Raw genomic sequence first — 50,751 nt, 5'->3', positions numbered from 1 at the left:
TTCGCTGATTAAGAGTTTCTTCCGCATGTCAGATACAAAGTATATTTTGGCAAGTTCAAAAATAGACTGCCAATACTTTCGGAACGATTAATAGAGCTGAGAAACATCAGAAGGTATTTGCAAAAGAGATTGCGCGGGTGGGGAAGAGATATTTTGTGCAAACCCCTTATCTGCATTTCGTGCTGGAGGCGCACTCCTGGTTGCCGCTGGTACACTATTTCTCTCACGTGACCCGTTATCGCCTCTCTAAATGGACCAAGCGTTTCTGGGTTAAGCAGTGGTCGGCTGATTTCATGGCGTATAGCAAGCGGCGCTTCAAGGCTCACTTCCCGACCGCGACAGGGCTTCTCGATGAAAAAGTCGCGGGAATGACCAAGTCGATCATTGCCTATAAAAAATAGTTGCCATCGGGCTTTGTTGTTTCTCTGCGCTGCGACTGTTCAAGCGCGTATAACGGGGGTGTCTGCGCCGGGAGGCTATCTAATCCGCCGCCTTGCCACGCAGACGCTGCTTGAGGGCTGACAGGGCGTAGATCAGGCCGCTGGTATGGGCCAGGGTGTTGAGTGGCGAACCGCTGTTGGGAAAGGGGTAGCGCTTCAGGATGAGTGGATTGTCGCCAACCCGGTTGGTACCAAAATCGGAGGTGACTGCGCTGCGGTAACCGCTTTCCGCCAGCAGCTCCACCGCTTGTTTATCCCAGCTCCCCGCCGGGTAACAGAAATGGTCACAGGGCTTGCCGGTATGCTGTTCGATGGCTGCTTTTGAGTTCACCAGCTGATCCCGGACCCGCTCCTTGCGGTCGTTTCCGATTAGCACATGATCGACGGTATGGCTGCCAAACAGCAGATCGGGAGCCTGGCTGGCCTGGGCAATCTCTTCCCAACTCATCAAGGCCGCCCAGCGATCGTTATCGATCACCTGGTCGATACTATCGTCCGCCTCGGCTTCCAGCTTGCTGGCAAGAGCATAGAGTTCATGCTGCATCGCCTCATCGCTCTCGCTGTGTTGCTTGAAACCCATGATGATTCGGCGATAGGAGTTGAGCAGTGCCCCGCGGCTGCTGGCATCGATCTTGACGGACTGCCCGCCAATCTGGATCTCCCGCCCCTCTACATCGGCCTTCTGCAGGATATAGTCGAGCCGGTCGATCCAGTAGACCTTCTGCTGATCGATGTGGGCGGTGGCTGGGTAGAAGAGGCCGGGAATGCCATGCTTGCGCAGCAGCGGCAGAGCATCGGTCAGGTTGTTGCGGTAGCCGTCATCGAAGGTCAGGACACAGCTGTTGGGCTTGAGGGGTTTTTCCCCCTTCAGCATGGCGATCGCATCATCCATTGAAATGAAGTTGAAGTAGCGCTTCATCAGCGCAAGTGCCGCGTCCATATCGCGCACCGATGCCTGCGGGCGCAGTGGTTGCCAAGCGTCAGCCGGGTCGGCGTCGCGGGTGCCGTGGATCATCAGGATCGTGATCTGGCTGCGTCGCAGCAGCGCCCAGATACGGAAGATACCCAGCAGTAGAAACAGTTTTAGCAGGCGTTGTTTCATGGAAGTGTGTGGATTAATCCTTTAAAAATAGATGGTTGAGTCCATCGTGAAGACTCGACAAAGTCCCGCATTATCAGAGCAGTAGGGCGGCGAGTCCAGATTCCAATGCCCCCAGGCAGTGCTGGCAAGCCCTTTGTGATAGCCGGATTGCCAAGACGATCGCAAAAACTCAGACGGTAGACTCAGGGTTGAGAGCCGGCAGCGCTGGCTTGCGCTGGCTAGCTGTGTGCCGCTGGCGGAAACGAAACAGCCGGGGGCGGATCTCCTGTTTGAAGGCGCGTTTCCACTGCTGGAAGTCAAGATTGCTGTGGCCATAGATCGACTGGTCCAGCTGATGGATCAGGCGGCGCACCTGCTCGGGGTTCGAGTGGGGCTGAAACTCGATAATGCGCTCGGCGATATTGGCGAAGGGCGCGCGCGGTGGCAGTTGCATATGTTTGTTGGCGAGGAAGCGCAGCGTGTGTCCCCATACGTCCGGACTGTTCTCCTGATCGACGCAGCGCACACAGAACCAGAAGCGCAGCGACAGGGGTAGTATCCCGATCAGACGGCGGCGCAGCCGCTGCCAGCGCAGGATCGGGTTGAGGCAGGCGGTGGTGGAGCGAAACTGCTCACCCAGCGGGGCGAACGCCGGCACCATCCCTTTGAAGGGACGTTTAAGTGCGCTGGAGAAAGGGGAGGCAGGCAGGGCAGGCTGCGCCTTTCGCTTGCGGTTGGCGATCCAGACCGCCAGCCAATAGCCAAAGATCACCCCCAGGACTATGCCCAATGGAATCCAGAAGGCGGCGGGAGAGCCGGCAGGGAACAGGGTGCTTGGTTCGGTGAAGTCAAAGGCCCCCTCACCGCGAAGCCCGCCGGAGACGGAGATCGGTGTTAACGGCACAGAGGCATATTGCGCGCTGCCAGTCTTGATGTTCCACCAGGCGACACGTAGCGGCGGCAGGGTCAGTTCCCCGCCATACTGCGGTACCAGGGTGAAGGATTCGGTGCGGGAGCCGATGATCTTGTCGCTTTTTTTCAGCAGCTTGGTCTCGCTGCGGTTTTGCTCTCGGTAGATCCGAAACGCAGGGCTCTGCAGCTGCTTTTCCAGGCTCGGCAGTTGACTCCCGGAGCTGCCAACGGCGCGCATCTCAATGGTGAGGCGCAGTGGCTGGCCGGCGGCAGCGCGTAGATTGGGCGGCAGTTTTGCCTTGAGTGAGAGTGTCTCCAGTGGCAGCCAGGGGGTACTGGAGGGGGCCGAAGGCTTGACCTGGAGGGTCAGGGGCTGCGCACTTTTGACGTTGAACTCCTGCTTGCCAGAACGTCCATCGAAGGTGCCGGTGACGCCGATCGGGGGGATCTCCAATATCCCCTCGCGCAAGGGTGTGAGTTGATAGATGAACTTGTTGACGATGCGCTGCTTGCCGCCCTGTTTGATGGCGCTGGTGGTGGGGCCTTCGAGTTTCTGGAACAGCAGGCTGTCGGATTGGGGCAGCTGTGGGACAGCGGTTTTTAGGTTGCTGTCGCTGATCAGTTGCAGGTGCAGCAGCAGGTTCTCCTGGACGAAGGGAGATTGGTTGGAGAGACGCAGCTTCAGCTTGGGGGGCTTGGGGGTGGGGTTGTAATACGGGGTTTGAGTGTAAGGAGACTGGTTATAGGGCTGGGCATAGCCGCCGGGCCAGGCCTGGGGATAGCCGTAGCCCTGCGGATAGGCGCGCTGGGATGGGCTTTGTGAGGGGGTGCCTGTGCTGCGCTGGTCGGGTGGCGCATAGTTCCACTGCCCCGGTGGGGCCTGCCAGGGCATATAGCCGGGATAACCGCTGTTGGCGGCGGAAGCCCCGCTGCTGTTGATTACAAGCAGCGCTGCGACAACGCCTAGGTGTCGTGTCAGTTTCACCATCCTCTCACCTTTGTGTTCGCCCCTCATCTGGTGTGGGGGCTCACTACGTCAGCAGCCATGCCGGCGGCGGCAGTGGGGTTACCAGGGTCGGGTTTCCAGATCCCGACCGCTGCGGCTGCGCAGATAGTCGTACTCTTCGATCTTAAACTGTTTTTTCAATAGCAGCGCCGGGTCGCCCTCGACCTGTTCCAGCCACTGCTCCATCAACGCCATGCCACCGCTTAGCGGGGCCTGCCCCTCGGCACCGCCAGCGCCGCTCTGTTGTGCGTCCTGATCGGGGCCAGCGAGCTGACCCATCTGGTCCACCTGATCCACCGCCTCCGGTGTGTTCAGATCTTCTGGCAGCCTGTCGGAATCTTCCGGCTTTTCGCCGGTGGTGGCTGAACCTTCGGGCCGCTGCTTGTCTGGAGGCTGCTGTGGGTCGCCGGCGCGGTTCTGCGAATCCTGCTGTGGCTCCTTGCCTTGACCTCGCTGTTGCTGCTGGTTCGGCTGCCTACCTTTTTCGTCGGCCTCTTCCGCTGGTTTTTCTGACTCGCCTGGTTGTTGCTGCTGGTCCTGCTCCTCACCGCCTTCGCTTTCATCCCGAAACTCTTCCTGCTGGGGCTCGGCCTGGTCTTTCGGCTCGTCGCCGTCCTCAGCACTCCCCTGTTGCGACTCCTGCGACTGCTTGCCAGCGGATTCCTCCTGCTGTTGCTCATCGCCGCTCTGGCTATCCTGTTGCTGCTCAGAGTTGGCGTCGCCCTGTTGCTGCTGATTCTGCTGCTCACCGGATTGCTGTTCGCTGTCGGACTGACTGCCTTCGCCTTGTTGCTCCTGTTGCTGCTTGCCGGATTGGGGCTCCTGCTGTTGTTCTGATTCTGAGTCTCCGGACTGCTGCTGTTCTGAATCCTGCTCCCCGGACTGCTGTTGCTCCGACTCCTGCTCGCCAGACTCCTGTTGCTCGGACTCCTCCTCTCCCTGTTGAGACTCCTGCTGCTCAGACTGATCGTCCTTTTGTTGTTCTTCAGACTGCTGTTGTTGCGACTCTTCTTGTTTTTGTTGCTCCTGCTCTTCCGGTTTCTCCTCCTCTTTTTCCTTCTCCTGCTTCTTTTGCAGGGCGCGGGCCAGGGCGAGGTTGTAGGAGGCGTCCTCGTGATCGGGCTGCTGGCTCAGCACCTCCTGATAGGCCTGGATGGCGCCCTCCAGGTTGCCCTGCTGGAGGCGGGCGTTGCCGAGGTTGTATTCGGCATCGAGCTTGACCGACTCACGCTCGACCTGGGCGAATTCACTCTCGGCGCTGGCGTAGTCGCCGCTGCGGTATTTGGCCACGCCACGCCGATAGGGGTCCTGAAACTTCTCAGCCGCGGTCTCATAGTGGCCTTGGTGGTAGTCGGCTTCGGCCTCCTGCTCCTGATTCTGAAACCAGCCGGCCTGTAGGGGTAGAGCGATCAGTGAAACCAGCAGGAAAGAGGGGTGAAGCCACTTCATCATGCGGATTCACCCTGAGGTGCGCTGCGGCGGAAAGCGGGCAGTAACAGCAGCAGCAGCGGCAGCAGCATCCAGTAGAAACGTTCGTTCCAGATGCGTGCCTTCTCGTTGGTGGCGGTTGCCTCGCCACTCTCGGCAGCCGCAGCCTTGAGGACTGCGCGGCTGTCGGCGTCGCGGAAATCGGCCTGGCGATAGATCCCCTTGCCCTGCTGTGCCAGCTGTTTCAGCAGCGCCTCATTGAGACGGGAGTCGATGATCTTGCCGTTGCGATCGCGCATCAGGTCACCCCTGTTGGAGGGGGCGGGCACCGGTCCACCGCCTTGTGTGCCGATGCCGAGCACGTGCAGGCGGATGCCCTTCTGCGCCAGTTTGGCGACGGCCTCCAGCAGGCCAGGTTCAACAAGGTCGCCATCGCTGATCAGCAGGATCGAGCGGCCGTTCTCCTCCTCTCCTCCGCTGAGTAGCTGCTCGGCACGCTGCAACGCGGCCTTCAGCCGGCTGCCCTGCAGCCGCGCCAGGCCGGTAGAGATCGCCGGCAGGGCGTTGAGGATACTGTTGCTGTCCTCGGTGACAGGGGAGATTACATGGGCCACAGAGGCAAACGCGATCAGGCCGATGCGTACCTCGCGGTTGAGTTCAAGCAGATCCTGCATCTCTTGGCGGGCCCGCCCCAGTCGTGAGGGCTGTACATCGGCCACCTCCATAGAGCGGGAGATATCCATCAGCACCACCAGCTCGCTGCCGGGGCTGAAGGCCTTGATCTCTGTGTAGTCCCAGCGCGGGCCAGCCATTGCCAGTACTGCCAGCACCCAGAGGATCGCCCAGCGGATGTAGCGTCCCCAACGTTCGTTGACCTCCAGCTCACGCACCCCGGTGAGGTGTGGCAGCAGCTGTTCATCTGCGTAGCGGTGGATTGCTCCCTTGTTTGGGTGGCTGACACTGAAGATCAGCCAGCCAAGCACCGGCAGCAGACCGAGCAGGGCCCACAGCCATTCGGGGCGGGAAAAATGGAAGCCGAGCTCAGGCATAGCCACCTCCGCGCAACTGGCGACGGCGGCCTTCGGGGAACAGGCCGAGGCTTAGTAGCAACAGCAGGGCTGCCCCCAGAGGCCAGTGGAACAGCGGTTGAGGGATGAAGATGGTGCGCGACTCCGCCTCGCTCTTCTCCAGTTCGTCGATGCGCTGGTAGACCTTCTCCAGGGCGGCGGTGTCGGTGGCGCGGAAGTAGGCGCCGCCAGTGGTCTCGGCGATCTGTTGCAAGGTCTCTTCGTCAATGGCCAGTCCTGTGGCGATCTCATAGGTGCGCAGGTCGGGACTAAGCAGGCGGACGCGGTTTTTGGTGCTTCCGACCCCAATGGTGTAGATGCGGATGCCCTCCTGTTTGGCAAGCTGCGCCGCCTTGAGGGGCGGGATGGTGCCAGTCTCGTTCTTGCCGTCGGTGACGAGGATCAGCACCCGTGAACCTTCCGGACGTTCCCGCAGTTTTTTGATGCCCAGGCCGATCCCGTCGCCAATTGCAGTGCCGCCTCCCGCCAAGGTGGGGACGATGCCGTCGAGCAGCTGATGAATCGCATTGCGGTCGAAGGTCAATGGGGAGAGAACATAGGAGGTGTCGCCAAATATGATGAGCCCGATACGGTCACCGACGCGGCCATCGACGAATTTGCCCATGATCCCCTTGAGCACAGACAACCGGCTCACTTCCCGGCCGTGGACGGAAAAATCCTCTGCGGTCATGGAACGAGAGGTGTCGACCGCCAGCATCAGGTCGTAACCGGCGGTACGGTTCTCGGTATAGGGTTCGAGCCACTGCGGGCGCATCAGCGCCAGTACCAGCGTCAGCCATAACAGCCACAGCAGGATCTGATGCAGTCGAGTGGCGAGCGGCAGGCGTGGCGAGCGGGTCTGGAAGGCCTCCTGCAGATGTGCGAGAGAGGGGTGCAGCAGGGTGGTCTGCTGGCCTTCGGTTAAGGCATTCTCTTCGTTGGCGGGCTTCAACCAGAAGCGCCGCACTGCCAGCGGCAGCAACAGCAGCAGTGCCATCCAGGGCCAGGCGAATTCAAACACGGCATGCCTCCTCGCTGCTGAGCCAGCGCAGCGCGGCGTCGATCAGGCGGCGGATGGCGTCCTGATCGACGCTTTTGCCCGGTGGGGCGTAGGGCAGGTGCAGCAACAGTGCGCCCTGACCGGGCCAGTCGAAGCCGGAGGGGTCATTCTGCTGGAGCCACAATAGCCAGCGCTGGCCGCTGAGGGCGGCGGTATTTTTGCGGCCGCAGCGGGTGATGGCGATGCGTCGCAGCAGCTCTGAGAGTTCTGCCGCCACCTCTTTGCCGGTGTGGCTGTGCAGCTTGCGACGCAGCTGTAGCAGCTGGCGGCGGGCATCCCTCTGCCAACGCCCGAGTGGGTAGAGGCGGCGTTGGTGCCACCACCACCAGCTCAGCAGCCCGGCCAGCAGCAGGCCGAGCAGCAGCAGCCACCAGCCGGGGCCGGGTGGCCACCAGGGAGCTGGATCGATGCTGTGGATGTCGCGCAGGCCCTCCATAGAATTAACCTGCTAGCGGCCGAAGTGGCGCGCGAGATCCCGGCTCAGGGTCTGGTGGATCTCTTCGTTGGTGGCAATCGGCATCAGCGGGATGCCGAGACGTTGGGTCAGGCCAGTGAGGCTGTCGCGGCGCTGCTGCCAGATTCGGCGATAGTTCTCGCGGGCGGTCGGGTTGGCAGTGTCGACCTCGAGGGTCTCACCATCGGCGCTGGTGAAGGTGACCCGGCCCATCTTTGGGATCTCGCGGTCGGCGGGGTCATCCACCGGGATCAGCACCAGGGTGTGGTGCTGGCAGAGCCGCCCAAGGGTCTGTTCTAGGGCGCTGATCTCGCGGTTCATGTCGGCGATGACGAAGATCAGCGAGCCGGTGGCGGTGCCCTTGTCGGCTCGCTGCAGGGCCCGCGCCAGGCAGTCGATGGGACGCTGCTGCTGGCTCCCTTCGGTGGTCAGGGAATGCAGCAGGCGCCACAGGGCGCGGCGATCTTTGGTGGGGCGGAAGTACTGCATGCCGCCGCCGGCGTCGCCGAACAACATGCCGCCGACCCGGTCGTTGAGTCGTGCCGCGGCCCAGCCGAGCAGGGCGGCGGCGCGCGCCGCCTGCACTGATTTGAAGGTGCCGCGGGTACCGAAGCTCATATGCGGACCCTTGTCGATGCAGAGCACCACGCTGCGTTCGCGCTCTTCGCGGAATACCTTCAGATGGGGTGTGTTGGTGCGCGCGGTGACGTTCCACTCCATATTGCGGATGTCGTCGCCCTCGCGATATTCGCGCACCTCTTCGAAGTCGAGACCGGTGCCGCGAAACACCGAGGCGTAGAGCCCGCTGAAGCTGGAGTTGACCCGATGGTGCGAGGCCAGTCCCAAGGTATGGGCCTGGTGGCGCAGCTCCAGCAGGTCGTTGAGTTGTGGGTAGAGACTCACGGCGCAGACCCGATCAGGGAATGGCGACCATGTCCAGCAGGCGCGCCAGGAAGTCGTCGGTGGTGATGCCCTCCGCCTCCGCCTCGAAGGTGAGGAGGATGCGGTGGCGCAGAATCGCCGGGGCGACCGCCTGGATGTGGTGCGGCGCGACAAACTCTTCGCCGTCGAGCCAGGCGCGTGCGCGGGCGCAGCGGGCCAGCGCGATACTGGCGCGGGGTGAGGCGCCAAAACGGCACCAGCGTGCCAGATCCTTGTCATAGGCCTCGGGTTTACGGCTCGCCTGCACCAGATCGACGATGTAGTGGTTGAGCTTGGGGTCGAGATAGAGCTCTGCTACCTCGCGGCGGATCTGGAAAAGGTCGTGCTGCGAAAGCTGTTTGGCTGGCGGTTTGGGCTCGCTCTTCTGCTGGTCGCTGTCAAGGGTGAGGATCTGCAGTTCTTCCTCGCGGTTCGGATAGCTGACGGTGGCCTGCATCAGGAAACGGTCGAGCTGAGCCTCGGGCAGGTGGTAGGTGCCCTCCTGCTCCACCGGGTTCTGGGTCGCCAACACTATGAACAACTGGGGCAGCTGATAGGTCTTCTGGCCGACTGTGATCTGGTGCTCTGCCATTGCCTCCAGCAGTGCTGACTGCACCTTGGCTGGGGCGCGGTTGATCTCATCGCCGAGCAGGATGTTGTGGAAGATCGGGCCGCGGCGGAACTCGAACTCGCCCTTTTCATGGCGGTAGATGTCGGTGCCGATCAGATCCGACGGGAGCAGATCCGGGGTGAACTGGATGCGGTGGAAGTCGCCTTCTATCGCCTCCGCCAGGGCCTTCACCGCAGTGGTCTTAGCCAGGCCAGGCATGCCCTCCACTAATAGATGGCCATCGCTCAGCAGGCAGATCAGCATGCTATCGATGAAGTCTTGCTGGCCGATGACTCGGGAGGAGAGATGTTCGCGCAGGGGATCGAGATCTGAAGGGTTCATACTACTGCTTGCCACTTGCCCATCCGCTGCTTGTGGCGAATGGGTCGTTATCGTTGGTCGTGATTCGGTCCGGGGCCTATCCTGGGGACTTTGGGGCCGGAGTGCAAGGAGTAGAAGTGTAGCAAACTATTTGATTATTAGAATAATTTAATGTGCTGTGTGGCTTCCTGGGCAAGGATGTGTCTGGATGCGGGGTCTCGATTTGGTTCGGGGCGCGTTTATCGAATAGCTGGGCATAGAATCCCAAATTATCAAGGAGGCTGGCCCATTAGCATGCTGATTGGGAAGTTAAAGTCTTTTCTCTGCTGCCTTATTCACATTGCGCCTACTTCTGGCTGGTGATAGTGAAAAACTGGCACGATTCATCTGGAGGAAATAATGAGAGATTGTAAGTCTTTGAAAAGTATGTATTTTTAAAAATAGTATAGATTTTTGTCAATCTGACGGAAAGTCAGTGTTTATACAGCCTGCAGCGCTTTGTCATGAGATTTTCAACAGAGTTATCCACAGAAGTTGTGAATAAATAGGAACTCTTTCCATTGCGTAGGGTTCACGCATTTTTTGCAATCTTTTTGTTATCAGGATGTTGCAAGCGATTGACCTCCAAAGAAAAACAAAAAAAGATCGGCATTGTGGAAAAGGCAGGTATAATTGACGGTTTTTGCAAGCGGACCGCTCCAGTGATCAATAAGCTTAGAAATATCGCCATCATTGCCCATGTAGACCATGGTAAGACCACCCTGGTGGACGAACTGCTGAAGCAGTCCGGGACCCTGGGGGAGCGCTTCGGCGCGGTGGAGCGGGTGATGGACTCGAATGACCAGGAGAAGGAGCGGGGCATCACCATCCTCTCCAAGAACACCGCGATCAACTGGAACGGCTACCGCATCAACATCGTCGACACTCCCGGCCACGCCGACTTCGGCGGCGAGGTGGAGCGGGTGTTGTCGATGGTCGATTCGGTGCTGCTGCTGGTGGACGCCCAGGAGGGCCCCATGCCGCAGACCCGCTTCGTCACCCAGAAGGCCTTCGACCACGGTCTGCGGCCGATCCTGGTGGTGAACAAGATCGACAAGCCCGGCGCCCGGCCCGAGTGGGTCATCGACCAGGTGTTCGAGCTCTTTGACCGCCTTGGCGCTAGCGATGAGCAGCTCGATTTCCCCATCGTCTATGCTTCCGCCATCAACGGTTATGCCGGTCTGGAGGATGCGGTGCGGGAGGGGGATATGACCTCGTTGTTCGAGGCGATTATCGAACACTGTCCGGTGCCCGATGTGGATCCGAACGGCCCTCTTCAGATGCAGATCTCTAACCTCGACTACAACAGCTACGTTGGCGCCATCGCCGTAGGCCGTATCACCCGGGGCACCATCCGGCCCAACCAGCAGGTGGTGGTAGTCAAATATGACGGCGAAGTGCACAAGGCCAAGGTCGGAATCGTTTACGGCTACCTGGGGTTGGAGCGCCACGAGGTGAAGGAGGCCAGTGCTGGCGACATCATCGCCATTACCGGCATGGAGGCGCCCAATGTTTCCGATACCCTGTGTGATCCCGAGAATGTGGAGGCGCTGCCTGCCCTGAGCGTGGACGAGCCCACCGTCTCCATGACCTTCCAGGTCAACGCCTCCCCCTTTGCCGGCAAGGAGGGTAAGTATCTCACCTCCCGTCAGCTCAAGGAGCGCCTGGAGCGGGAGCTGATCCACAACGTTGCGCTGCGCGTGGAAGAGGGCACTGACCCGGAGAAGTTCAAGGTCTCCGGGCGGGGTGAACTGCATCTGTCGGTGCTGCTGGAGAACATGCGTCGGGAGGGCTTCGAGCTGGCGGTTTCCCGCCCCGAAGTCATCTTTCGTGAGATCGACGGTGAGGTTTGTGAGCCTTACGAGCAGCTGACAGTTGATGTGGAGGAGCAGCACCAGGGTGCGATCATGGAGGCCCTGGGTGCCCGCAAAGGCGAACTGAAGGATATGGTGCCGGACGGCAAGGGTCGGGTGCGACTCGACTATGTCATTCCCTCCCGGGGGCTGATTGGTTTCCAGACCGAATTTATGACCGGCACCTCCGGCACTGGCCTGATGTACCACGTCTTCGATCACTACGGTGAGGCTCAGCACGGTGGCATCGCCCCGCGCAAAAACGGCGTGCTGATCTCCAACGGTCAGGGCAAGGTGCTGGGGTTTGCGCTGTTCAATCTTCAGGAGCGGGGCAAGATGTTTGCCTCACCGGGGGATCAGGTCTATGAGGGACAGATCGTTGGCATCCACTCCCGGGACAACGATCTGGTGGTCAACCCGCTGAAGGGCAAGCAGCTGACCAATGTTCGCGCCTCTGGCAAGGACGATGCCATCATGCTGACACCGCCGCTGAAATTCAGCCTGGAGCAGGCGCTGGAATTTATCGAGGATGATGAGTTGGTGGAGCTCACACCCAGCGCGGTCCGCATCCGCAAGAAGCACCTCAAGGAGCATGAGCGCAAACGCGCCTCACGGGAGGGGTGACAGGGCGCGGTTCCAGTCAGAACAGATCGACGTTGCCACTGCCCATGTTGTCGGCCTGCACGGATTTGCGCCCCAGCGATTGAAATCCATTGCGGATGAGGTTCAGCAGGTTGGAGAGCTCCTCCAAGGGAGGGTCCCCCTGCTGATGATTGAGCAGGATGGTGCTGATCTGTTGGGAGACATCATTGATCTGCCCCAGCCGTTGATGGGCATGTTCCAGGATCTGACGGCTCATATCATCTACCTGCAATGAGGTGATGCCGTCCGCCACCTGCTGTCGGGTCTGTTGGGTGATCTTCGCCAGTTGATCCTGATGGGCCTGCACACTGCTGTTGATCTGCTCCATCTCGAACCACATCTGGCTCAGCTTCTCCCGGGACTGCTCGATCACGCTGATGTCGGTTGCCGCCGACTGCTCGACGATGGATCGGATGCTGTGGATGGCATTTTGCATCTCCGTGAGCAGTTCCCGGATCTGGGTGTTGAAGTCGGTGGTGCGCTGTGACAGCAGGCGGACCTCATCGGCGACCACTGCAAAGCCACGCCCGGCGTCTCCGGCGCGTGCGGCCTCAATCGCTGCGTTGAGGGCCAGCAGATTGGTTTGGGCGCTGATGTCGTCCACGTCCTTCAGTAGGCTGACAGCATTATCAGCGTCCTGGTTGATGTTGCTGAAGCGATCGACAATGGTCAGATTGGCTTCTGTGATGTTTTTGATGGTGGTGGCAAAGTTGCCAACGATGTGCTCAGTTTCATGTGCAAACCGCTCCACACTGGCAAACTGATCCTGCTTGCCGCTCTCCTCTACCTCTTTGGTCAGAACGTCAATCAAGCCAGCCAGGGTCTGCTCGCTGCGGCTGCTTTCATCATGGATGGTGGTGAAGTTATTGGAGAGGCGGGTGATAGCATCGCTGACCAGATTGATTACGTGGTCGAGATCGTGATGGACTTGGTGAAACTGCCCGTTGAGCTCCTGCATCGCCTGATCAAATAGTGACTGGTAGTCATCGGTCTGGCGCGTATGGCAGGTTAGCTGCTGAGCTGCCTCTTGGTCCTCTCTGTGGTGGAGAATTGCACTGACCAGCACACTGATCAGTGCCGTCACCTCCAGTGTGATGTGAATCCATGTGCTCTCGATGATGAAAGGAACGATGATGGCGACTGTTAATAGAGCTGAAGCAGCCCAGCAGAGTAGGCTTTTGATCTTCTTCTGGGAAGGCTCTGATTGTTGTTCCACAGTCGTCACCTTTTGCAGGATGCCATGATACCTTATTGAGTACGATTTTCTGATTTAGTCCTATCTATCGGATCGGTGAGGGATTTCTTTAGGGAGTCTCTGAATGAATCATGGAGGATGGGGCGAGAAATAAAAAACCCCGACAGCAATCCATGCTATCGGGGTATGGTCGCCTGCTTTGGTTGGCAAAGGTCTCTAATCCGTTACAGCATCCGGTGCTGTTTTGTCCTTCCTTGGGGTCCGTGATGGCGACATCTTTAGGTTAAGTCAGGGCCATCTGTTCGGATGTGGGTGGGATCTTCTTTGCTTGTAGGAAAATTCCGATAGAATCCCCTCCTTTGCTATCTGACCTGGAAGAGATGCATGACGGACCTGTTTCCTGAAATCGCCCCCTATACCAGCCATCAGTTGCCGGTTGATGATCTGCATACCCTTTACATAGAAGAGGTGGGTAACCCACAGGGGATGTCGGCTCTGTTTCTGCATGGGGGGCCAGGCGCTGGCTGCGAGTCTTACCATCGGCGCTTTTTCAATCCGAACCGCTATCGGATCATCCTGTTCGATCAGCGCGGATGCGGTCGTTCCACGCCGCATGCGGAGTTACAGGCCAACACCATTGACGATCTGATCGAAGACATCGAGCAGATTCGTAACCATCTCGGAATTGAACGGTGGCTGCTGTTTGGTGGCTCCTGGGGATCGACCCTGGCGCTGGCCTACGCTGAACGGCATCCGCAGCGGGTCAGTGCGATGATATTGCGTGGCGTATTCCTCTGTCGTGAGGAGGAGATCCAGTGGTTCTATCAGCAGGGGGCGAGCCGGATTTTTCCGGACTATTGGCAAGACTATCTGGCGCCAATTCCGCAGGAGGAGCGTGGCGATCTGCTCAATGCCTACCATCGACGTCTCACCGGCAGTGACGATATCGCCAGGATGGCCGCTGCCAAAGCCTGGTCGGTTTGGGAGGGCCGTACCGCCAGCTTGTTGCCCAACGACGCGGTGGTCGATTTCTTCTCCAGTCCGCGTAATGCTCTGAGCATTGCCCGCATTGAGTGCCACTACTTTGTCCACCAGGCGTTTCTGCGCCCCAACCAACTGTTGGAAGAGGTGGGCAGGCTGAAGGATATTCCCGGCATCATCGTGCATGGCCGCTATGATCTGATCTGTCCGCTCAGCTCTGCCTGGGAGCTGCATCGGGCCTGGCCGGGTAGCGAGCTGCAGGTGGTTGCAGATGTCGGACACTCCGCCACCGAGCCAGGCATTCGCCAGGCGCTGGTGGAGGCCACCGAACGGTTTGCCGGGGAGCTGGCATGATCGGACTGTTACAGCGGGTGAGCTATGGGCGGGTCAGCGTGGCGCAGCAGTTGATCGGTGAGATTGGTCGGGGACTGGTGGTGCTGGTCGGTGTGCAGCAGGGTGACGACTTGGCTCTGGCTGAGCGCTTGCTGGAACGGCTGTTGGGTTACCGGGTCTTTCCCGACGAGTCCGGACGGATGAACCTCAGCCTGCGCGATGTTGAAGGCGGCCTGTTGCTGGTGCCCCAGTTCACCCTGGCTGCGGATACCCGCAAGGGGATGCGTGCCGGTTTCTCCAGTGCAGCATCTCCGGAAGAGGGGCGGCGGCTGTTTGACTATCTGGTTGAACGGGCGGATGCAGAATACGCCCAGGTTGTCTGCGGTCGGTTTGGTGCTGACATGCAGGTGGAACTGCTGAATGATGGGCCGGTGACTTTCTGGCTTGAGAGCTGATGACGTACCAGCCCGGGATCTGATATATCCTGTTCCGAGGTGCTGTTGGGCCTCATTGATACTATAACGACTATGTTTTTTTGGAGGATGGTATGAGACAGATGTTGAGGTTGTTGCTGGCATTTTTTGTTGTCGGCCCGGTGCTGGCGGAAGGACGTGGCCCGGCGGTGCGCGACTATCCTGCGGTGAAGGTGGCAGATGGCGCCTATGTGATCCATGGTCCATTGGGACACCCGTCGGTGGAGAATCAGGGGTTCATGAATAATCCCGGCTTTATCGTTGGCAAGGATGGTGTGGTCGTCATCGACCCAGGCTCCGGCGTGCAGAGCGGTGAGATGGTGATGCGGCAGATCCGCAAGGTCACCGATCTGCCGGTGGTGGCGCTGATCGACACTCATGTCCACGGCGACCATTGGCTCGCCAACCATGCCTTTCACCAGATCAATCCGAAGATTCCGACCTACGGTCATCCGAAGATGATCGAGAAGGTTGAGCAGGGTGAGGGGGATAGCTGGATTGCGCTACTCAAGCGACTCACTGAAGGCGCCACCGATGGCACCGGAATCTACGCTCCCAACCTAGCGGTAAGACATGGCGATGAGGTGGAACTGGCCGGGATCAAGTTTCAGTTCCTCTATGGCGAGAAGGCCCACAGTGACACTGACCTGATGGTCTTCATCCCGGAGAAGTCGCTAATGTTTCTCGGCGACAACGTGATGAACAATCGTTTCGGCCGGATGGATAACGGCACCTTCAAGGGTAATATCGCCGCCATCGAGATGGCGATGGCAAGCGGCGCCACGGTGTTTGTGCCGGGTCATGGGCCCACTGGGAATATCGCGGTGCCGCAGGCCTTCCAACGCTATCTCTCCATTTTGCGTGAGGAGGTGGCGAAATACCTTGATGAGGGGCTGAGTGACTTCGAGATGAAACCCAAGGTGGTTGAGGCCCTGGCGGAATTCAAGGATTGGGTTGATTTCAACGCAGAGGTGGGGCGTCACATCAGCGTGGCGTATCTGGAGGTTGAGGCGGAGATGTTCTGAAGGCTGTGTTACGCCCTGTCCCTCGAACGTAGCTGTTTTCTGGCTGATGCCAATTAAGGTCCCTGGCGAAAGGAGAATATTGATGAGCCGTAGCATTAAAGGTACGCAGACCGAGAAAAATCTTTTGATCGCCTTTGCCGGTGAGTCCCAGGCGCGTAACCGCTATACCTACTTTGCCGGGGTGGCGCGTAAAGAGGGCTTGGTGCAGATCTCCCATATCTTTGAGGAGACTGCGAATCAGGAGAAGGAGCACGCCAAGCGCTTTTTTAAGTTCCTCGAAGGTGGCGAGGTGGAGGTCACCGAGACCTTTCCTGCGGGCGGGATTGGCACTACCCTGGAGAATCTGCGAGCTGCGGCGGCAGGTGAAGAGCACGAATGGACCAGCATGTACCCCGAGTTTGCCCGGGTTGCCCGGGAAGAGGGGTTTGAGCAGGTGGCGATGGCCTTTGAGGCGATTTCGATCGCGGAAAAGCAGCATGGCAAACGCTACACGGATCTGGCGGACAACCTCGAGGCAGGACGTGTCTTCAAACGCAACGGCAAGGTGGTCTGGCGCTGCCGCAACTGCGGTTATCTGCATGAGGCAGAGGCAGCGCCGGATCTCTGTCCCGCATGTCTCCATCCTCAAGCCCATTTCGAGCTGCTGGGAGAGAACTGGTAGGTCGTCTGCCTGCAGTCCGGAGGGCTTGAGCGGTGTCTTTCTGGCGGGGGGGGCGACAAGCAATGGAAGCCCCCCAACTGACTCAAGCCGAATGGGTGGCGTTCTGCTGAGCTGCTGCTAATCGTTCCTATTGTTGCCATCCCTGGATTTTCCGGGAGCGTGGCAGTCATTCCACCATGCATTCAGCCGATGATGAACGTCATCGGCTGTGTCATTGGCCTGTTCGCCTTTCTTCGTCAGTCTAAAGTCCCTGTACCTTGTGTCGATATTGTGAAGCAGACTCATCTTTCGGGTGATTAAACCGAGTCGAGGTGCTCTTCATGGTTGGGGATACAAACAGACGTATCGAGGTGGTTGATGATGCATAAATTCCTGGATAGATTCTCCGTCGGCAAAAAAATTCTCATTATCAGCCTCTTTTTTGCACTCGCTTTGGTAGGTGTTGTTGTTTACACCGTAGCGACTCTGAATCAGCAAAAGGCAGATTCCACGGTTATCAACATCGCAGGGCGGCAACGTATGTTGACCCAGAAGTTCACCAAGGAGCTGTTCGACGATCTGGGGCGGAGCCGAAGCGGGCAGTCAGTTAGATCTACCGATAAGACAAAAAAGCTGTTTGAGGTCTCCTTGGCTGCGCTAAGGGATGGGGGCGAGACTTTCTCCGACCTGGGAATGAAAAAACCGCTGTCCTTACCCCCCAACCAGAATGAGGAGATCGAGGCAAAACTTGCTGTGGTTGCCAATCAATGGAGTGCGCTCCAAGCGGCCGCTGAAAAACTGCGTGTGCTTGAGCCGCCTTCACCCGAGTTTGAAAAAGCGTTGGCACGGGTACGGGATCTCAATATCAAGACCCTGAAGAATATGAATGCGGCTGTTGGTATGTTGGCTGCCGCTTCCGCCGGAAAAGTCAGTGCCATGATGACTGCCGAGTGGCTGATATTGATCGTTGTGCTGGCCATCGGTATCTGGTTCAGCCTGCTGGTTTCCAGGGCAATCACCCAGCCGCTTGCCCGGGTGGTGGAGGCGACCGGGAAAATCGCCAATGGTGATCTCAATATTGAGATACGGCAGTTGAAGATCGATTCCAGAGATGAAGTGGGAGCACTGGCGAACTCCTTTACCACGATGGTGAAGGTGCTGCGTGGTCTACAGCAGGAGTTGACCGGCATGACCGATGCGGCACACGCGGGGCAGTTGGACAAGCGTTGCGATACTAGGCAGTTCAAGGGGGCCTGGGCGGGGTTGCTGGATGGGGTCAACAACATCACCGAGCAGTTCAGTGGGCCGCTGATCGAGGCCTCCGGCTATCTCGACCGCATCAGCCACGGGGATATTCCAGAACCAATCGAGACGGAATACCGCGGCGACTTCAATCAGATCAAAGATAGCGTCAATCGCTGTGTCGCGGCGGTAAACGGTCTCTTAGATGAATCCGGAGAGCTAATCGCCTCGGCACAGCGGGGCCGGCTCGATGTGAGGGGTGAGACTGGTCGTTTCGAGGGGAGTTGGCAAGAGCTGATTGTGGGTCTCAATGCCATCTTTGATGCGATTGTCGAACCGGTCAAGGGTACCCGACATATGCTGCAACAGCTTGCCGAAGGTGACCTGAGTGAGACCATGTCAGGGAAGTTCGAAGGTGAATTCGGCATGCTGCAGGAGAACGTGAATTCCACCATCTTGCAGTTGCGGGAGACGGTGGGCCCGATTCAGGAGGCGGCGGATCTGATCAACACCGCATCAGATGAGATCGTCGCCGGCAATTCCAATCTCTCCGCACGCACCGAAGGCCAAGCCAGCAGTCTGGAACAGACCGCTTCCAGCATGGAGGAGTTGACCAGTACGGTAAGAAGCAATGCCGACAGTGCCCAGCAGGCGAATCAGCTCGCTGCCAGTGCACGCCAGATGGCGGAGCGGGGTGGTGATGTGGTCAGCCATGCCGTGCAGGCGATGAACGATATCAACGAATCAAGCACCCAAATCGCCGAGATCATTGGCGTGATCAATGAGATCGCCTTTCAGACCAACCTGTTGGCGCTGAATGCCTCGGTCGAGGCGGCGCGCGCCGGTGAGCAGGGCCGTGGTTTTGCCGTGGTTGCCACCGAGGTGCGTAATCTTGCCGGTCGCAGTGCAACCGCCGCCAAAGAGATTAAGGGGCTGATCGAGGATAGTGTCAATAAGGTCGAGGCAGGCTCCTCTCTGGTGAATGAGTCCGGCGAGACCCTCAAGGAGATCATGGTTGGGGTAAAGAAGGTCGGTGACATCATCGCCGAGATTGCGGCTGCCAGCCAGGAGCAGTCGCAGGGGATAGATCAGGTGAACCAGGCAGTTACCAGCATGGACGAGATGACCCAACAGAATGCGGCACTGGCAGAACAGACCGCCGCGGCTGCAGCGTCGATGAGTGAAAAGGCCGACGAGATGGAGCGTCTTATCGGTTTCTTCAGGCTGCAACCAGCAGATGAGAACGCGGCTTAAAGCAAAACAGCCTGTCAATGAACAATTTCCGGGAGTTGAGCCCCAACTCCCAGCTTTCGGCAGATAAGAACGACACCGGTTGGCCTGACTGCTGGCCGATTGGTCTTTTTTGCGGACAGCCTGTTAAAATGCGCCCTTTTCCGGGCGGGCCTTCTTGCCTGGGTGATCAACCAGCGGGAGCCCATTTCCCATGCAGCGTACAGCACAGGTCGAGCGCAATACCCTCGAGACCCAGATCAGCATCAGTCTGAATCTGGATGGTACAGGTCAATCGAGCTTTGAGACTGGCGTGCCGTTTCTCGACCACATGCTCGATCAGGTGGCCCGCCACGGCCTGATCGATCTACAGATCAAGGCCAAAGGCGATCTGCACATCGATGCCCACCACACGGTGGAGGATATCGGCATCACCCTTGGTCAGGCGCTGGCTGAGGCGGTGGGCGACAAGAAGGGCATTCGTCGCTATGGGCACGCCTATGTGCCGCTCGACGAGGCGCTCTCCCGTGTGGTAGTCGACTTCTCCGGTCGCCCCGGCCTCGAGTACCAGGTCGACTTTACCCGCGCACGCATCGGTGATTTCGATGTGGACTTGTTTCTGGAGTTTTTTCAGGGGCTGGTTAACCATGCCGGTATTACCCTGCATATCGACAATCTGCGTGGTATCAACGCTCATCATCAGGCAGAGACCGTGTTCAAGGCCCTGGGCCGGGCCCTGCGCATGGCGTTGGAGTCCGACCCGCGCATGGCAGAGACGATTCCCTCCACCAAGGGTTCGCTCTGAACCATTTTATAACTCAGACAGGCAGTTTTTGAATGGCACAAAGCATCGTTGTCATTGACTATGGCATGGGAAACCTGCGCTCGGTCGCCAAAGCGGTGGAGCATGTGGTGGGCGCGGATGATCAGGTTCTGGTCACCGACGATCCCCAGGCGATCCACGACTGTGACCGGGTGGTCTTTCCTGGTCAGGGCGCGGCGCGCGATTGCATGGCCGCCATCTCCGATCACCATCTGAATCAGGCGGTGCTGCAGGCGGCCAAGGAGAAACCATTCCTCGGTATCTGCATGGGGCAGCAGGTGCTGCTCGAACAGAGTGAAGAGAACGGTGGCACCGAGCTGCTCGGTCTGTTTGCCGGAGAGGTGCGTCACTTCCCCGGTGGTAGGGGGCCGGACGGCGAGCTGCTGAAGATTCCCCACATGGGCTGGAACCGGGTGAGTCCCAGCCGTGAGCATCCGCTCTGGTCGGGGATCGAGGCGGGTAGCCGTTTCTACTTTGTGCACAGCTACTTCGTCGACCCGGAAGAGAAGGGCCTGGTGATGGCCACCACCGATTTTGGTGTCACATTTGCCAGTGCAATCGGCCGCGACAACCTCTTCGCGGTGCAGTTTCACCCAGAGAAGAGCGCCGATGATGGCCTGCGATTGTTGACGAATTTTGTGAACTGGAAGGTATAAGACGTGTTACTGATCCCTGCAATCGATCTGAAGGATGGCCAGTGTGTACGCCTGCGCCAAGGCCGTATGGAGGACGACACGGTCTTCTCCGACAACCCGGTGGAGATGGCCGGGCGCTGGGTGGCGGCGGGTGGTCGCCGTTTGCACCTGGTGGACCTCAATGGCGCCTTTGCCGGCGAGCCAGTCAACGGTGAGGCGATCCGCGCCATTGCCAGGGCCTATCCCGAGATGCCGATCCAGGTCGGTGGCGGCATCCGCGACGAGGCCACCATCGAGGCTTACCTCAACGCCGGGGTCAGCTACTGCATCATCGGCACCCAGGCGGTGAAGGAGCCGGAATTCGTGGCCCGAGCCTGCCGGGCTTTCCCCGGCCACGTCATCGTCGGCCTGGACGCGAAGGAGGGCATGGTGGCGATTAACGGCTGGGCCGAGGTGACCGATCTTGAGGTGGTGGAGCTCTCCAAGCGCTTTCAGGACGACGGCGTCTCCGCCATTGTCTACACTGATATCGGCCGCGACGGTATGATGACCGGCCCCAACATCGAGGCCACTACCGCACTCGCCAACGCCATCTCGATCCCGGTGGTCGCCTCCGGCGGCATCACCAATATCGGCGACATCGAGGCGCTGTGTAAGGCCGAGACCAACAACATCACCGCCGCTATCACCGGCCGCGCGATCTACGAGGGCACCCTCGACTTCGCCGAAGGTCAGAAGCTGGCGGATAGTTTAAGCTAAGGCAAGAAATAACATGCTAGCCAAACGCATTATTCCCTGTCTCGACGTGGACGCCGGCCGGGTGGTCAAGGGCGTCAAGTTTGTCGAGATACGCGATGCCGGCGACCCGGTGGAAGTGGCGCGCCGCTACAATGAAGAGGGTGCCGACGAGATTACCTTTCTCGATATCACCGCTAGCTCCGACGACCGCGACACCATTGTGCACGTGGTGGAGCAGGTCGCCTCTGAGGTCTTTATTCCGCTTACTGTGGGCGGCGGCATCCGTACCGTCGATGATGTACGGCGCATGCTCAACGCGGGCGCCGACAAGGTGGCGATCAACACCGCTGCCGTATCCGATCCGGAATTCGTCAAGGAGGCGACCACTAGGTTCGGCTCCCAGTGCATCGTCGTCGCCATCGACGCCAAACGGGTGAGTGGTGAGGGCGAGCCGTCGAAGTGGGAAATCTTCACCCACGGCGGACGCAAGCCCACAGGTATCGACGCCATCGAGTGGGCAAAGAAAATGGCCGACTACGGTGCCGGCGAGATCCTGCTCACCAGCATGGATCGAGACGGCACCAAGATTGGTTTTGACAATGAACTGACCCGCGCCATCGCCGAGGCGGTGCCGATCCCGGTGATTGCCTCCGGCGGAGTCGGCAACCTGCAGCACCTGGTGGATGGCGTCAAACAGGGTGCCGCCGATGCGGTGCTGGCGGCCAGCATCTTCCACTTCGCCGAATACAGTATCGGCGAGGCGAAGCAGTTCATGCGCGATCAGGGCGTGGAGGTGCGCCTCTGATGAGCGAGTGGATCAACCAGATCAAGTGGGACGACAAAGGTTTGGTGCCCGCCATCGCCCAAGAGACTGGCACTGGCAAGATCCTGATGATGGCCTGGATGAACCGGGAATCGTTGCAACTGACCCGGGAGACCGGCCATGCTGTCTACTTCTCTCGCTCACGCCAGAAACTCTGGCACAAGGGCGAGGAGTCGGGCCATCAACAGATCGTGAAGTCGATCCGGGTCGACTGCGACGCCGACGTGGTGTTGCTGGAGGTGGAGCAGAAGGGCGGTATCGCCTGCCACACTGGGCGTCACAATTGTTTCTATCGGGAACTGCACGGCGATGAGTGGGTCGAAGTGTTGCCGGTGATCAAAGACCCGAATCAGATCTACGGTTGAGGAATCGCTATGAGCGACGTACTGCAACAATTGGCTGAGGTGCTAGAGGAGCGCAAGGGGGCGGATCCCGACAGCTCATACGTGGCGAAACTCTACGCCAAGGGGCTGGACGCGATCCTGAAGAAGATCGGCGAGGAGGCCACTGAGACGGTGATGGCCGCCAAGGACGGGGTGGCGGAGAAGATCGTTTATGAGACGGCCGATCTCTGGTTCCACAGTATGGTGTTGCTGGCGCAGCAGGGATTGGGCCCAGACGATGTGTTGCGGGAGTTGCAGCGGCGTTTCGGGCTCTCTGGCCTGGAAGAGAAGACGAATCGGAGTCGCTGAGGTTTCGTTCCCGGATCAGGTGGTTTCGCCAGTGCTTACGGTAGTAACGCTTCTGGGGTATGATGCGCCGGTGATTTTGAGAGTGATTCGCGAGCGGCGGGGCGAATGTCCCGGCGGACAACGTTAGATACGATAATCAAACCTGGTCCTTTTGGACCGGTTGAGAGTGGAGAGTAAAATGGGTATTGGTGGTATCAGCATTTGGCAGTTATTGATCATCTTGGCGATCGTCCTGCTGCTGTTCGGCACCAAACGGCTGAAGAATATCGGCGGTGATCTGGGTGGTGCGATCAAGGGTTTCAAGAAGTCGATGTCCGATGGTGAGAAGCAGGCTGAGGCTGATGCCGAGAAGCGTGAGCAGATCAGCGAGGACGAGAAGGGCACCACCATCGAGGGTGAGGTCACTCCCAAAGAGAAAGAGAAGGTTTAATCCATTCTTGCCATTGGCAGCTTTTCCCTGGTTTTGATCTATGTTTGACATCGGTTTCTGGGAACTCAGCGTTATCGCCCTGGTGGCGCTGGTTGTGATCGGACCTGAACGCCTGCCAAGAGTAGCGCGGACGGTGGGTCGATGGGTCGGCCATGGCCGCAAGCTGTTGGCTAACGTCAAGGCCGATATCGATAAAGAGATCAAGGCCGACGAGCTGAAAGAGATCATGCAAAAGCAGATGCAGCAGATGAATCCGCTGCATGAGGTGATCGAAGAGACGCAGAAGGACCTGTCTGAAGTGAAGCGTAGCTCAGAGAAGGCTGTCAACGATGCCAAGAACACCTTTGAGGATCGTGAGATCCCTGGCGCTGAGAAGTAGATCCCCTAGCCACCATGACTGCTGAAAATCAGGGTAATACGGTCGCAGAGCAACCGCTTGTCTCGCATCTGCTGGAGCTGCGTGACCGCCTGCTGCGCATGGTGTTGGCGGTCTTGGTGCTGTTTTTGGTGCTGTTTCCGTTTGCCAATGACCTCTACCTGATGGTCTCTGTGCCGCTGCGGGAAGTGCTGCCAGAAGGCAGCAGCATGATCTCCACCAAGCCGATCGATCCTTTCCTGATCCCCTTTAAACTAGCACTGCAGGCAGCCGTGTTCCTGTGCGTGCCGTTTATCCTCTACCAATTCTGGGCGTTCGTGGCGCCAGGGCTCTACAAACACGAGAAGCGCCTAGTGGTGCCGCTGCTGGTCTCCAGTACCTTTCTCTTCTATCTGGGGATGGCCTTCGCCTACTTCATCGTTTTCCCGCTGGTGTTTGCGTTTCTGACCAGCACTGCGCCGGAAAGTATCGAGATCGCCACCGACATGGGTAGCTATCTCGACTTTGTTATCACTCTCTTTTTTGCCTTTGGCATCGCCTTCGAGGTGCCTATCGCCACCATCATCCTGGTCTGGATGGGGGTGACTACACCGGAAAAACTGCGCGAAAAGCGTCCCTATATCATCGTCGGCGCCTTTGTCGTTGGTATGTTCCTGACACCACCGGATGTGATCTCCCAGACCTTGCTGGCGTTTCCCATGTGGGTGCTGTTTGAGCTGGGCGTGTTCTTCTCCCGTGGTTTCATCCGCGATCGGGAGGCGACTGAAGGAGATGCGGTGCCGGAGGGCGCTGCGCTGGCCTCTGCAAATGAGGCTCCGGTAGCTGAGGAACCGGAAGCTCCGGCGATGGGCAGTGAGATCGACCCGGCCAACGACTACACCGATCCGGATCGTTTTGTGCCGCTCACCGACGATGAGATGGAAGCGGAGCTGGATGCGATCGAAGGTGCGGAGGCGCAGGTTGAGAAAAAGCTGCGCAAGGTGCAGGAGCTGAGGGATCAGGGTGAGGTAGAGGCTGCGCGCGATCTGCTCTACGAGATTCTCGAAGAGGGTGATGCCGATCAGCGCCGGGTTGCCCGCAACATCCTTGCTCAGCTGGATACCCCCTAAGGAGCACCCCACCTGCCTCAGCGGTATCGCAGGCGTATACCATGCACCAGTGACAGGGTGATCTCCTCGGCAGAGAGTGCCTTGGGGAAGAAAGTGCCGCTGATCTTGGCGCCGTTGATGCTGGCACCTTCCAGATTGGTCTCTTGGAGGTTGAGCCCGCGCAGATCGGTCTGGCGCAGATAGCTGTTGCCGAGGTCGAGTCCAGCGGCCTTTAGGTCGCGCAGGTCGAGTCCGCGCAGGTCTGCATGGCGCAGATCGCAGCTTTGCCCCTCTTCCCGGCGCCGGTTGAACTCCTCGATTTTTCCTTCCCGAAGTAGCAGATACATCGGATCCTGCCTGACTTCCGGTTTCTTCATGGTGTTGTTCCTTGAGTAAATCGTCTACGACATGAAAGGCCTGACGGGCTCTCTCTGTCACTGCAACAGGGGGCTGTCGGATTTAACACTGTTTGGCTGCAAATCCCTGGATAGCGATCAAATCAGCCTATCCCCCTCGTCAAATAGCCGGGCTATTCTCCTCTGGCGATAAACTGATTTGATTTGCTCCCAGTGACTTTCGCTTCAAATGGCCAAACCCGACAGCCTCCTAAAAGGATAGACAAAATAGCAGCGAGGGGAGGGGGATACGGGCAAATCCTCCTCTTCCTTTCCCGCTTATCAGCTAGGCCTTGATTGAATAAATAAATAATTTCCAGATGAAGTATTGGTGATTTTTGTTGGAGAACTTACTATTGGGGCGCCCCGCTCTCAATGACGGATAGAGATATGTCGAGTACGCCCCAGATCTACTACAAGCAAAATCGTCTGAAACAGCTACGAGCGTTTTGCCATGCAGCGCAGACCGGTTCGATCAGCGAAGCCGCAGAACGTGTCTACCTGAGTCAGCCCACTGTCTCGCTACAGATTCAGGCGCTGGAGCGGGAGCTCAATACGGTGCTGTTCGAGCGTCGTGGGCCGAAGATCAAGCTGACCCCGGAGGGCGAAATCCTCTATAAACTGTCGCAGCCTCTGGTCGAGGGAATGGATAAGCTGCAGGAGACCTTCTCTGCCTACTGCGGCAAGCTGGAGAATGGCGAGCTCAACATCGCCGCTGGTGAGTCGACGATCCTCTACATCCTGCCTGAGCCGATGCGCCGTTTCGCGGCCCAGTATCCCGGTATCCGCCTGAAGCTGCACAATGTAACCGGGCGTGATGGCATGGCGATGCTACGTGCCGATGAGGCCGACTTCGCCATCGGCTCGATGTTGGAGGTACCCGACGATGTAACCTATCAGCCGGTGGTCAACTATGGACCGGCGCTGATCACCCCCCCGGATCACCCGTTGGCCAGCAAGTCTGAGGTTACACTGCACGATATCAGCCCCTATGGGTTGATTCTGCCGCCGCATCATCTGAGCACCTGGCGCATGGTCGATTTGGTATTTGAACAACACAATGCCAGCTATCAGGTCACCTTGGAGGCTGGCGGCTGGGAGGTCATCAAAAAGTATGTGGAGATCGGCCTGGGTATCTCCATCGTCACAGATCTCTGTCTCAGCGGCGATGAGAATCTGGCGAAGATCCCGCTCGGGCGCTATTTCCCGGACCGTAGTTACGGCATTGTGCTGCGACGCGGGAAGTTTCTCTCGCCCCAGGCGAAGCGTTTTCTGGAGATTACCCGGGAGGTGTTTGCCGACCAGGCGACCCGGATGCCGGCCGATAGCGAATGATGATTTGATCGATAGTGGCGGGGAGGTCAGGGGGCCTCTGCACGTGCTTTCTTGATCGACTGCTGAATCGCTTTGACTGTACGTACCCAGGCGCCCCGCTTGAATTTTTCGTCGAGGGTTTCGAGTGCGGCCAGCGCCTCTTTCTTGCTTGGATAGTCGGCCATGGTGACGCCGATCCAGGTTGAGTTGTCTTTGTACTGAAAGCGAAACAGCAGCGCCTTTCCTCCCAGATCGTGTTCGTTGATGAAATCGACGGCTGATTTTGAAGAGGCGGGCGGAGATCAGCTGAATCACATAGTGGTTGGGCGGGAAGGTCAGCAGTCGGGCTTCGCTGCGGAGTGGTTCGCGTGACCAGTCGATCGCAATGTCGCTGTAATCCAGGGGTTCTCCAAGTTCATCCAGCAGATCGACTGCATTCTGTGCCCCCTGCAGGCCTACTGCGCGCATCCAGGCAATACCCTCCTCTTTGGCTGGCGGATCTGGCCGTTCATTGAGCAGTAGCGAAGCAAGGTTGAACTGGGCGCGTTGATAACCCTGGAGGGCGGCCTGGCGCCACCAGTACTCCGCTTTTCCCTTGTCGCTTGGGACGCCGCGTCCTCTGAGGTAGGCGTTACCGAGGTTGAACTGAGCTGGGGCATAATTCTGTTTGGCAGCGAACAGGAACCAGTTGGTCGCCTTTACTGGATCTTTGTCGACACCGATGCCCTGAAAATAGAGTACACCCAGACCAAATGCACCGGCTGGGTCATTTTTTTTCACCGCCTTGCTGAAGAGATCAAGGGCTTTTTCCGGATGCCCCTCTTCGATGTAACTGGCGCCACGGGCCACCAGGTCGGCTGCTGCTTGGACCGGGCAGGCAAGGTCGAACATGAGAATGAGCAGTGCAGCCAAGGGCAAGCTGAGCAATCGTTGCTTGGCTGTTGTTAGCAGCGTCTGCCAGGATGGTTGGCAGGGGATATTTGAAACAGGATCTAAATGAGCCAACAGTCGCCCTCCTAGGGTCTTTCGGCTCAGTATAAAGTGCGAAATAGGTGGTTCGAGGAACCGGGTCACATCAAAAATAAAATCGCCGGCTGCGGCCGGCGATAAGAGCCTCAGGACTGATGTTTATCATAGTTGTATCGCAACTTCATTGGCGTAGGCAGACTCATTTCCATCTGTGTCGACTGCGGTGACAGAAAAGTAGTGATTGCCAAGTGATTCGGCAGTGTAGTCGTAACTCGTGACATCGCCGGCCCAGATTTCCTCATCATAGTTACCACTGCTGGTACCGTGGTAGATCTTATAGCCACTGATCTGTGCGGTAGTGTTCTCGCTCCAGGTGAGACGTAGCTGCGCGCTGCAGTTGCTAGTGCAATTGACCGTGATGGTGACCTCTGCCATGGCTGAATCACCGTCCGTATCCATTAGCTGATAGCTGAAGCGATCAGAACCAAAAAAACCGTTGTTGGGTTGGTAACTAATGGTACCGTCAGAATTGACCTGTACACTCCCTGAGTTGGGATTAGCAGCTATGGTCAAGGTGATAGGGCTGTTGTCTATGCCGCTGTCATTGGCCAATATGTCGATGATGACTGAGCTGTTCTGGTTGGTTTCGGCATTGTCTGCGATGGCCGTGGGGACAGTGTTTACAGTGCCGGTTGAGCTATCACCCCCATTTGTGCTCCCAGCATTACTGTTATCTCCGGTGGAAGTGATGCTGCCGGCAGCGTCAACAGTGCTGGCAGATTCGCTGCCGCTACCTGAGCTACCATCGCTACCGCTGGCCACCTGATTGACCTGCTCAACGCCGCTGTTGTTGCTGTTGGCGACGATGGAGATGGTCTGATCCAAACCGCTGCTCAGAGAGTTGTCGACACCGGCGTTGCTGAGTGCCTCGCCGGTATTGCCCGCGGTACCGTTTTGCAGCCCGCTTAGCAGGCTCAGCAGATCCCCCAGCGGGATGTTTGGGTCGATCGCCTGGGCAGCGGCCAGTGCTGCCTGAGCCTGGCTGAGCATCAGGCTGTTGACGTTGACCTCGGTCACTGAGCGGCGTATCGAGCGATCAGCGGTGCTGAGCACCTGGTCGATGGCGTCGTCCAGGGCGGTGTTGGCTGGCTGATTGTTGACCTGCAGGCCGTCGAGCATCGCCTCAATCAACACCTGGGCGCTGACCACATGGGCGATCGCGGTGTAGCGCGCCACCGTGCCTTCGGCACCTCGGCCATCCAGCACCGAGTCGACCAGGTCGGCTGCTAGCGCGGTGAAGATATCATCCTCGCTGACATTACCGCCTATCCAGTAGGCGGTGCGGCGTGCCATCTCGCCGAACACCTCGCTCGACAGAGTCATCTCGGTGACATTGTCGATAGTCACCTCGGTGCTCATCGGATCGGGCACCTTGCTGGTATCCAGGCCAAAGTTGAGGCGGGTGGTGACAGCGCTTCTGGCGCGCTCCAGGTTGGCTTGTGTCAGCCCACCCTCCATCGCCAGTGCACTCTTCACCATCATGGTGGTGTGCGGCGTTAGGTTGACCCGCGTCTGCGAGGGTGTCATCACTACCCCGCTGAGAACGAAGTCGGGGGCGGCGTTAGTGACTAGGTCAATGCCTTCGGTCGCCTCGATGATCAGCGGGAAGGCGCTGTCGGCGATCTCACCGTTGAAGTTGAAGCTAGCCCGGTCGGTACTGCTGGTGGTGGCGAGCAGCCGAAAGTTGCGGTCGCGGATGCTGACAATGGCACCGACCACCGGGCCGTCACCAACACTGCCGTCAAAGGCGACACGACTGGAGGTTTCGCCGGTCTCCCCGACCGGTGTACTGACTGATTCACCACTGCCGCCGCAGGCGGCAAGCAGGCTGGTGGAGAGGGTGATCGCGGCGATGGTACGTAACAGCTTCATGACTCTACCCACAGGATGGCCTATAAAAATGACACTCGAAGTATCGGTGGCAAAGGCAGGGGGCTTAAGTGACGAAGTCACATTTTCCTATCAGATAGCCTGCATATCGCCTTGGGTTCAACGATTTTGGGAGGGGTTTCACGATCATCCCAAGAATGAAAATCCTTATTGGCCGATGATGACAAAATTGGAGCAACAGGGTGGTGCAGAAAGGTAGAGACAAATAGAATTCTCGAGGAGAGTGGGTTTAAAAAATGGATTGGTGACGTTACTATTTTTGGGGGTATTTGATCCTTCTCATTTTGTAGGATCAGGTGATGAGATAGGCTGAAAAAATGCATGCGATAAGACAAAATCTGCTGGGTAAGGCGCCGGAGTTCCTGAGTGTGCTCCGGGCGATGAGGATCGTAGCCGCAACCGACGCGACCGTATTGGTCAGCGGCGAGAGTGGTACGGGTAAGGAACTCTTGGCTAGCGCCCTGCATGGCTGCAGTCGTCGCTCAGATGGACCGTTTCTCACCGTCAATTGTGCCGCTCTGCCTGAGCAGCTGGTGGAGTCGGAGTTGTTCGGCCACCGTAAGGGAGCCTTTACTGGTGCTGTCTCAGACCAACCGGGTAGGGTGCAGGCGGCAGCTGGAGGCACTCTGTTCCTTGATGAGATTTCGGAACTGCCCCTCAGTGCGCAGGCAAAACTGCTGCGCTTCCTTGAGTCTGGCGAGTGCCAGGCGGTGGGAAAAGCCCAGCCCGAGATGGTGGATGTGCGCGTGGTGGCCGCGACTAACCGCGATTTGGCACAAGCAGTAAAGGAAGGTAGCTTCAGGGCTGATCTCTACTACCGTCTCTACATCGTACCCTTGGAGCTGCCAGCCTTGCGGCATCGTTCGGGGGATATCGAGGGCCTGCTTCAGGGCTTGACTGATGAACTGGCGGAACAATATAAGCTGGCCCCGCCCATCTACTCCAAAACAGCAATGAAGCTGTTGCGACGTTATAGCTGGCCCGGCAACGTTCGTGAGCTGAAAAACCTGAGTGAGCGCATGCTTATCCTGTTCAGTGATCGGATTATCCGGGCGGAAAACCTTCCCCTTGAGATCCGCGAACAGTCCCGGCTGGATGGGGCCTCCGGTAGGGATTTTGTCCTGCCGGATGATGGATTAGTGTTGGATGAGTTGGAGGCTAATCTCATCCAACAGGCTTTGGGTCGCACCAGTGGTAACCGCAGCAAGGCAGCCCGTCTCCTCGGACTCTCGCGGGATACTTTGCTCTACCGCATGAAAAAGTATGCGATTGAGTTGTAGCTCTATCTGGCAAAGCTTGCCAATTATTCTGCCTCGCGTCTGATCCCCACCCTCTCATTGTCGCCTCAAAGCGGATTTAGTGCTCAGGGATGAGCTGCTGATCCGTGCAGATCGGCTTTTCCTAGGGTCGGTGCCCTGGGTAATTCCGAGATTCTGCTGCGCTCACACGAAGTTTGCTGAGCACTTTACCGCCTTGTCATCGAATTCTCAGTCAAGACACTTAATATTGAATATGAAGCACAGGGATGTCAGACAACTGGCCACCCTGTAGAAAAGCAATAAACAGGGCGGCATATGGAGCAAAAAACATCAGCGGCCTCATCTGGTCGGTGGCTGAGATGCAGCGTTCCGAATGCGCCGCCGAGCGCGAAACGTTGATGAAGTTGTGCGACGGCATGCGCAAGTTTGTACGCCGCTACGAGTTCATCGCCCAGGTGGGTGCCGCTGGGTGATCCGGAGTTGGAGAAGCTCAGTCGTTTTATCAGCAATGTGCCAATGACTGAGATCGATCTCTCCGGCCTGCGGATGACCCACCTGGGGTTTTATAAGCGGGAGGAACTTAAGCCGCCGCGTGCAGATGCGCCGCCTTCGTCTCACGCGCCTTGGTCGCCTCTTCAGGTGTGTAGGCGCGCCCGGACCAGAGCATTTCGTAGGCGATCTCTTCATTGCCGTTCTCGCACAACTCCAGCACCTTGTTGAACAACGGCTGGAAAGTCTCACTGCGATGGGACTGTTCGTGCTCCTCAAAGGAGTTCCAGAAGGTGACGATAAGCGCCTCGCGCCCCTTCAGCGGGCTCTCCACCGCCTGGCCCACCGTACTCCCCTCATTGGAGATGTTGCCGCTGTTGAGGGAGACGAAGCCCCCCACGAAACCTGTATCCGAGTGGTAGGTCTTCACGTTCTCACACAGATAAGCGACCCGCTCCTGGAGGTCGTCTACGGTGTACTCAGGCTTCAGAATGACACGGTTCACCGTCACCACGCCGTTGTAGGGAAAATTGTCGATCAATGCAGACACTGAAATATCTCCTTATGCATATATAAATATTTTGTATCACTTAGTTGGGCATCGTCACAGCAAATAAGTTCATGGTGATATTCAAATACACTTTTCATGGGAATTTCACAGGACGGGAGAGTGAATTACTATAGCGCCCTCATACAGAGGCTCCCCTTCGGTCCAATAACGATAATTCTGGCTAACACATGGAACAAAAAAACCTCGGCGGTCTCATCTGGTCGGTGGCGGAGCTGCTACGCGGCGATTCCAAACAATCGGAATACGGCCTGGTGATCCTCCCCTTCACCGTACTGCGCCGTTTTGAAAGGGTGTGGTGGCCGGGATCGAGCGCGGCAGCGGTTTTGGTGACAACGTCGCCAAGAGCGCCAGGCTGGCCGAGGCGCTGCTGGCCGGGGTGCCTGCGGTGCAGCGCTTCAACGGTCGCCTGAAGGAGTTGAACGACACCATCGCACGCTGGGAGCAGGTGGCCGACCGCCGCGACGGAGAGGGCGATGAGCGCGGCGCGGAAGAGGCGGAGTCACAACGCGGCGAATACGCCGCCGAGTGTGACACACTGATGAAGCTGCGTGACGGTATGGGCAAGTTTGTACGCCTCTACGAGTTCATCGCCCAGGTGGTGCCGCTGGCTGATCCGGAGCTGGAGAAGCTCAGTCGCTTTATCCGCCTCTAATTGTGAAACGGCTGGCCAATGTGCCGATGACGGAGACCGATCTTTCCAGTCTGCGCATGACCCACCTCAAGCTCTATCAGCGCGAGGGGACCGATATAACGCTTGGGGTGAAGGAGGAGGCTCCCGAGTTGCGCCCAGTGGCCGGTGGTATCGGCCCAGGCTGCGATCGCACCCGTGAATGGATCAGTGAGATCATTCGTTCTCTGAACAGCCTATTTGGCGAGGGGCTCTCGGAAGGGGATCACATCAACCGCATGGGCGACCTGCTGGCTATCGGTGAACAGGCGCGCCGTGATCCCACCGTGCGCTAACAGATCGAAGCCAGCAACAGCGAAGAGCAGATGATGCAGGGTGGCGACCTGCAAAGGCCGGTAACCAGCGCGGTGCTGACCATGCTGGCACATAGCAAAGATAAGGAAGATCCCACCCGGCTACTGGAAGACCAGCAGGCGATGAGCCATTATTCCCGGCTGGTGTTCAAAGTGCTGGCGTCTGATCTCTCTAAAGAAGATTTGCTTGGATTGAGTTGATCTGCCAGGTGGCCTGGAACCTTCTGTAACTATTTGTTTTCATTGGTGGGCCCTGTAGGACTCGAACCTACGACCAAGGGATTATGAGTCCCCTGCTCTAACCAACTGAGCTAAGGGCCCGGTGGGATTTGCCGCCGACAGGCGCAAGGCGTTATGGACGGCGCGAATTCTAGCAGATAAAACGCTGCTGAAAAGAGGGCGGGTCTATCCCGCCAGCTTATTCGTTGTCCAGAAAGCTGCGCATCCGCTCGGAGCGGGAGGGGTGGCGCAGCTTGCGCAGTGCCTTGGCCTCGATCTGCCGGATGCGTTCGCGGGTGACGTCGAACTGTTTGCCGACCTCTTCCAGGGTGTGGTCGGTATTCATGTCGATACCGAAACGCATGCGCAGTACCTTGGCTTCACGGGAAGTGAGCCCGGAGAGCATGTTTTGGGTCGCTTCGCGCAGGCCCTCTGAGGTGGCCGAGTCGACCGGCGAGACAACGCCGGAGTCTTCGATGAAGTCGCCCAGGTGGGAGTCTTCATCGTCGCCAATCGGGGTCTCCATGGAGATCGGCTCTTTGGCGATCTTCAGAACCTTGCGGACCTTGTCCTCGGGCATCTCCATGCGCTCGGCCAGCTCTTCCGGGGTGGCCTCGCGGCCCATCTCCTGGATCATCTGACGGGAGATGCGATTAAGCTTGTTGATGGTCTCGATCATGTGTACAGGGATGCGGATGGTACGTGCCTGATCCGCGATGGAGCGAGTAATGGCCTGACGAATCCACCAGGTGGCGTAGGTCGAGAATTTGTAGCCGCGCCGGTATTCGAACTTGTCCACCGCCTTCATCAGGCCGATGTTTCCCTCCTGGATTAGATCGAGGAACTGCAGGCCACGGTTGGTGTACTTCTTGGCGATGGAGATCACCAGGCGCAGGTTGGCCTCGACCATCTCTTTCTTTGCGCGACGGGCCTTGGCCTCACCTATGGACATCTTGCGATTGATCTCTTTGATGTCGCTGATGGTGAGCTGGCACTCCTGCTTGAGAGTGATCAGGCGCTTTTGGGCGCGGGCGATATCGTCGGCATACTCTCGCAGCGGTTCGCTGTAGGATTTACCGGCATCAAGTTGCTGCTGCAGCCAGTCCGGATTGGTTTCGTTGTCGGGGAAAGAAGCGATGAACTCCTTTCTGGGCATACGCGCCCGGTCGACACAAATATTCATGATGATCCGCTCTTGCGCGCGAATCCGAGCGATGGTGTCACGCAGGCTGGCGACAAGGTGATTAAACGCGTTCGGGACCAGTTTGAACTCGAGGAAGCTTTCAGCACAGGCCTCGAGCGCCTTTTGGGTCTTGGGATTGTTGCGGCCATGCTTCTTGAGTGCGCTGCAGAGGGCGTTGTAGCGCTTGCCTAGTTCCTTTGTCTTGGCGGCAACCTCTTCAGGGTCGGGGCCAGTATCGACGGGTTCTTCATCTTCCTCGTCGCCACTATCTTTCGCTCGAGGGGGGCGCGGGATGGGGATCTCGTCTGTTTCGTTCGGGTCGATGAAGCCATTGATGACATCCGCCATACGCTTCTCCCCTTCACCGACCTTGATGAGCATGCTGTACAGCATCTCGATGGTGACGGGGAAAGTGGCGAGGGCAGCGGAGACCTGTTTGAGGCCGTCCTCAATGCGTTTGGCGATACGCAGTTCGCCTTCGCGGGTCAGCAGCTCGACGGTGCCCATCTCGCGCATGTACATCCGTACCGGGTCGGTGGTGCGGCCAAACTCGCTGTCGACGCTGGCCAGCGCGGCGGCGGCCTCTTCGGCGGCGTCATCATCGCTGGTGACGGCTTCGTCACTCAGGGTCTTGTCTTCAAGGTCGGGGGCGGTTTCGTGTACGGTGATCCCCATGTCATTGATCATGCGCACGATGTCTTCGATCTGCTCCGGCTCGACGATGCCTTCGGGCAGATGGTCGTTGACTTCCGCATAGGTTAGGAAGCCCTGTTCCTTACCTTTTGCAATCAGTTGTTTTAGCTGTGATCGCTGTTGTTCCTGATTCATTTTCAACCTTGTAGTCCGAGTCAAGCGAGTGCCGACGAATAAACTCCCCATTCTAGCATGATTCCAGGGCAGCGATAGCGCTTTACCCGGATTTTTTGCGTTGATTCAGCGTGGTCGCCTATCTTTGACCAGGAAAGCGTTGTCGAAGTGCCCGACGCTCTTCCTCGGAGAGCTCGCTAGGATTGAGCTTGTGTGGCGTTTTTGCGCTCTGCTTGCGGTATTGCTGATTGAGTCTGCTGATCGCATCGCGAAATTCCGCCTCTTTGTCCATGCCAGGAAGATCAAATCGATAGGTGGCTAATTTATCCAGTGCGGCGAAGGCTTCTTGGTCTCGCCAGCGTTCGATGATGGCCGCTTTATTAAGCGTAGGTTGGGCCCGGATTAATTCAAGTAGCTGGCGCAGCAGCGGTATTCCTGGGGCTTGCCATTGTTGCCAATCGTCATCGGTGTCCGCTACCAGCTGTGCCAGGGTGGGGGTGTCGAGCAACAGCGCAATGGCGCTACGCAGGGGTGTGAGACGTTGTTGTTGGTATTTTTTTCGAGAGGTGGAGCCGGGCTTGCCCTGTTGATTTTGTGGCGTGCTGCTATCGAGCTGTCCCGGTTTGATGCCGACCAGTCCCTCGAGTTCCTGAAACATCATCTGGCGGAAGAGGCCGGCGGGTAGCTGCCCAAGCAGGGGTTTCGCCAGCTGCGCCAGGCGTGCGCGGCCGTCGATCGACTGCATGTCGATCTGGCTGCTGAGTTGGTCGAACAGGAAGCGGGAGAGTGGCATGGCTGCTTTCGCTCTGTCGCTGAATTGTTCTACCCCCTCTTTGCGCACTAGGGTGTCTGGATCTTCGCCATCAGGCAGGAACAGGAAGCGCGCCTCGCGTCCCTTGCGCATCACCGGCAGGGTGGTCTGCAGTGCCTTCCAGGCAGCATCGCGGCCAGCGCGGTCACCATCGAAACAGAAGATCACCTCGGGGCAGATGCGGAAGATCAACTCCAGATGTTCTCTGGTGGTGGCGGTGCCGAGGGTGGCCACCACATTGCGGATGCCGAACTGAGCCAGGGCAACCACATCCATGTAGCCTTCGACCACCAGTAAGGAGTCGATCTTGCGCAGTGCCTGGCTGGCTTCAAACAGGCCGTAGAGTTCGCGCCCCTTGTGGAACAAGGGGGTCTCGGGGGAGTTGAGGTATTTGGGGCCGGTCGCTTTTGGCGCCCTGTCCGTCGCGGCGCTACCCTCCAATATCCTGCCGCCAAAACCGATGGTGCGGCCACGCCGGTCGCGGATCGGGAACATGATGCGGTTGCGAAAGCGGTCGTAGTGTTTGCCTTCTCCTTCCGTGATCATGCCGGTCTCACGCAGCTGGCGCAGTGTCTCACTCTGTTGGCCGGTGCGCTGCAGCAGGTTGTCCCAGCCTGGGGGAGCGAAGCCGATGCCGAAGGTGGCGGCGATCTCGCCAGTCAGGCCGCGCTGTTTCAGATAGTCGATGGCGGTCTGCCCCTGGGGGTGGTCGCGCAGCTGATGCCGGTAGTAGCTGGCGGTGCGCTCCATAAGTTGGAACAGGGGGCGCAGGTCTGGCCCTTGCGGCAGGCCACCTTCGCGGGGGACTTCGAGGCCAGTGCTGGTGGCGAGTTCTTCAATTGCCTCGACAAAACCCAGGTTGTCGTAGTCCATCAGGAAGCTGATGGCGGAGCCGTGAGCGCCGCAACCGAAGCAGTGGTAGAACTGTTTTTCCGGGCTGACGGTGAAGGAGGGGGTCTTTTCGTCGTGGAACGGGCAACAGGCCTGGTACTCTTTGCCAGCGCGCTTTAGCGGCACTCGCTGGTTGACCAGATCGACGATGTCCACCCGACTGAGCAGTTCATCGATGAAGTGATGGGGGATTCTGCCGGCCATGGGTCTGAAGCTATCTGCGATGCTGGGGATAACGCATAAGATAGCCGATGCCCCCCAGCCGAGAGGGGAGAAAAAGGTTAGCCGGAGAGCTTCTGCTTGACCAGGGCGCTGACCTGCCCCATGTCGGCGCGGCCCTGCATCTTGGGTTTGAGCTGCCCCATCACCTTGCCCATATCTTTCATGGCGGAGGCGCCCGAGGAGGCGATTGCCTCCTCGATCAGGGAGTTGATCTCTTCAGTGCTGAGACCTTCTGGCATGTAGTCCTGGATGATCTCGATCTCGCTCTGCTCCTGAACGGCCAGCTCATCGCGGCCGGCCTGCTGATACTGGGCGATCGAGTCACGACGTTGCTTGATCATCTTCTCTAGGATGGCAAGCACCTGATCGTCATTGAGTTCGATGCGCTCATCGACCTCGCGCTGCTTAATCGCAGCGGTGATCAGGCGCAGCGTGCCGAGGCGCTGCTTCTCTCTGGCCTTCATTGCGGCCTTGACGTCATCCTGGATGCGTTGCTTCAACATCGTTCAGAGATCCCTGTCGCAGAAAGCGATCAGTACTGGCGTTCCCAGCGGCGGTTCTCGCGGGAGAGCTTCTTCAGATGACGCTTGACGGCGGCGGCGGCCTTGCGCTTGCGTTCCCAGGTGGGCTTTTCGTAGAACTCACGGCGACGGACCTCGGCGAGAACGCCAGCTTTCTCGCAGGATCGCTTGAAGCGGCGCAGGGCGACTTCGAAAGGTTCGTTGTCTTTGACGCGTACGTTGGGCATCTGTAGTTGTTCCTCAGAATTTCAGTTGTTTGGCCGGGGCCCGGTTGAAAGGCGCGAATTCTACAACATGGCTCTGCGCTTTTCAAAAGTGGTGTGGGATTGTCTGCTAAACTTGGCTGCCTGATTTTGTTTCGTAATGACTGAGAGGGTCGGCTGGGCGATGCGAGTACTTGGGATCGAAACCTCCTGCGATGAGACGGGCATCGCCCTTTATGACAGCCAACAGGGCCTAGTCGGCCACGCGCTGCACAGCCAGATCGCAGTGCACGCCGAATATGGCGGCGTAGTGCCGGAGCTGGCCTCGCGGGACCATGTGCGCAAGGTGTTGCCGCTGATCCGGCAGGTTCTGCGGGGGGCGGGGTTCGGTGCGGAACAGATCGACGGCGTTGCCTACACTACTGGTCCCGGGCTGGTGGGGGCACTGCTGGTGGGCAGCGCCATCGGCCGTAGTTTGGCCTGGGCCTGGGGGGTGCCGGCGATTGGCGTACATCACATGGAGGGCCACCTCCTGGCGCCGATGCTGGAGGCCGAGCCGCCGCCTTTCCCGTTTGTTGCGATGCTGGTCTCTGGTGGTCACACCCAGCTGGTGCTGGTGGAGGGGATAGGTCGCTACCAAGTGCTGGGTGAATCGTTGGACGATGCGGCTGGAGAGGCCTTTGATAAGACCGCCAAGCTGCTCGGGTTGCCCTATCCGGGTGGGCCGGAGCTGGCGCAGCTGGCACAGCAGGGCGATCCGGGGCGTTATCGCTTTCCGCGTCCGATGACCGACCGGCCCGGTCTCGACTTCAGCTTCAGTGGCCTCAAGACCTTTGCCCTGAATACCCTGCAGGCCGCTCGGCGGGAGGAGGGGGAAGTGGTCAGTCGCCAGACCCTGGCGGACATCGCCCGCGCCTTCGAGGATGCAGTGGTCGATACGCTGCGCATCAAGTGTCGGCGGGCGGTGCGCCAGAGCGGGGTCTCGACCCTGGTGATGGCCGGTGGTGTCAGCGCCAACCAGCGTCTGCGTGCGGCGATCGGCGCGATGATGCAGAAGGAGGGCGGGCTGGCCTACTACCCGCGACCGGAATTTTGCACCGATAATGGCGCGATGATCGCCTATGCCGGCTGGCAGCGGCTCAGGGCGGGGCAGTCGGAGCCGTTGCGTTTCTCCGCCCAACCCCGCTGGCTGATGGAGACACTCCAGCCGGTCTAGGTCTTGGGTCCCTGTTCCTTGGAGATCGGCTCTTCGGAGCCTGCCAACATATTCTGGATGTTGCTGCGATGCCGCCAGAACAGCAGCAGGCTCATCATCACCTGCATTGAGATCAACTCCGGCGCGGGCCAAAACCACCAGACGATCATGGGCGCCAGCGCCATCGAGACCAACGCGGCAAGGGAGGAGATTTTCATTACCTTGGCCATGAAGAGCCAGATCAGCGCCACACTGCCGCCGATCTGCCAGGCGAGTCCGAACTGGGTGCCGAGGGCGGTGGCTACCCCTTTGCCGCCCTGAAAACCAAAAAAGATCGGGTAGAGATGGCCGAGAAACGCCGCCATGGCGGTGAGGGCGAAGGTCAGGGGCGAGTCGGTGAGCAGGTGGGCTGCCAGCACCGGCAGCAGGCCTTTTAGCATGTCGCCCAGCAGAGTGATGGCCGCCGCCTTCTTACCACCGATGCGCAGCACATTGGTGGCGCCTGGGTTGTTGGAGCCCTGGGTGCGCGGATCGGGTAGCCCCATCAACGTGCAGACGATGATGGCGCTGGAGATGGAGCCCAACAGGTAGGCGGAGAGGATCAGCAGGATATCGATAATCATGGGCGAATTGGACCTGCTCACCCGCGGCAGGTCAAGGATGTTGTTAATCAAGTGAACACCGGATGGCCGGCATGCCCAGGGAGAGCAGCGATGGCTGGGAGCCTGTAGTTAGGGCGGCATGGAGCTGTTCGCACCTGCTTCGCTGCAGCACTTGATTATCCCGCACACTTTTCGCTGTCGCTGCAGGGGTTGTCATTGTGGCCCACTCCACTACCATGTGGTCCATTTGCCAACCCAAACGGAAGATTGAATGGATATAGTATTCATCCGGGGCCTGAGCATCGATACAGTTATTGGTATCTATGACTGGGAGCGGGAGATCAAACAGACGGTGGTTTTCGATCTGGAGATGGGGGCCGATGTGGCCAGAGCAGCAGCCTCAGATGGTATCGAGGATACCCTTGACTACAAGGCTGTCAGCAAGCGCCTGATCCAGTTTGTCGAGGCGAGCAGTTTTCAGCTGGTGGAGACTCTGGCGGAACGTTGCGCACAGATCGTGCTTGAGGAGTTTGATGTGCCCTGGCTGCGCCTGACCGCCAACAAGGCGGGGGCGGTGAGTGCCGCACAGGATGTCGGCGTGATCATCGAGCGCGGCAGTCGTGGTTGAGGCGGAGCTGGTGCGCGCCTGGCTGAGCCTAGGCAGCAACATTGAGCCGCGGCGCTATATTTCGCAGGCGCTGACCGATCTGACGGCTGAGTTTGGCGAGCTGGTGCTCTCCCCTATCTATGAGAGCGAGGCGGTGGGGTTCGAGGGAGATAACTTTCACAACCTGGTGGTGGGGATTGCTACCCGCCTGCCGCTGCAAGAACTGGCGCTGAAGCTGCGCTGGATCGAAGAAAAAAATGGCAGACAGCGTGAGTCTGGCAAGTTTGCTCCGCGCACCCTCGATGTCGACTTGTTGACCTACGGCGATGTGGTGGTGGATGAGCCCGGCCTGCAACTGCCGCGTGATGAGATTACTCGCTACGCCTTTGTGCTGTTGCCGTTGTCTGAAGTGGCTGGTGATGAGATCCATCCCGTAACAGGGCAGAGCTATCGGGAACTTTGGCAGGCGTTCGATGCCCCTGAACAGCGTCTATGGCGGGCTGACTGAACAAACCCACGTGCCTCGCTTGTGAAGCGGCGAGTGCTCGGAGTAAGGCCGGGGAGCGGTCAGTCTGCAGAGGCTCAACGGAAAAACCCCACCTCCCATTCCATGGAAGTGGGGCATGTCGCCCTGCTTGGTTGGCAAACGGTTCCGTCCTTGAGACGTCCCTGTTCCTTATGGCTTCCCTGTCGTCCTGTTGGCGACAATTCAAGAATGTCACAGGGTGGCGGAGAGGGTAGGGGGAAAGATCCGCAACCCATGTAGGAATTTTCTGACATGGGGGTTGAGTGTGACGGGGATCAAGTTAACGGCACAATTTGGGGTGGAAAAAGTCGGGCGCTGGAGTGTTGACTGTTCGGCAGTGCTTGATCTGTAGCTTGTGCATTTGAAACAATCTGCGCGTTTAACGATTTCCTGTGGTGAGAGAGGCTCGCCATTACACGATGATAAGGATCAGATAGATGCCGCTAATCAAAGCGTTTCCGGGGCTGCGGCCCGCGAATGGCCGCGCCGAAGATGTTGCCGCCCCTCCCTACGACGTGATGAATGAGGCGGAGGCACGCGAGATGGTCGAAGGCCGCCCCTGGAGCTTTCTGCACATCTCTCGCGCCGAGGTGGATCTGCCGGTCGGCACCGATCCCTACTCGCCGGAGGTCTACGCTAAGGCGGCGGAGAATCTGGCGAAGATGGAGCAAGAAGGGGTGCTGGTTCGTGACGCCAAACCCTGCTTCTATGTCTATCGCCTCACCATGGGCGAGCATGTGCAGACCGGGTTGGCGGCGGTCGCCTCGGTGCAGGCCTACGATAACGATCGCATCAAAAAACATGAATTCACCCGTCCCGCCAAAGAGGACGACCGGGTGCGTCAGGTGGATGCGCTGAATGCCCAGACCGGGCCGGTATTCCTGGTCTATCCGAGTGCCGTGGCGGTGGACGACACCCTCGCGCTGATCGCCGAAGGAGCTGCCGATATGGATGTTACAGCCGCCGATGGCGTGCGCCACCAGATCTGGGTTGCCGACGATGAGAAGGTAGTGGAGCAGCTCACTCGCGAGTTCGATGCGATGCCCGCGCTCTATGTGGCCGATGGCCACCATCGCTCGGCGGCCGGCTCGCGGGTCGGTGCGGCGCGCAAGGCGGCCAACTCCAAGCATACCGGCGAGGAGTCCTACAATTACTTCCTGTCGGTGATCTTCCCTCACAACCAGATGAAGATCCTCGACTACAACCGGGTGGTCAAGGATCTCAATGGCCTCGACAAGGAGGCCTTCCTGGAGAAGGTGGAAGCGGCCTTCACCCTGGAGATGAGCGACACTCCGGTCAAGCCCGCCGGCACCGCCGAGTTCGGCATGTACCTCGACGGCCAGTGGTACCGCCTGAGCCTCGACCCGGCGCGCATCCCAGCGGACGATCCGGTGGCGCGGCTCGATGTCAGTCTGCTGGCCGACAACCTGATCGAGCCGATCCTCGGTATCTCTGATCCACGCCGCGACAGCCGCATCGACTTTGTCGGCGGCATTCGTGGCTTAGAGGGGCTGGAGGCGCGAGTCGACAGCGGCGAGATGCAGGTTGCCTTCTCGCTCTTCCCGACCAGCATGGAGGCGCTGATGGCGGTGGCCGATGCGGGTGAAGTGATGCCGCCGAAATCGACCTGGTTTGAACCCAAGTTGGCTGACGGACTGGTCAGCCATGTGCTCGACTGATCTGAGGGCCGCCAGAGAGGGCGGGCGGCCACTTATCCCCTAATCATGGTCAGTGTTACGACAAACCTGCCGGAAGGCGATTTGGTCGATCTCGAGAAGATCCAGGCCTGGATCGATAGCCTCGCGCCGCAGATCGAGCCGGGTGACCGTGAATATCTGGAGATGGCCTGCCAGACCGCACTTGAGCGGGGGGGGGAGGTGCGTCTGCCGAGCGGTGAACTGCGCATCCGCCATGCCCTCTCAGTGGCCGAGGTGCTGGCCAGCATGCGGCTCGACCGGGAGACCCTGGCGGCGGCGATCCTGCTCGGCGTGCTTGACGACGAAGCGAGCGATCAGGAGGCATTGACGGCGCAATTTGGTGAGGCCACTCTGCGCATGGTCGGTGACATGGCGCGCATCGACGCCCTCACCGACTTCTCCAGAGAGATCCCGGCCGGCGACCAGGAAGAGCATGCGGAGAATCTGCGCCGCCTGCTGCTAGGTATTGCCGAGGATGTGCGGGTGGTGCTGGTGGTGGTGGCGGAGCGGCTTCACCTGATGCGCATCGCGCGCGACTTTCCCGCCGAGATTCAGCGCCGCATCGCCGAGCAGACCCGCAGTATCTACGCGCCGCTGGCCAACCGGCTGGGCATCTGGCAGATAAAATGGGAGCTTGAAGACCTCAGTCTGCGTTTTCTCGAGCCGGAGGCGTACAAGCGCATCGCCAGTCAGCTGGATGGACGGCGCAGTGACCGGGAGAGTTTTATCCAGGATGTCATCGCCCTGCTGGAGGAGAAGTTCAAGGCGGCGGGCATCCAGGCGGGGATCAGTGGCCGGCCAAAACATATCTACAGTATCTGGCGCAAGATGCAGCGTAAGGCGGTGGATATCGAGCAAATCTTCGACCTGCGTGCGGTACGGGTGCTGGTGGAGGATGTGGCCGATTGCTACGCGGTACTGGGAATCGTGCATAGTCTCTGGCGCCATATCCCCGGCGAGTTTGACGACTACATCGCCACCCCCAAGACGAATATGTACCAGTCGATCCACACCGCAGTGATCGGCCCCGAGGATAAAACCCTGGAGGTGCAGATCCGCACCTACGACATGCACCACCATTCGGAGCTGGGGGTGGCGGCCCACTGGCGCTACAAAGAGAACACCAAGCACGACGAGGATTTCGAGCGTCGTATCGTCTGGATGCGTCACTGGCTCGAGTTCAAGGATGGCGGCGAGGAGGCGGTGGGTTTTCTGGCCCAGTTCGACAGCGAGCTGGAGGTGACCCGCATCTACGTCTTTACTCCCCAGGGCAAGGTGGTGGAGTTGCCGAAGGGGGCTACCGCCCTCGATTTCGCCTATGCGATCCACTCCGATGTGGGGCACAGCTGCAAGGGCGCACGGGTGGATGGCCATATCGTGCAGCTGACCCGGCCGCTGCACAGCGGTGAGACGGTGGAGATATTCACCGCTAAAAACGGCAGTCCAAGCCGTGACTGGCTCAACCCCCATCTTGGCTATCTGCACACCTCCCGCGCCAGAGGGCGGGTACGCCAGTGGTTCAAGCAGCTCGACTACGAACACCATGTGGAGTTGGGTCGTGCCGCCCTAGAGCGCGAAATGACCCGCATGAGCATCAGTGAACGGCCCGACCTGGAGGCGGTCGCGGCGCGTCACAATCTGCACAAGGGGGAGGATGTCTACGCCGCGATCGGCCGCGGTGAGCTCTCACCGGTGCATATCGCCAACTTCAGTGAGACCCCCAAGCCGCCGCCTCGTGTGGCGCCGCCGGAAGAGTGGAGCCTGAACAAGCCGCCGGCCCGCGGCGAGGTGGTGGTGCAGGGGGTGGGCGATCTGCTCACCAGCATGGCGCGCTGCTGCAAGCCGCTCCCTTACGATCCGATCATCGGTTTTGTCACCCGTGGACGCGGTGTGACCGTGCATCGGCGCGACTGCGCCAACATTCGCAGCATGAATGACCAGGAGCAGAAGCGGCTGGTGGAGGTGCACTGGAGCGAACGCCACGAAACCCTCTACCCGGTCGATTTTCAGGTGTATGCTGCCGACCGCAAGGGGCTGCTGCGTGATATCTCCTCGATCCTCACCAACGAGGAGGTCGATGTGATCGGGGTCAACACCCACAGTGACCGCACCCAGGACCGGGCCACCATGCGCTTTACTGTGGAAGTTACCGATATGGCCCAGCTCAGCCGTCTGCTGCTGAAGGTCGAGCAGTTGCCGGATGTGATTGAGGTGTATCGGCTGGTTGACTGAGCGGCGGCTGCGGCAATCGTTGGGAGGCGTACTGCGGATTGGAATTCCCTGTTCAGGCGCGATTTTTTTTGCTTTTTGCGCGACTTGGCGACACAATCTCGCCCCGAAAACTCCTTACCCCTTATCAAATAGATTGCAGAGAGAAAAACCATGCGACTGATTCTTCTGGGCGCCCCGGGTGCCGGTAAAGGCACCGTAGCCAAGCTGCTGACCGCTGTCGACGGTTCCGTACAGATCTCCACCGGCGACATCCTGCGCGGCGCAGTCAAGGATGGCACCGAGCTGGGCAAACAGGCCAAGGCCTTCATGGATGCCGGTGATCTGGTGCCTGACGAGCTGATCATGGGCATCATGAAAGAGCGCCTGCAGGAGGATGATTGCAAGGCCGGTTTCCTGCTCGACGGTTTCCCTCGCACCATCCCCCAGGCCGAGCAACTCAAGACCCTGCTGGCCGATCTCAGCATCGAGCTGGATGCTGCGGTCAACCTGGACGTGCCGCGTGACGTGATCCTCGACCGCCTCACTACCCGTCGCACCTGCGTCGGCTGTGGCGCCATCTACAACGTTAAGTCGATGCCGCCGAAGGTGGAAGGCAAGTGCGACAAGTGCGGCGCCGATGTGGTGCAGCGCGACGACGAGACCGAAGAGGCGATCTCCAACCGTCTCGACGTCTACAATGAGAAGACCGCGCCGCTGACCGACTTCTACCGCAACGAGGGGATGTTGATGGATGTCAACTCCACTTCCAGTGATACGGTTGTGGCGGCAATCAAGGATAAGCTGGGCATCTGATCCCCACCTCACTGTTTTCTCCTGAGGCCGCCGCAATACTGGTTTGCGGCGGCCCCTCCCGCCTCTGCTTTCCTCTGAATCACTCTGCCTGATTGCCTGTGGCAGAGACTCTGGCTAGAATCGCCAAGTCTTTCGCTCGATTGTGGTAATTTATCCCTTTGATGCTTGTGGTTAAGCGTGTTCTGGCGTGTAACACGTTGAGCGGGGCAGGATTATCTGTTTCTATGCCTACTTGTTGAGTGCCTGTGCTGCCGCCAATCCCGCGGAATGAGGAAACCTGCTTGTCTGAGTTGAACAAAACCAACCTAATGGAGCTCGATCAGCGGTTGATGGAGCGCTTTTTTGTCGAACTGGGTTCCAAAGCCTTCCATGGGCGCAACGTTTTCAAATGGATCCACAAGCAGGGTGTGATCGACTTCAATCAGATGACCGATATCTCCAAGCGGTTGCGTGTGCAGCTGGAGTCGCTGGCAGAGATCCGTCTGCCGGAGCTGGTGTTTGAGCAGCCGGCCCGCGACGGCACCCGCAAGTGGGTGTTGCAGCTGGATGATGGCCAGCGTATCGAGACGGTCTATATCCCGGATGGGGAGAGATCCACCATCTGCGTCTCCTCCCAGGTCGGTTGCGCACTCAACTGCAGCTTCTGCTCCACCGCTCGCCAGGGTTTCAACCGCAATCTCTCGGTGGCGGAGATTATCGGCCAGGTCTGGGTTGCCAGCCGCGAGCTAGGGCATCCACCGACCAATATCGTACTGATGGGGATGGGTGAGCCGCTCGCTAATTTTGATGCGGTGGTGACGGCGATGGATATCATGCAGGACGACTCCGCCTACATGCTCTCCAAATATCGCGTCACCATCAGCACCTGCGGTATCGTGCCGGCGCTAAGACAGCTGCGCGAGGTGAGTGATGTGAGCCTTGCCGTGTCGCTGCATGCGCCGACCAATGAGCTGCGCGACCAGCTGGTGCCGATCAACCAGAAGTACCCGCTGGAGGAGCTGATCCCTGCCTGTCGTGACTTCATCAAGGGTGACAAGCGGCGCAAGATTACTTGGGAGTATGTGATGCTGGATGGCATCAATGATTCGATCCAGCACGCCAAGGCGTTAATCCGGCTGCTGGAGGGGACTCCCTCCAAGCTTAATCTGATCCCCTTCAATCCCTTCCCCGGCACCTCCTACAAAACCTCTCCGCCGGAACGGGTCGAGGTATTTCGTCAGCGCCTGATGAGAGCAGGCATCATCTCCATTACCCGCAAGACCCGCGGCGAGGATATCGACGCCGCCTGTGGCCAGCTGGTGGGGCGGGTAAAGGATCGTAGTCAGCGTGAACTGAAAAGAAAAATGCCGCAACGGGCGGCGGAGGCAGGGGCGCGATGAAACAACGATTCTGGCTGACCCGGTTGGCAGTAGTGTCGCTTGCGGTGCTGCTCAGCGCCTGTGCCAGCCAGGGCGAGTTCAGGCCGGAAGGGGGTAGCACTGGCAACCTTGGCGATCAGAATCGGAAGAGCCCGGCCGATGTCTACGTGGAGATGGGAATCGTCTATATGCGTGAGGGCCAGCTTGGGATAGCGATGAAGAAGCTCAAGCGGGGCCTGGAGCTCGACCCCAAGAGCGCCGAAGCACACAATGTGATTGCACTGCTCTATGAGCGGTTGGGTGAGGTCGGGCTTGCGGATCAGCACTATACTGAAGCCTTGGTGATCCAGCCACAGAACCCCTATATTCACAATGCTCGTGGCGGCTTCTTTTGTAAACAGGGTCAATATGATCTGGCGGACAAACAGTTTCAACTGGCGTTGGAGAATCCGCTCTATCCGACCCCCTGGATCGCGCTTACCAACGCTGGCCTGTGTGCCGAGCGTAGTGGCGACAAATTGGCAGCAGAGCGTTATTATCGACGGGCGTTGAGCGCCAACGATCGCTTTTTTCTGGCCCTTTACCAGATGGCCGGGATGATGCTGGAGCAGGAGAATCATCTCGCAGCGCGGGACTATATTGAACGATACCACCAACAGGTGGCGGCAACCGCCGGTTCGCTCTGGATGGGGATTCAGATCGAGACGGCGTTGGGGGATGAAGAGAAAGCTGCCAAGTATAAGAGGCTGCTCAGGGGAAAATTCCCGGATGCTCCTGAGATACAGCTCCTCAACCAAATAGAACGATAATGAGTGTACTTTCCACCAAAGATGCGGAGCAGATGGGAGCGGACCAGCCGATAGAGGGGCCTGGCAGTCGCTTGCGAAAAGAGCGGGAAGCGCTGGGTATAGATCAGATGAAGCTAGCCGCCCAGCTGCACCTGAGCGAAACCATGATTGAGGCCCTCGAGTGGGATGACTATGAAGTCCTGCCTAGTCCGGTGTTTGTGCAGGGCTATCTGAAAAATTACGCGCGCATCCTTGGTGTGCCGGAACATGAGGTGATCGACGCCTACCGGGCCCTCGCACCACTGCCGGAAGAAGCGCGTGCGCTCAACGGCAACCGCAAAGTCCTGAAGGAGATGCGTAGCAACCATGGTGGAGTGCGCATCGTGACCTGGGTGATCGTCATCGCCCTGCTGCTGCTGCTGGCGATCTGGTGGCAGGGAGAGCAGGAGCTCCACGATATGAGCACAGCGGACCAGGCGACGCTGCAGGAGTCGATGCTGGAGGAGAGTGAGGCGGCGCCCGACAATCCGGGCCTCAGCCTACCTCCGCCGCTCGAGGTGACGCCCGAGGAGATAACCCCGGCAACCGAGATTGAATCGCCTACTCCACAGGATGAGGCAGCAGTTGCTGAGCCGCCGCCGCTTACACAGACTCTGACGGAAGAGACAGGGCAGGTTGGTGCGCTCGAGCCGGTTGGTGCAGCAGCGGAGATCGCCGCTGAACAGAGAGCAGAGGTTGTCGTGGAGGCATTGCAGGAGGCAGCGCCGACTACCTCCAATGCAGTCGAAGCGGAAGAGTCTGTAGAGGTCGAGGCGGCTCCGGCTGAGCCGGGGTCTGCGTTCCCCAGTGTGGTGATCGAGTTCAACGACTCCTGTTGGGCAGAGATCCGCGATGCCTCCGGCCGCACCCGCCTGATCGGCAACATGAAGGTGGGTGACCGACGGGTGCTGGGCAATTGGCCGGCACCCTATCGGGTGTTGTTTGGCAATGCCGCAGCGGTCAACATGAGTATCAATGGCGATACATTCGATCTCGAGCCCCACACCCGCCGCAATGTTGCCCGTTTTCGCTTCGATCCTGCAGACTACTGATTACACGCCATCAGGGTTATAACCCGCTCGCCGGACGTGGTAAGCTCCGGCGTTTGATTTTACGCGACGATCCGCAGTAACTGGCCGATGGCAAAGAATATTCAGGCGATCCGCGGGATGAAGGACATCCTGCCGCAACAGACCCCCCTCTGGCATTTTCTCGAGGACCGGGTACGCTCGGTGCTCGCCCGCTATGGCTACGATGAGATCCGTATGCCGATAGTCGAGCAGACTGAGCTGTTTAAGCGCTCCATCGGCGAGGTGACCGACATCGTCGAAAAGGAGATGTACACTTTCGCCGATCGCAACGGAGACAGTCTCACACTGCGCCCGGAGGGTACTGCTGGCTGCGTGCGGGCGATGCTGGAGCACGGCCTGATCCACAATCAGGTGCAGCGGCTCTGGTACCGAGGGCCGATGTTTCGTCACGAGCGACCGCAGAAGGGGCGCTACCGCCAGTTCCACCAGATCGGCGTGGAAAGCTTCGGTCTGGAAGGCCCCGATGTGGATCTGGAGCAGATCCTGATCACCCACCGGATCTGGCAAGAGATCGGCCTCGACGGGCTGGAGTTGCAGATCAATACCCTCGGCACTTCGCAGGAGCGCCAGGCCTACCGGGCAATCCTGGTGGACTATTTTCGCGCCCATCAGGAGCAGCTGGACGAGGATAGCCGGCGCCGTCTGGAGAGCAATCCACTGCGTATCCTCGACACCAAGAACCCCAAGATGGCGGAGTTGGTGGCCGGGGCACCGAGCCTGATGGAGCATCTTGGCGAGGCGTCAAAGGCGCACTTCGAGACCCTGTTGGCGGGCCTTGACGGGGCTGGCGTGGCCTACGTCGCCAACCCCCGCCTGGTGCGTGGCCTCGACTACTACTCGCGCACCGTGTTCGAGTGGGTTACCACCCGTTTGGGTGCCCAGGGCACAGTCTGTGCCGGTGGGCGCTTCGACGGCCTGGTCGAGCAGCTTGGCGGCAGGCGGGTGCCTGCAGTGGGGTTCGCGATGGGGCTGGAGCGGCTGATCGCGCTGCTCGAAGAGACCGATCTGGCGGAGCGCCTGCCAGGCATCGACCTCTATCTGGTGATGGTGGGGGAGCGGGCGCAGCGCGAAGGCATGCTGCTGGCGGAACGGCTGCGGGATCAGCTGCCCAAGCTGCGGTTGATCGCCCACTGTGGTGGCGGCAGCTTCAAGAGCCAGTTCAAAAAGGCAGACAAGAGTAATGCCCGTTACGCGTTGATCTTGGGCGACGACGAGTTGGCGCGGGGAGAGGTAGGCCTCAAGCCCATGCGCGGCGAGGGTGAGCAGCAGCAGGTGGCACTGGAGCGATTGAGCGAAGTGATCACCGATGTTTTCGAATTGAATACCAAGTAGGGTTGAGAGTCATGAGTGGATATCAGACCGAAGAAGAGCAGGTCGAAGCGTTAAAAAAGTGGTGGAAGGAGAACGGCACCTCAGTGATCGCAGGCATCGTGCTCGGGTTCGGCGCGGTGTTTGGCTGGCAGGCCTGGAACGGCTATCAGGATCGCGTCGGTGAAGAGGCCTCGGTTGCCTTCAGCCAGATGATCGATGCCATCACCCAGGGGCAGAGCGAATCAGCGTTGAAGCAGGCGGAACTGCTGCGGCTCGAATATGAATCCAGCGCCTATGCGGTGTTTGCTGCACTGGCCCAGGCGAGCCTGAAAATGGAGCAAGGCGACAGTGCGGCGGCCCGCTCGCAGCTTGAATGGGCGATGCAGCATGCCGAAGAGCCCGGTCTGAAACAGCTGGCGCGACTGCGCCTGGCGCGGATCCTGCTAAGCGAAGGCGAGACCGAGGCCGCAGCCAGTCTGGTGAAGGCTGCGCCAGCCGGTGGCTTCGACAGCGAATTTGCCGCACTGCGGGGTGACATCGCACGCCAGCAGGGGGATCTGCAGGCGGCCCGCCAAGCCTATCAGTTGGCGTTGGCCGGCGATGTCGGCAATGGCGAACTGGTGCAGATGAAACTGGATGACCTTGGAGTCGCAACCCCCTGAGGCGATGGAGATGATACGCAAGCTATTTTGGGTTGCTCTGATCTTGATGCTGGGCGGCTGCAGCGGCTTCTCGGCCAAAGACAATGCTGATCCGCCGGCTGAGCTGGTGGAGCGACAGGCAGAGTTGGCGGTCGAGACCCTCTGGCAGCAGCAGGTAGGGGGCACCGATGGCCGCTTCCTGGCGATCGCGCCGGCGCTGGATGGTGAACTGATCTATATCGCCAACGCTACCGGTCAAGTGAGTGCGATCGAGCGGGCTGGGGGCAAAACCCGTTGGCAGCGCGATACCGGTTTGCAGATCACCGGTGGCCCCGGTGTCGGCGAGGGGCTGGTGCTGGTCGGCACGGCCGAGGCGGAGCTGCTGGCGCTGAGTGGCGAGACCGGTGAAGAGCTGTGGCGCCGGCGTGTCAGCAGTGAGGTCTTGGCGCCGCCAGTGGTGGGGCAGGGCGTGGTGGTGGCGCGTACCATTAATGGTCGTGTCGCCGGCTTCGATTTGACCAGCGGCCAG

At 59.0% G+C, this 50,751-nt stretch carries 52 protein-coding genes, 1 tRNA gene and 1 pseudogene (1 of these 54 running past the window's edge); 34 read left to right on the top strand and 20 right to left on the bottom strand.

Annotated elements, in window-relative coordinates:
- Positions 1–155: 155 nt before the first annotated feature.
- Positions 156–401 (top strand): hypothetical protein, encoded by a 246-nt coding sequence (locus tag Ga0074115_RS06895; protein WP_157292693.1) that lies wholly within the window; start codon positions 156–158, stop codon positions 399–401.
- A 79-nt stretch (positions 402–480) separates the two neighbouring features.
- On the opposite strand, the gene Ga0074115_RS06890 is transcribed toward Ga0074115_RS06895, so the two are convergent.
- The 8 genes from Ga0074115_RS06890 to Ga0074115_RS06855 form a co-directional block, all read right to left on the bottom strand.
- Complete coding sequence (locus Ga0074115_RS06890; RefSeq protein ID WP_057955852.1) at positions 481–1,542, bottom strand: polysaccharide deacetylase family protein; 1,062 nt, start codon at positions 1,540–1,542, stop codon at positions 481–483.
- A 169-nt stretch (positions 1,543–1,711) separates the two neighbouring features.
- Positions 1,712–3,418 carry a BatD family protein gene (locus Ga0074115_RS06885; RefSeq protein WP_157292691.1) on the bottom strand — a complete coding sequence of 569 codons (1,707 nt, stop codon included), beginning with the start codon at positions 3,416–3,418 and terminating at the stop codon, positions 1,712–1,714.
- 81 nt (positions 3,419–3,499) lie between these two features.
- The gene (locus Ga0074115_RS06880) at positions 3,500–4,891 is read right to left on the bottom strand and encodes a tetratricopeptide repeat protein (RefSeq protein WP_057955854.1); all 1,392 of its coding nucleotides are present in this window, start codon (positions 4,889–4,891) and stop codon (positions 3,500–3,502) included.
- Positions 4,888–5,916 carry a vWA domain-containing protein gene (locus Ga0074115_RS06875; protein ID WP_057955855.1) on the bottom strand — a complete coding sequence of 343 codons (1,029 nt, stop codon included), beginning with the start codon at positions 5,914–5,916 and terminating at the stop codon, positions 4,888–4,890. The genes Ga0074115_RS06880 and Ga0074115_RS06875 overlap by 4 nt, the downstream gene beginning before the upstream one ends.
- The gene (locus Ga0074115_RS06870; protein WP_060528354.1) at positions 5,909–6,955 is read right to left on the bottom strand and encodes a VWA domain-containing protein; all 1,047 of its coding nucleotides are present in this window, start codon (positions 6,953–6,955) and stop codon (positions 5,909–5,911) included. Before Ga0074115_RS06870 ends, Ga0074115_RS06875 begins: the two co-directional genes overlap by 8 nt.
- The gene (locus tag Ga0074115_RS06865) at positions 6,948–7,430 is read right to left on the bottom strand and encodes a DUF4381 domain-containing protein (protein ID WP_057955856.1); all 483 of its coding nucleotides are present in this window, start codon (positions 7,428–7,430) and stop codon (positions 6,948–6,950) included. The genes Ga0074115_RS06870 and Ga0074115_RS06865 overlap by 8 nt, the downstream gene beginning before the upstream one ends.
- A gap of 12 nt (positions 7,431–7,442) precedes the next feature.
- Positions 7,443–8,351, bottom strand: a complete 909-nt coding sequence (locus Ga0074115_RS06860) for a DUF58 domain-containing protein (protein ID WP_057955857.1) — start codon at positions 8,349–8,351, stop codon at positions 7,443–7,445.
- A gap of 13 nt (positions 8,352–8,364) precedes the next feature.
- Positions 8,365–9,321: an AAA family ATPase gene (locus Ga0074115_RS06855; RefSeq protein WP_057955858.1), complete on the bottom strand. Its 957-nt coding sequence runs from the start codon at positions 9,319–9,321 to the stop codon at positions 8,365–8,367.
- Positions 9,322–10,001: 680 nt separating this feature from the next.
- Between Ga0074115_RS06855 and typA the strand changes: the two genes are divergently transcribed.
- Positions 10,002–11,816 carry a translational GTPase TypA gene (typA, locus tag Ga0074115_RS06850; protein ID WP_057955872.1) on the top strand — a complete coding sequence of 605 codons (1,815 nt, stop codon included), beginning with the start codon at positions 10,002–10,004 and terminating at the stop codon, positions 11,814–11,816.
- A gap of 16 nt (positions 11,817–11,832) precedes the next feature.
- On the opposite strand, the gene Ga0074115_RS06845 is transcribed toward typA, so the two are convergent.
- On the bottom strand, positions 11,833–13,050 hold the full coding sequence (locus tag Ga0074115_RS06845; protein WP_232432957.1) for a methyl-accepting chemotaxis protein: 1,218 nt from the start codon (positions 13,048–13,050) through the stop codon (positions 11,833–11,835).
- Positions 13,051–13,413: 363 nt separating this feature from the next.
- Here Ga0074115_RS06845 and pip point away from each other — a divergent pair, with 363 nt between their 5' ends.
- From pip to tatC, 14 genes are all read left to right on the top strand, one after another.
- Positions 13,414–14,364: a prolyl aminopeptidase gene (pip, locus tag Ga0074115_RS06840; RefSeq protein WP_057955860.1), complete on the top strand. Its 951-nt coding sequence runs from the start codon at positions 13,414–13,416 to the stop codon at positions 14,362–14,364.
- Entirely contained in the window at positions 14,361–14,798 is a 438-nt protein-coding gene (dtd, locus tag Ga0074115_RS06835) for a D-aminoacyl-tRNA deacylase (protein WP_057955861.1), read from the top strand. The genes pip and dtd overlap by 4 nt, the downstream gene beginning before the upstream one ends.
- A gap of 92 nt (positions 14,799–14,890) precedes the next feature.
- Entirely contained in the window at positions 14,891–15,841 is a 951-nt protein-coding gene (locus Ga0074115_RS06830) for an MBL fold metallo-hydrolase (protein ID WP_060528353.1), read from the top strand.
- A gap of 82 nt (positions 15,842–15,923) precedes the next feature.
- Positions 15,924–16,502 carry a rubrerythrin gene (rbr, locus tag Ga0074115_RS06825; RefSeq protein ID WP_006475597.1) on the top strand — a complete coding sequence of 193 codons (579 nt, stop codon included), beginning with the start codon at positions 15,924–15,926 and terminating at the stop codon, positions 16,500–16,502.
- Positions 16,503–16,859: 357 nt separating this feature from the next.
- Positions 16,860–18,977, top strand: coding sequence for a methyl-accepting chemotaxis protein (locus Ga0074115_RS06820; RefSeq protein ID WP_233519280.1), 2,118 nt, complete (start codon positions 16,860–16,862; stop codon positions 18,975–18,977).
- A 190-nt stretch (positions 18,978–19,167) separates the two neighbouring features.
- Positions 19,168–19,758 carry an imidazoleglycerol-phosphate dehydratase HisB gene (hisB, locus tag Ga0074115_RS06815; RefSeq protein WP_057955863.1) on the top strand — a complete coding sequence of 197 codons (591 nt, stop codon included), beginning with the start codon at positions 19,168–19,170 and terminating at the stop codon, positions 19,756–19,758.
- A 32-nt stretch (positions 19,759–19,790) separates the two neighbouring features.
- Positions 19,791–20,432 (top strand): imidazole glycerol phosphate synthase subunit HisH, encoded by a 642-nt coding sequence (gene hisH / locus Ga0074115_RS06810; RefSeq protein ID WP_057955864.1) that lies wholly within the window; start codon positions 19,791–19,793, stop codon positions 20,430–20,432.
- A 3-nt stretch (positions 20,433–20,435) separates the two neighbouring features.
- Positions 20,436–21,170, top strand: coding sequence for a 1-(5-phosphoribosyl)-5-[(5-phosphoribosylamino)methylideneamino]imidazole-4-carboxamide isomerase (gene hisA / locus Ga0074115_RS06805; RefSeq protein WP_057955865.1), 735 nt, complete (start codon positions 20,436–20,438; stop codon positions 21,168–21,170).
- 13 nt (positions 21,171–21,183) lie between these two features.
- Positions 21,184–21,954, top strand: coding sequence for an imidazole glycerol phosphate synthase subunit HisF (hisF, locus tag Ga0074115_RS06800; protein ID WP_057955866.1), 771 nt, complete (start codon positions 21,184–21,186; stop codon positions 21,952–21,954).
- A complete protein-coding gene (hisI, locus tag Ga0074115_RS06795; protein WP_057955867.1) occupies positions 21,954–22,337 on the top strand; it encodes a phosphoribosyl-AMP cyclohydrolase in 384 nt (127 codons plus the stop codon). Before hisF ends, hisI begins: the two co-directional genes overlap by 1 nt.
- Positions 22,338–22,346: 9 nt before the next feature.
- On the top strand, positions 22,347–22,664 hold the full coding sequence (locus tag Ga0074115_RS06790) for a phosphoribosyl-ATP diphosphatase (RefSeq protein WP_060528352.1): 318 nt from the start codon (positions 22,347–22,349) through the stop codon (positions 22,662–22,664).
- Positions 22,665–22,842: 178 nt separating this feature from the next.
- Positions 22,843–23,094 carry a Sec-independent protein translocase subunit TatA gene (gene tatA, locus Ga0074115_RS06785; RefSeq protein ID WP_057955869.1) on the top strand — a complete coding sequence of 84 codons (252 nt, stop codon included), beginning with the start codon at positions 22,843–22,845 and terminating at the stop codon, positions 23,092–23,094.
- A 40-nt stretch (positions 23,095–23,134) separates the two neighbouring features.
- Positions 23,135–23,473, top strand: coding sequence for a Sec-independent protein translocase protein TatB (tatB, locus tag Ga0074115_RS06780; protein ID WP_005964601.1), 339 nt, complete (start codon positions 23,135–23,137; stop codon positions 23,471–23,473).
- Between the two features lie 14 nt (positions 23,474–23,487).
- Positions 23,488–24,579: a twin-arginine translocase subunit TatC gene (gene tatC, locus Ga0074115_RS06775; protein WP_057955870.1), complete on the top strand. Its 1,092-nt coding sequence runs from the start codon at positions 23,488–23,490 to the stop codon at positions 24,577–24,579.
- Between the two features lie 17 nt (positions 24,580–24,596).
- On the opposite strand, the gene Ga0074115_RS06770 is transcribed toward tatC, so the two are convergent.
- Positions 24,597–24,935, bottom strand: a complete 339-nt coding sequence (locus Ga0074115_RS06770; protein ID WP_005964606.1) for a pentapeptide repeat-containing protein — start codon at positions 24,933–24,935, stop codon at positions 24,597–24,599.
- A gap of 408 nt (positions 24,936–25,343) precedes the next feature.
- Here Ga0074115_RS06770 and Ga0074115_RS06765 point away from each other — a divergent pair, with 408 nt between their 5' ends.
- Complete coding sequence (locus tag Ga0074115_RS06765; protein WP_198295050.1) at positions 25,344–26,288, top strand: LysR family transcriptional regulator; 945 nt, start codon at positions 25,344–25,346, stop codon at positions 26,286–26,288.
- A 26-nt stretch (positions 26,289–26,314) separates the two neighbouring features.
- Here Ga0074115_RS06765 and Ga0074115_RS16690 read toward each other — a convergent pair whose 3' ends face one another.
- From Ga0074115_RS16690 to Ga0074115_RS16680, 3 genes and pseudogenes are all read right to left on the bottom strand, one after another.
- A complete protein-coding gene (locus tag Ga0074115_RS16690; protein WP_232432956.1) occupies positions 26,315–26,452 on the bottom strand; it encodes a hypothetical protein in 138 nt (45 codons plus the stop codon).
- Positions 26,453–26,867: 415 nt separating this feature from the next.
- Positions 26,868–27,158 (bottom strand): annotated as a pseudogene (locus Ga0074115_RS16685) (tetratricopeptide repeat protein); the annotation flags it as partial.
- A 240-nt stretch (positions 27,159–27,398) separates the two neighbouring features.
- Positions 27,399–29,168: an Ig-like domain-containing protein gene (locus tag Ga0074115_RS16680; RefSeq protein ID WP_232432955.1), complete on the bottom strand. Its 1,770-nt coding sequence runs from the start codon at positions 29,166–29,168 to the stop codon at positions 27,399–27,401.
- 335 nt (positions 29,169–29,503) lie between these two features.
- Between Ga0074115_RS16680 and Ga0074115_RS06750 the strand changes: the two genes are divergently transcribed.
- Positions 29,504–30,466, top strand: a complete 963-nt coding sequence (locus Ga0074115_RS06750) for a sigma-54 interaction domain-containing protein (protein WP_060528351.1) — start codon at positions 29,504–29,506, stop codon at positions 30,464–30,466.
- Positions 30,467–31,025: 559 nt separating this feature from the next.
- Here the strand turns inward: Ga0074115_RS06750 and Ga0074115_RS06745 are convergent.
- Entirely contained in the window at positions 31,026–31,484 is a 459-nt protein-coding gene (locus Ga0074115_RS06745; RefSeq protein WP_060528350.1) for a hypothetical protein, read from the bottom strand.
- 188 nt (positions 31,485–31,672) lie between these two features.
- On the opposite strand from Ga0074115_RS06745, the gene Ga0074115_RS17240 reads away from it, so the two are divergent.
- The 4 genes from Ga0074115_RS17240 to Ga0074115_RS16660 are packed head-to-tail and all read left to right on the top strand — an operon-like array spanning position 31,673 to position 32,687.
- Entirely contained in the window at positions 31,673–31,915 is a 243-nt protein-coding gene (locus tag Ga0074115_RS17240; RefSeq protein ID WP_408642707.1) for a type I restriction-modification system subunit M N-terminal domain-containing protein, read from the top strand.
- On the top strand, positions 31,801–32,157 hold the full coding sequence (locus tag Ga0074115_RS16670) for a hypothetical protein (RefSeq protein ID WP_232432954.1): 357 nt from the start codon (positions 31,801–31,803) through the stop codon (positions 32,155–32,157). Before Ga0074115_RS17240 ends, Ga0074115_RS16670 begins: the two co-directional genes overlap by 115 nt.
- A 2-nt stretch (positions 32,158–32,159) precedes the next feature.
- Positions 32,160–32,468, top strand: a complete 309-nt coding sequence (locus Ga0074115_RS16665; RefSeq protein WP_232432953.1) for a hypothetical protein — start codon at positions 32,160–32,162, stop codon at positions 32,466–32,468.
- A 30-nt stretch (positions 32,469–32,498) separates the two neighbouring features.
- Positions 32,499–32,687, top strand: a complete 189-nt coding sequence (locus Ga0074115_RS16660; RefSeq protein ID WP_232432952.1) for a hypothetical protein — start codon at positions 32,499–32,501, stop codon at positions 32,685–32,687.
- A 43-nt stretch (positions 32,688–32,730) separates the two neighbouring features.
- Here Ga0074115_RS16660 and Ga0074115_RS06735 read toward each other — a convergent pair.
- The 5 genes from Ga0074115_RS06735 to rpsU all read right to left on the bottom strand — a co-directional run bounded on the left by Ga0074115_RS06735 (position 32,731) and on the right by rpsU (position 37,367).
- A tRNA-Ile gene (locus tag Ga0074115_RS06735) sits at positions 32,731–32,807 on the bottom strand.
- A gap of 97 nt (positions 32,808–32,904) precedes the next feature.
- Entirely contained in the window at positions 32,905–34,716 is a 1,812-nt protein-coding gene (rpoD, locus tag Ga0074115_RS06730; RefSeq protein ID WP_057955248.1) for an RNA polymerase sigma factor RpoD, read from the bottom strand.
- Positions 34,717–34,834: 118 nt separating this feature from the next.
- The gene (dnaG, locus tag Ga0074115_RS06725) at positions 34,835–36,601 is read right to left on the bottom strand and encodes a DNA primase (protein WP_060528349.1); all 1,767 of its coding nucleotides are present in this window, start codon (positions 36,599–36,601) and stop codon (positions 34,835–34,837) included.
- Between the two features lie 77 nt (positions 36,602–36,678).
- A complete protein-coding gene (locus Ga0074115_RS06720) occupies positions 36,679–37,122 on the bottom strand; it encodes a GatB/YqeY domain-containing protein (RefSeq protein WP_057955249.1) in 444 nt (147 codons plus the stop codon).
- Positions 37,123–37,151: 29 nt separating this feature from the next.
- Complete coding sequence (rpsU, locus tag Ga0074115_RS06715) at positions 37,152–37,367, bottom strand: 30S ribosomal protein S21 (protein WP_005960972.1); 216 nt, start codon at positions 37,365–37,367, stop codon at positions 37,152–37,154.
- Positions 37,368–37,527: 160 nt separating this feature from the next.
- On the opposite strand from rpsU, the gene tsaD reads away from it, so the two are divergent.
- A complete protein-coding gene (gene tsaD / locus Ga0074115_RS06710) occupies positions 37,528–38,559 on the top strand; it encodes a tRNA (adenosine(37)-N6)-threonylcarbamoyltransferase complex transferase subunit TsaD (protein ID WP_057955250.1) in 1,032 nt (343 codons plus the stop codon).
- Here tsaD and plsY read toward each other — a convergent pair.
- Complete coding sequence (gene plsY, locus Ga0074115_RS06705) at positions 38,556–39,161, bottom strand: glycerol-3-phosphate 1-O-acyltransferase PlsY (protein WP_060528348.1); 606 nt, start codon at positions 39,159–39,161, stop codon at positions 38,556–38,558. The genes tsaD and plsY overlap by 4 nt on opposite strands.
- 250 nt (positions 39,162–39,411) lie before the next feature.
- Here plsY and folB point away from each other — a divergent pair, with 250 nt between their 5' ends.
- From folB to bamB, 11 genes are all read left to right on the top strand, one after another.
- Complete coding sequence (folB, locus tag Ga0074115_RS06700; protein ID WP_005960975.1) at positions 39,412–39,768, top strand: dihydroneopterin aldolase; 357 nt, start codon at positions 39,412–39,414, stop codon at positions 39,766–39,768.
- Positions 39,761–40,255 carry a 2-amino-4-hydroxy-6-hydroxymethyldihydropteridine diphosphokinase gene (gene folK, locus Ga0074115_RS06695; RefSeq protein ID WP_057955252.1) on the top strand — a complete coding sequence of 165 codons (495 nt, stop codon included), beginning with the start codon at positions 39,761–39,763 and terminating at the stop codon, positions 40,253–40,255. The genes folB and folK overlap by 8 nt, the downstream gene beginning before the upstream one ends.
- 455 nt (positions 40,256–40,710) lie before the next feature.
- Positions 40,711–41,952: a DUF1015 domain-containing protein gene (locus Ga0074115_RS06690; protein WP_057955253.1), complete on the top strand. Its 1,242-nt coding sequence runs from the start codon at positions 40,711–40,713 to the stop codon at positions 41,950–41,952.
- Positions 41,953–41,997: 45 nt separating this feature from the next.
- Complete coding sequence (locus tag Ga0074115_RS06685) at positions 41,998–44,202, top strand: RelA/SpoT family protein (protein WP_057955254.1); 2,205 nt, start codon at positions 41,998–42,000, stop codon at positions 44,200–44,202.
- A 150-nt stretch (positions 44,203–44,352) separates the two neighbouring features.
- Positions 44,353–44,994 (top strand): adenylate kinase, encoded by a 642-nt coding sequence (locus tag Ga0074115_RS06680; protein ID WP_057955255.1) that lies wholly within the window; start codon positions 44,353–44,355, stop codon positions 44,992–44,994.
- Between the two features lie 281 nt (positions 44,995–45,275).
- Positions 45,276–46,373 (top strand): dual-specificity RNA methyltransferase RlmN, encoded by a 1,098-nt coding sequence (gene rlmN, locus Ga0074115_RS06675; RefSeq protein WP_082626712.1) that lies wholly within the window; start codon positions 45,276–45,278, stop codon positions 46,371–46,373.
- Positions 46,370–47,161 (top strand): type IV pilus biogenesis/stability protein PilW, encoded by a 792-nt coding sequence (gene pilW / locus Ga0074115_RS06670; RefSeq protein WP_082626713.1) that lies wholly within the window; start codon positions 46,370–46,372, stop codon positions 47,159–47,161. The genes rlmN and pilW overlap by 4 nt, the downstream gene beginning before the upstream one ends.
- Positions 47,161–48,231 (top strand): RodZ domain-containing protein, encoded by a 1,071-nt coding sequence (locus Ga0074115_RS06665; protein WP_057955256.1) that lies wholly within the window; start codon positions 47,161–47,163, stop codon positions 48,229–48,231. The genes pilW and Ga0074115_RS06665 overlap by 1 nt, the downstream gene beginning before the upstream one ends.
- A gap of 87 nt (positions 48,232–48,318) precedes the next feature.
- Complete coding sequence (hisS, locus tag Ga0074115_RS06660; RefSeq protein WP_057955257.1) at positions 48,319–49,602, top strand: histidine--tRNA ligase; 1,284 nt, start codon at positions 48,319–48,321, stop codon at positions 49,600–49,602.
- Positions 49,603–49,613: 11 nt separating this feature from the next.
- Positions 49,614–50,243, top strand: coding sequence for a YfgM family protein (locus Ga0074115_RS06655; protein WP_057955258.1), 630 nt, complete (start codon positions 49,614–49,616; stop codon positions 50,241–50,243).
- Positions 50,218–50,751 carry the beginning of an outer membrane protein assembly factor BamB gene (bamB, locus tag Ga0074115_RS06650; RefSeq protein WP_057955259.1) on the top strand. It continues 651 nt past the right edge of the window, so only the first 534 of its 1,185 coding nucleotides appear in the window; its start codon is at positions 50,218–50,220; its stop codon lies beyond the right edge, outside the window. The genes Ga0074115_RS06655 and bamB overlap by 26 nt, the downstream gene beginning before the upstream one ends.

The sequence above is a fragment of the endosymbiont of Ridgeia piscesae genome (assembly GCF_001443665.1).
Taxonomy (GTDB): domain Bacteria; phylum Pseudomonadota; class Gammaproteobacteria; order Chromatiales; family Chromatiaceae; genus Endoriftia; species Endoriftia persephonae.
Note: the sequence above shows the minus strand (reverse complement) of the source record. Positions and strands in the feature narration are given on the sequence as shown.

Coding starts and splice junctions, on each gene's coding strand:
- Ga0074115_RS06750 (WP_060528351.1), top strand. CDS start 29,504: ATGCATGCGATAAGACAAAATCTGCTGGGTAAGGCGCCGGAGTTCCTG.
- dtd (WP_057955861.1), top strand. CDS start 14,361: ATGATCGGACTGTTACAGCGGGTGAGCTATGGGCGGGTCAGCGTGGCG.
- Ga0074115_RS06655 (WP_057955258.1), top strand. CDS start 49,614: ATGAGTGGATATCAGACCGAAGAAGAGCAGGTCGAAGCGTTAAAAAAG.
- tatC (WP_057955870.1), top strand. CDS start 23,488: ATGACTGCTGAAAATCAGGGTAATACGGTCGCAGAGCAACCGCTTGTC.
- Ga0074115_RS06690 (WP_057955253.1), top strand. CDS start 40,711: ATGCCGCTAATCAAAGCGTTTCCGGGGCTGCGGCCCGCGAATGGCCGC.
- Ga0074115_RS06720 (WP_057955249.1), bottom strand. CDS start 37,122: ATGTTGAAGCAACGCATCCAGGATGACGTCAAGGCCGCAATGAAGGCC.
- Ga0074115_RS06865 (WP_057955856.1), bottom strand. CDS start 7,430: ATGGAGGGCCTGCGCGACATCCACAGCATCGATCCAGCTCCCTGGTGG.
- Ga0074115_RS06890 (WP_057955852.1), bottom strand. CDS start 1,542: ATGAAACAACGCCTGCTAAAACTGTTTCTACTGCTGGGTATCTTCCGT.
- Ga0074115_RS06680 (WP_057955255.1), top strand. CDS start 44,353: ATGCGACTGATTCTTCTGGGCGCCCCGGGTGCCGGTAAAGGCACCGTA.
- tatB (WP_005964601.1), top strand. CDS start 23,135: ATGTTTGACATCGGTTTCTGGGAACTCAGCGTTATCGCCCTGGTGGCG.
- Ga0074115_RS16680 (WP_232432955.1), bottom strand. CDS start 29,168: ATGAAGCTGTTACGTACCATCGCCGCGATCACCCTCTCCACCAGCCTG.
- plsY (WP_060528348.1), bottom strand. CDS start 39,161: ATGATTATCGATATCCTGCTGATCCTCTCCGCCTACCTGTTGGGCTCC.
- Ga0074115_RS06875 (WP_057955855.1), bottom strand. CDS start 5,916: ATGCCTGAGCTCGGCTTCCATTTTTCCCGCCCCGAATGGCTGTGGGCC.
- Ga0074115_RS06880 (WP_057955854.1), bottom strand. CDS start 4,891: ATGATGAAGTGGCTTCACCCCTCTTTCCTGCTGGTTTCACTGATCGCT.
- Ga0074115_RS06820 (WP_233519280.1), top strand. CDS start 16,860: ATGATGCATAAATTCCTGGATAGATTCTCCGTCGGCAAAAAAATTCTC.
- hisB (WP_057955863.1), top strand. CDS start 19,168: ATGCAGCGTACAGCACAGGTCGAGCGCAATACCCTCGAGACCCAGATC.
- Ga0074115_RS06765 (WP_198295050.1), top strand. CDS start 25,344: ATGTCGAGTACGCCCCAGATCTACTACAAGCAAAATCGTCTGAAACAG.
- hisF (WP_057955866.1), top strand. CDS start 21,184: ATGCTAGCCAAACGCATTATTCCCTGTCTCGACGTGGACGCCGGCCGG.
- dnaG (WP_060528349.1), bottom strand. CDS start 36,601: ATGGCCGGCAGAATCCCCCATCACTTCATCGATGAACTGCTCAGTCGG.
- hisS (WP_057955257.1), top strand. CDS start 48,319: ATGGCAAAGAATATTCAGGCGATCCGCGGGATGAAGGACATCCTGCCG.
- pip (WP_057955860.1), top strand. CDS start 13,414: ATGACGGACCTGTTTCCTGAAATCGCCCCCTATACCAGCCATCAGTTG.
- Ga0074115_RS06855 (WP_057955858.1), bottom strand. CDS start 9,321: ATGAACCCTTCAGATCTCGATCCCCTGCGCGAACATCTCTCCTCCCGA.
- Ga0074115_RS06790 (WP_060528352.1), top strand. CDS start 22,347: ATGAGCGACGTACTGCAACAATTGGCTGAGGTGCTAGAGGAGCGCAAG.
- Ga0074115_RS17240 (WP_408642707.1), top strand. CDS start 31,673: ATGGAACAAAAAAACCTCGGCGGTCTCATCTGGTCGGTGGCGGAGCTG.
- Ga0074115_RS06685 (WP_057955254.1), top strand. CDS start 41,998: ATGGTCAGTGTTACGACAAACCTGCCGGAAGGCGATTTGGTCGATCTC.
- tatA (WP_057955869.1), top strand. CDS start 22,843: ATGGGTATTGGTGGTATCAGCATTTGGCAGTTATTGATCATCTTGGCG.
- Ga0074115_RS16690 (WP_232432956.1), bottom strand. CDS start 26,452: ATGGCCGACTATCCAAGCAAGAAAGAGGCGCTGGCCGCACTCGAAACC.
- hisH (WP_057955864.1), top strand. CDS start 19,791: ATGGCACAAAGCATCGTTGTCATTGACTATGGCATGGGAAACCTGCGC.
- Ga0074115_RS06830 (WP_060528353.1), top strand. CDS start 14,891: ATGAGACAGATGTTGAGGTTGTTGCTGGCATTTTTTGTTGTCGGCCCG.
- rbr (WP_006475597.1), top strand. CDS start 15,924: ATGAGCCGTAGCATTAAAGGTACGCAGACCGAGAAAAATCTTTTGATC.
- Ga0074115_RS06770 (WP_005964606.1), bottom strand. CDS start 24,935: ATGAAGAAACCGGAAGTCAGGCAGGATCCGATGTATCTGCTACTTCGG.
- folB (WP_005960975.1), top strand. CDS start 39,412: ATGGATATAGTATTCATCCGGGGCCTGAGCATCGATACAGTTATTGGT.
- tsaD (WP_057955250.1), top strand. CDS start 37,528: ATGCGAGTACTTGGGATCGAAACCTCCTGCGATGAGACGGGCATCGCC.
- rpoD (WP_057955248.1), bottom strand. CDS start 34,716: ATGAATCAGGAACAACAGCGATCACAGCTAAAACAACTGATTGCAAAA.
- pilW (WP_082626713.1), top strand. CDS start 46,370: ATGAAACAACGATTCTGGCTGACCCGGTTGGCAGTAGTGTCGCTTGCG.
- hisI (WP_057955867.1), top strand. CDS start 21,954: ATGAGCGAGTGGATCAACCAGATCAAGTGGGACGACAAAGGTTTGGTG.
- Ga0074115_RS06665 (WP_057955256.1), top strand. CDS start 47,161: ATGAGTGTACTTTCCACCAAAGATGCGGAGCAGATGGGAGCGGACCAG.
- Ga0074115_RS16660 (WP_232432952.1), top strand. CDS start 32,499: ATGATGCAGGGTGGCGACCTGCAAAGGCCGGTAACCAGCGCGGTGCTG.
- rpsU (WP_005960972.1), bottom strand. CDS start 37,367: ATGCCCAACGTACGCGTCAAAGACAACGAACCTTTCGAAGTCGCCCTG.